The following is a 48,246-nucleotide window of genomic DNA, read 5'->3' on the forward strand; positions in this document are numbered from 1 at the left end:
GGCGTGACCCATCCAGGCGTCAAAGTCTTCACGACCATGGCTTGGCGCCGTGTGGACGAAGCCGGTACCGGCATCATCGGTGACGTGATCGCCGTCAAGCAGGGGCACGTCGAAGGTGTAACCGAGGTCTACGAGCGGATGGGCGCAAACCACTTCTTTGAGTTCCCATCCCTCAACACTACGAAGCAGGGAGAGTTTCAACTTTGCTTTAGTTGCACACTCTTCGAAAAGTCGCTTGGCGATGACTAAGCGCTCTTTCGGCTGAGGACCAAATTCATTTGCGGCTTCATCAACTTCATACAATCCATATTCGATTTTCGAAGAGAATGAGATCGCTCTGTTACCTGGAATCGTCCACGGTGTGGTCGTCCAAATAACTACACTCGCACCGTCCAAGAAGAGCTTTTTGTCCCAATCATTATTCTTAATTTCGCGAAAGCCACTCTCCACCACCGGGAACTTCACCCAGATCGTATCACTTTCAACCTCGTGATACTCCACCTCGGCTTCCGCCAGCGCCGTGCGCTCCACCACCGACCACATGATCGGCTTGGAGCCGCGATAGAGCTGGCCGCTCATGGCGATCTTCAAAAGCTCGCCGGCGATGCGGGCTTCCGAATGGAAGGCCATGGTCGTGTAGGGATTGTCGAAATCGCCTTCGATGCCGAGACGACGGAATTCCTCCGACTGGATGTTGATCCAGCCTTGCGCGAATTCGCGGCATTCCTGACGGAATTCGTTGATCGGGACCTCGTTCTTGTCCTTGCCCTTGGCGCGGTAGGCTTCCTCGATCTTCCATTCGATGGGAAGGCCGTGGCAATCCCAGCCCGGAACATAGTTCGAGTCATAGCCGCGCATCTGGAACGAGCGGGTGATGACGTCCTTCAGCACCTTGTTCAGCGCATGGCCGATATGGATGTTGCCGTTGGCGTAAGGCGGGCCATCGTGCAGCACGAATTTTTCGCGGCCGGCGGCGGAAGCGCGCAGCTTCTTGTAGAGCCCCATCTCCTTCCACTTCTTCGCCATTTCCGGCTCCTTCTGGGGAAGGCCGGCGCGCATCGGAAACTCGGTCTGCGGCAGGTAGAGCGTGGAGGAATAATCGGTCTTGGTATCGGTCATGGATCAGCCATTCAGGGAGGCGACGGCAAAATGGGTCGCGCGGATGAAATTCGACGTGGCGGAAGAAACGTGCCCGGACGAAACGACGCCCAAGCACCGAAAACCCGGACCTTCCCGCGCGATTACGCTGCGTGGAAGGCCGGGCCGATAATTCGATGCATGCGGGCCACGGAAACGATCGTCATAGTGCCGGGTTGTTTAAGGGTTTTTGCCGGCAAAAGGAAGGGGCAAGATCGGGCGGAAATGCGCGGCGCCGACCGCTCAGGCAAAGGCAAGCGGCGCGCCACGGCCGGGCTCCGGCGGCAGGGGCCTGCCGCGATGCGCCACCACACGGTTGCGCCCCTCCTCCTTCGCCGCATAAAGGCCGCTGTCGGCATCGGCCATCCACGCATCCAGGCTGCGGGCCGGATCATCCATCACGGTGACCCCGCAGGAGAAGGTCAGCCGGAACCGGTTGTCGCCGGAGCGGATCTCCTCCGTCGAGAGGAAGGAAAGCAGCGCCTGGATGACGCCAAGCGCCGACGCCTGATCGTGGCCGGGCAGGCAGATGCCGAACTCCTCGCCCCCCAGACGCCCGAAGATCGCCTGGGCAGGCAGGATCTTGCGCAGGCATTCGGAAAACTGCACCAGCGCATCATCACCGGCGCGGTGGCCATAGGTATCGTTTATACGCTTGAAGTGGTCGAGATCGAGCACCGCGATGGCGGTTGCACCCCGGCTGGCAAGCTGCGCCGCCTGCTCCAGAAAGACCCGACGGTTGAGAAGCCCCGTCAGCGTGTCGCGCTCGGCCAGCCTGCGCTGCATCTCGCCGCTGCGTTCCAGCTTCAGCACCATGGCCATCATGAAGGACAGCAGGTTGAAGATCAGAAGCAGCATGCTGGTATAGGCCATCCAGTCCGACACCGGCAGCCGGTCGATGAACTGCACCGGATAGAGAATGGCAAGCGGCGCCGTCATCAGGTTGGCAAGCGCATAGACCGCATAGATGGCGGAGGCCAGCCGGCCGGAGGGCAGCCACTCGCCGGGTTTCCCCCGCCACAGCACCGCGGCGCCGAGCGCCAGATTGGCCGCCGACCCCACATAGATCAGCATGATGCGCATGGAGGTGGGATCAGCCGTCAGTTCCGCCAGGCCAAAGCCGATACAGACGAACACGGAGACAACGAAGGCCTCGCCGATCCGGTAGGGTTGTCCGTAGAATTCCTTGAAGCCCAGCCGCATGAAGCCGGTCAGCGCGACATAGATCGAGCCGCCGAGATAGGCGAGGATGTTGTGGGGCAGCGCTTCGGTCATGCTGGTGCAGATCGCGCCCAGCACCATGAACCAGGCGGCAAGCACCCAGTAGATCATGTCCTTCTGGCGAGGGGACCGTATCCACGCAATGGTGGCGACCACCACCACGGCAAAATTGACCACCGCATTGTAGGTGACGACCGTCAGCAGATCCAGCATCGGCGCGATACGCTTTTTCAAATAGATCCGCCGGATTCGGCGGTTTCTGCAATGACGCCACTCCTGTTGTCCCGCCGCAAGGGGCGAAATGGTCAACAAAGGGTAAACGTCCGGCCTTCCACAGCTATTCGCACGGCACACGCGTCCGGCAGGCCGAAGGAAGCGTCAACGGAGCCTCCGGCGCCAGCCAGCGGCGGCCGCGCCGTCTTGAGGAAATCTTGATGCGGGCCGGATGATTTCCAAATCGAAACCTGATGCCGGCAGGCCTAGCTTTGAGCCTGCAACAGCATGAGGGATCTACCCATGTACAGGCTCAGCCTCTTCTGCGCGCAGGATATCCAGGCGCACGAACTCTTTTCCATCATCCGCGCGGCAAGCCGCGAGACCTCGGCGCCGCAGGCGACACCCCCCGCAGCGAACGCGCCTGCTGCCGCAACGCTCCCCTGGCGCCAACGTTTTGGGCGCCAGCGTTTCGGGCGCCTGCTCAGCCGGCTGATGGCCGAGCCGCAGGTGTGACGGGAGCCGCCATCATGCCTCTTTCCCCGTTTCAGGGAACCTTCGTCGATCTCGTCACCCCGTTCCGGGACGGCACGCTGGACCATACCGGCCTGTCGCTGCTGATCGAATGGCAGATCCAGGCCGGGATCGAGGGCCTCGTCGTCTGCGGCGAGGCGAGCGAATCCCATTGCCTGACGCCTGCCGAGCGGGCCACCGTCATGGCCACGGCCATCGAGGTGGCGCATGGTCGCGTGCCTGTGCTTGCCGGCATCGTCACCAACTCCACCGACAGGGCGATAACGCTGATCGATGAGGCACGCCAGGCCGGCGTCGATGGAGCCGTTCTGGTCCTGCCCTATTACAACAAGCCCTGCGCAGAGGGCGTGGTGCGGCATGTGATGCAGATCACCGCCGGTGCCGGCCTGCCGGTGCTTCTGCTGAGCCGCCCCGCCACCACCATGCTTGCGTTGACACCGGAACTTGTTGAGCGCCTGGCCGGCCTGCCGAACGTGTCCGGCATCATCGACGGCTCGCGCGATCACGCTGCCCTCTTCGGCCTCTCCGATGACACGCGCCTGCGCACCCGTCTCTATTGCGGCGACGGGCAGGGCGATGTCACGGGCTTTCTCGGTTCGGCCGGCTGCATCTCCTGGGTCGCCAATGTCGCACCGCGTTTGGCCGCCTCGCTGCATCATGCGGCCGCAGGCGGCAATCTCAAGGCCGCGCATGCATTGCAGACGCGCCTGCAGCCGCTGCTCGATGCCATGGACCGCGATCATCCGGTCTCGACGTTGAAGCAGGCGCTTGCCTATGTGTTCGGCACCTCGCCGGAAGTGCGCCTGCCGCTGGTGCCGGTGGAAGCGCAGAATCTGGCGGCGCTGCGCACCGCTCTCTCGCTCGTCGGCCTTTCGACCGACCTTCCCTTCCTGCAGGCAGCCGCCCTTGCCACGCAAGGCGGCCTGCGCTGCCGGCTCTGACCCTGTCGAACAAGGAGACTATGATGGGTTCCGCCCAGAAAGCCGAGGATCACCAACGATCCTGCATCGCATCCCTGCCCCGCTTCACCATCGGCCGCGATCATCACGGCTGGTGGGTGGTGCACGACCGTCAGGATCGTGTCGGCGGGCTGTTCCGCACCCGCGAGGCAGCACTGCACTTTGCCGCCGGCGAATGCGAACACCCGATCACCGAGATCTGCATGGCCGAGACCGGCCGCGTGATCGAACTCGGCGCCTTTACCGCCGATACCCTGCCGCCGGCAGCGCTGGCACGGCAGCAGCCCCGTCACGCGATGCGCGCGCGGGCCTGACGAGGCCTCTTCTCAGAAGGCGATCCGGGCGTCCAGAGCCCCGAGCGGCTGGACGCCCTGCAGCAGCGCCTTTGCCTCCGCCTCGTCCTGCTTCATCTGCGCCACCAGCGCGTCGAGACCGTCGAACTTCAGTTCCGGGCGCAGATAGCCGAAGAACGAAACCGACGAGACCTCGCCATAGAGGCTGCCGGAGAAATCGAAGAGGAAGGTTTCGAGCAGCGGCGCGCCGTTGTCGGTCACCGTCGGGCGGCGGCCATAACTTGCGACGCCGTCGTGAAGCGAACCGTCCAGCCGGCGGAAGCGAACGGCATAGATGCCGGACCTGAGTTCGGTTTCCGGCGCAAGGCGCATGTTGGCGGTGGGATAGCCGAGCGTGCGCCCCAGCTTCTCGCCATCGATCACCTCGGCCGCCACCGTGTAGCGGTAGCCAAGCAGGCCGGCAGCTTCCACCACATTGCCTTCGCCGAGCAGGGCGCGGATGCGACTGGACGAAATCACCTCGGCACCCTCGTCACGGAAGGCATCGACCAGCGACACGTCGAAGCCGTAGCGGCGACCGGCCTCCATCAGGAAAGCCGGGCCACCCTCGCGGCCCCGGCCGAAATGGAAATCGAAGCCGGTGACGACACCGCTCGCCTTCAGCCAGCCGCAGAGGACGGTCTGGACGAAATCCTCGGCGGAGCGCTGCGAGAAATTGCGGTCGAACGGATATTCGATGACCGAGTGGAAGCCCATGGCCGCCAGCAGGCGGGCCTTGAGCGGTGCAGGGGTCAGGCGGAACACCGGCTGGTCCGGCCGGAAGACCGTACGCGGATGCGGTTCGAAGGTCAGCACCAGCGCCGGCACGCCGCGCTGTTCGGCCAGCGCCAGCGCCCGCTCCAGCACGCTGCGGTGGCCGCGATGCACGCCGTCGAAATTGCCGATCGCCACCACACCGCCCTGCAGGTCGGCCGGCAGCGGCTCCTTCTTCTCATTGCGGTGAAATACGGTCATGAGGCGATCTTCCGTCAGGCGAGGCGCGGCATCCACCACTTCGGCGTCGCCCCCTCGCGCTTCAGATAGGCATTGAGGATCGCCTCGTCGGTCTCACCGTTCACCGTGTACTCGGCCGCATGGATGCCGCCGGAAATGTAGAGAAGGTCGAGGCCGTAGCTGAGCGCCCCCTTCACATCGGTCGGCATGCCGTCGCCAACGGCGATCACCTTGGCCATGTCGATCTCGCCGCGGACCTCGCGGGCAGCGGCAAGCGCTGCCTCGTAGATCGGCCGGTGCGGCTTGCCGGCAATGCGGGTGGAGCCGCCGAGCTGTTCGTAATAGGCGGCAACGGCGCCCGCACAGGGGATGATGCGATGGCCGCGCTCAACCACCAGATCCGGATTGGCGCAGATCAGCGGCGCACCCTTGGCGACGAAGCGGGTCAGCATGTCGTGATAGTCTTCCGGCACTTCCGTTTCGTCATCGAAGAAGCCGGTGCAGACGATCGCCTCTGCCGCCTCCTCGCCGGTCACGGTGACATCGAGCCCTTCGAGCAGCGGCATGTCGCGCTCGGGGCCGAGCAGGAACACCTTTTTCGGGCCTTCGGCAATCAGCCGGCGGGTCACGTCGCCGGAGGTGACGATGCGGTCATAGGCCTCGTCCGGCACGCCGAGCACACGCAGCTGGTCTATGACGCCCGGCGCCGGACGCGGCGAATTGGTGATCAGCACCACGGCAAGCCCTGCCTTGCGGGCATCGGCGAGCGCCACGCAGGCGGCCGGAAAGGCATCGACGCCATTATGCAGCACGCCCCACACATCCGAAAGCACGAGCTGATAGCCCGCCGTGATCGCGCTGAGATTCTGAATGCGGTGTGCCATGATCATCCGGTGCCCTGAAAAAGATATGGCGCTGACATGGCAAAGCTAACGCCCGATGGCAAGGAGTTTCCGTGCGAACGCGCAAGGCAGGCGCCGCGCCGGCCCCGGTGTCATATCCCCGTCAGACCCCCGTCAGCCGCCAGAGAAGTCCGGCAGCCGCGCACAGGCCAAGCACCTTCACCATGCCGATCTTCAGCCGCAGCAGCAGAACGGCAGAAACGACGAAGAGAACGAACGCCGCCGGATCGAGCGAGGCAAGCCGCGGCCACCAGAGACCCGGCGCGCCCTCGCCCGTCCAGGCGGGAAGGAGCGGCAGGCGCTGCACCTCGGCAAACAGCACATGCAGGCCGAACCACAGCGCCAGATTGGCGATGACGCCGACGACGGCCGCGGTGATGGCCGACAGGGCCGCGGAAATCTGCGGCTTGCCGCGCAGCCGCTCGATATAGGGCGCACCGGCAAAGATCCAGATGAAGCTCGGCACGAAGGTGGCCCAGGCCACCAGAACCGCGCCGAGAATGCCGCCGATCACCGGCTCCAGCCCCGGCACCGTGCGGAAGCCGACGAGATAGCCGACATAGGAGAGCACCAGCACCAGCGGGCCGGGCGTGGTTTCGGCCAGCGCCAGCCCGTCCAGCATCTCGCCCGGTCTCAGCCAGCCGTAATCCTGCACGGCGACCTGCGCCACATAGGCAAGCACCGCATAGGCACCGCCAAAGGTGACGAGCGCCATTCTGGAGAAGAAGGCGAACATGGCGGCAAGGTTGTCCGCGCCGGCAAGCAGCGAGAGAATGAGTAAGGGCAGTTGCCAGACGAGGATCCAGAACCCCAGCTGCAGCAGGGCGCGACCGGGCGGCGGACGGGGGCGCAACACCTCCGCCGGTCCGGCTGCGACGGGTTCAGCCGGCAGGCTCCGTGCCCGCAGATAGCCGGCAATTCCCGCCGCCAGCACCACCAGCGGAAACGGCAGCGCCAGCACGAAGAGCGCCAGGAAGGCGAAAACCGCAAGTCCTCGCAGGAAACGGGTCTTCAGCGTGCGGCGCGCCAGCCGCAGCACCGCCTCCAGCACGATGGTCAGTACCGCCGCCTTCAAGCCGAAGAACAGGCCGGACAGCCAGCCGGCCTCCTGATAGAGCGCATAGGCGGTGGAGAGCCCGATGATGACGGCAAGACCGGGCAGGACGAAGAGCAGGCCGGCGACGATGCCGCCGCGCACCCCGTGCGTCAGCCAGCCGATATAGGTGGCAAGCTGCTGCGCCTCCGGGCCGGGCAGCAGCATGCAGTAGTTCAGCGCATGCAGATAGCGCTCCTCGCGAATCCAGCGCTTCTCCTCCACGCAGACGCGGTGCATCAGTGCGATCTGCGCCGCCGGGCCGCCGAAAGACAGGCAGCCGATGCGCGCAAAGGCAAGCGTCAGCTCACCGAAGGACGGGGCGACAGTGGTCATGCGCGGATGAGAAAAAGCGGGACGCCGGAGGCAGGCACAAAAGCCCCGCCGCGGGATAAAATTTCTTGGCCCCGTTCTTGACTCATCCAGGCTCCAATCTTATCTCAACGGCGCTGGCACTCACCAGTTGGGAGTGCTAACAGCACAATCGCGGGGAACTTTGAACCCGCCTATGTCATTTGATCGAGGGATTAGACAATGGCAAGCACCAATTTCCGCCCGCTGCACGACCGCGTTGTCGTTCGTCGCGTCGAGTCTGAAGAAAAGACCAAGGGCGGCATCATCATTCCCGACACCGCCAAGGAAAAGCCGGCAGAAGGCGAAGTGATCGCTGTTGGTCCGGGCGCCCGCAAGGACAACGGCGAGCTGGTTGCGCTCGACGTGAAGGTCGGCGACCGCGTCCTGTTCGGCAAGTGGTCCGGTACGGAAGTCAAGATCGACGGCGTTGACCTTCTGATCATGAAGGAAGCCGACATCATGGGCATCATCGGCTGATCTTCGGCCGACGGTTCTTCCACCTCAAGATTGAACGACAGCGGGCTTGATAAGCCCAAGGGAGTTTTCACATGGCTGCTAAAGAAGTCAAATTCGGCCGCACCGCGCGCGAAAAGATGCTGCGTGGCGTCGACATTCTCGCTGATGCCGTCAAGGTAACGCTCGGCCCGAAGGGTCGTAACGTCGTCATCGACAAGTCCTTCGGCGCTCCGCGCATCACCAAGGACGGTGTATCGGTTGCCAAGGAAATCGAACTGGAAGACAAGTTCGAGAACATGGGCGCCCAGATGGTCCGCGAAGTTGCGTCGAAGACCAACGACATCGCAGGCGACGGCACCACCACCGCAACCGTTCTGGCCCAGGCCATCGTTCGCGAAGGCCAGAAGGCCGTTGCTGCCGGCATGAACCCGATGGACCTGAAGCGCGGCATCGATCTCGCCGTTGCTGAAGTCGTGAAGGATCTCCAGGCCAAGGCCAAGAAGATCAACACCTCGGAAGAAGTTGCCCAGGTCGGCACCATCTCCGCAAACGGCGACGCACAGGTTGGCCGCGACATCGCGGAAGCCATGCAGAAGGTCGGCAACGAAGGCGTCATCACGGTTGAAGAAGCCAAGACCGCCGAGACCGAACTCGAAGTCGTCGAAGGCATGCAGTTCGACCGCGGCTACCTGTCGCCCTACTTCGTCACCAACCCGGAAAAGATGGTTGCTGACCTGGAAGACGCCTTCATCCTGCTGCACGAAAAGAAGCTCTCGAACCTCCAGGCCATGCTGCCGGTTCTCGAAGCTGTCGTTCAGACCGGCAAGCCGCTCGTCATCATCGCTGAAGACGTCGAAGGCGAAGCTCTTGCAACGCTCGTCGTCAACAAGCTGCGTGGCGGCCTGAAGATCGCTGCCGTCAAGGCTCCGGGCTTCGGCGATCGCCGCAAGGCCATGCTGGAAGACATCGCAATCCTGACCGGCGGTACCGTGATCTCCGAAGATCTCGGCATCAAGCTCGAAAATGTCACCCTCGACATGCTCGGCCGCGCCAAGAAGGTTTCGATCTCCAAGGAAAACACCACGATCGTCGATGGCAACGGCCAGAAGGCTGACATCGAAGGCCGCGTTGCCCAGATCAAGGCCCAGATCGAAGAAACCACCTCCGACTACGACCGCGAAAAGCTGCAGGAACGTCTTGCCAAGCTCGCTGGCGGCGTTGCCGTGATCCGCGTTGGCGGTGCAACGGAAGTCGAAGTGAAGGAGCGCAAGGACCGCATCGACGACGCTCTGAACGCAACCCGCGCGGCCGTTCAGGAAGGCATCGTCCCGGGCGGTGGTACCGCTCTGCTGCGTTCCTCCACGAAGATCTCGGTCAAGGGCGCAAACGACGACCAGGAAGCCGGCATCAACATCGTTCGCCGTGCACTCCAGGCTCTGGTTCGCCAGATCGCCGACAATGCCGGTGACGAAGCTTCGATCGTTGTTGGCAAGATCCTCGAAAAGAACGACGACAACTTCGGCTACAACGCTCAGACCTCCGAGTATGGCGACATGATCGCCATGGGTATCGTTGACCCGGTCAAGGTTGTTCGTACCGCTCTGCAGAACGCCGCTTCGGTTGCTTCGCTGCTGATCACGACGGAAGCCATGATCGCCGAACTGCCGAAGAAGGATGCACCCGCAATGCCGGGCGGCATGGGCGGAATGGGCGGCATGGACATGATGTAAGACCTTCGGGTCTTACATCTGGACCATCCGGTTCGGAATACGGAAAGGGCGTCGGGCAACCGGCGCCCTTTCTGCATGGGCCGGATGCTTCAGCTTGCCGGGCCGACAAGTGCTGCGAGCGTCAGTTGCGCGGCGATTGCGTGCACGGCGGCCCTGTCAACCCCCGGCGCATCCACCCAGTAATGTGCATTGTCGCGAGCCGCCGTCTCTACCCCGACCGGCAGCAGCGTGTAATGCCCCACATGCTTGCCGAGACTGGTCAGACGACTGTTGGGCAGGCGTTCGTTCAGCCAGGCGGAGCAGAGGTCATAGGGTGCTTCCTCATCCGCCTCACCACACAGGATCGTCACCGGCAGATGGAGGTCGCGCAGGCTCGTCTCCGTGAACCCACGCACCGGCGGCGCAGGCGCGATTGCTACGACCGCACGCAGCCGCTCGTCACGGTAGCTCTGCGACTGCCGCTCCCAGGACTGGCGGAACACGGTGCTGGACGCCAGAAGCGGCTCGATCTGGCCGGCAAGATCCGGCATTTCCTGCGGGCCGGCAGTCGAGGGATGGTCCTTGACGAAGGCCATCATCCGTTCCGTTTCCGTAATGGCACCCGCCAGCGCCAGCGCCGTATAACCGCCCAGCGAAAAGCCGGCAGCCGTGACATCGGAAAGATCCAGCCGCCCGGCAAACACGCCCTCCGACGAGAGGCAATCCAGCAGGAAACTCAGATCCCGCGCCCTTTCCCACCAGCACAGAAAGCCTTCGGCACGATAGGCTTCCACGCCGGTATTGCCATGATGATCAACGCCCAGCACCACACGACCTTGCGCTGCAAGGGCAGAGGCGAGCCAGCCGAGACCCGAGGCGGAACCGCCGGTGCCATGCGAGATCAGAACCACCGGATAGCGATCCGCATCGGCGGCAAGGGGCGCCTCGGGCGCCAGTGGACCAAGAGAATAAAGCGGGCGACGCGGCGGGATCGCGATGTCCCGCGCGAGGCTCCCTGCCGCGGCGGGATACCAGGCGGACCAGCGGACAGGGCGCGGTCCCTCGCCGCTCCAGTTCGACCGCGCCTCGTCCAGCAGCAGTCCGGCTGCAAAGCCTATCGTTAAAGCCGTCACGCCGTTCCTCCTCACCCTGTCCATCCTCGGGCAGGATAGGAATATTCACCGCTCAATTTCAATGCCGGGTGCGCACCGTTCGAGGATCGCTGCGGCTACCAGAACCTCCGTGCCCGCCAGACCGGTGGAGCAGAACAGCGTGACATCCTCCTGCCGCCTGACCGGCTTGCCTGTCGCGACAAGCAGGGAGAGGTCCTCGATGCGCATCATGTCCGGCGTGTCGGTGAGGAAGAAGGGCTTGGCATAGGCCAGCATCTGTTCCGGGGAATCGGTCGCGATCGTTCGCGCGACCGAGGCAACCTCTACCGCAAGCTCGTGGGCATCGACGAATTTGGGGCCGACCGTATTCACATGCGTGCCCGGCTTCAGCCAGGACGCGTCCAGAACAGGCATCGTGCTGGACGTTGCACAGATCACGATGTCGCTCTGCTCCGCCGCCTGGCGGGCTGTCTCGACAGGACGGACGGATATGCCCAGACGCCGTTCCATTTCATCGGCAAACCGAAGCCTGTTTGCTTCGTTGCGGCTGTAGACAAGGGCATGCTGGATCCGGCGCACCTCGGCAGCCGCTTCCAGCTGTGATTTGGCCTGCTCGCCGCTGCCGATGACGCCGACGATGCGCGCGTCGTCTCGCGCCATGTGGCGGATCGCGACGCCGCCGATCGCGCCGGTTCGAAGGGCACCCAACCGCGCGCCGATGACAAGCCCGAGGAGCGCGCCTGTGGAGGGATTCCAGATGGCGACGACCTGCTCATCCCGTTCCCCGTTGAAGGTCGTGTAGGCTCGGAAACCGGCGACCGGCTCGGTCCCGTCTGTCACGCCACCCACCGTGAACACCAGATCGCCTGCATCGCCCATCGCGACGCAATGCCTCGGCGGCGAGACCAGCCTGCCGGCGGCTTTCTCGCGGAACGCCTGCTCCACCGCCTCGATCGCGAAAGCAATCAGTGAAGGATCCAGGAGATCCTTGTCGGTAACGATCTTGACCATTTCTCTTGCCCTCGATGTTTCCGCCATGCTGCAACCTCAAGGGCAGTTCAGGTCAAGCCTCAAGATCACACGCCCCGCTCGTTCACTATTCCCGAACAATTCGTCTCCATCCGTTCATCTTTCACGGCGCGACAATCTGGCGCATATTCTCCTCCAGACATACACCGCCGCCACGGCACACCCTCTGGAGACTTTCCATGTCGACCACCAACAACGCAGTCATTTTCGTTGCCCGCATCCTCCTCTCCTTCATCTTCATCCTGTCCGGCTTCGGCAAGCTGGCCGATCCTTCCGGCACGGCCGGCATGATCACTGGCGCCGGCCTTCCGGCCGCGACCGCCCTTGCCTATCTCGCCGGCCTCTTCGAACTCGTGACCGGTCTTGCCGTTCTCGTCGGTTTCCAGGTTCGGATCGTCGGCTGGGCGCTTGCCCTCTTCTGCATCTTCACCGGCGCCGTCTTCCATTCCGGCACGGTTGCCATCCCGGGCTGGCCGGACGCGGCGCTCGGCTGGATCAACACGCTGAACAGCATCATGATGATGAAGAATTTTACCCTGGCCGGCGCCTATATCCTGCTCGCCACCGTCGGTGCCGGCGCCTATTCGCTGGACGCCCGCCGTGGCGCAGCCTCGGCCGTCACCGCCTGATATCCACCGCCCGCAAGGCAAAAACGAACCCGCCGGAGCAATCCGGCGGGTTTTTTGTTGTCGAGACTGGACTTTTGTGGCGTGGCACCGTGCCCCCCTCATCCGCCCTTCGGGCACCTTCTCCCCGAGGGGGAGAAGGATTAAGCTGCACCGTCGGCGCCCTTCGTTAACGCATAAGCCGACTTCGACGTTTTACGGTTCACTCTATCCGCCGATGTCCAAGTTCTAAGGTGGCGCAAGGCACCCGCGCCCCTCCCTTCTCCCCTCGGGGAGAAGGTGCCCGAAGGGCGGATGTGGGGGCTTGGGTGCGGCAGACGGAACGTCCGCTCAAACCACCCCGCGCACGGCCTCGATGATCTTCGCCACCGTCGCATTGCCCTCGTGCTCCTGCTTGCGGGCGCGGACAAGGCAGGCTTCGGAGCGCAGGATCACGCCATCCGACAGCACTTTCAGGTGGTTGGCGACGAGCGTCGAACCGGTGGAGGTGATGTCGACGATGATATCCGCCTGACCCGCCGCCGGCGCGCCTTCGGTCGCGCCGAGGCTTTCGACGATACGATACAGCTGAATGCCGTGGCTTCCGGAAAAATGCTGCTGGGTGAGCCGCCAGTACTTTGTCGCGATCGCCAGCCGCCGTCCGTGGCGGGCGCGGAATTCGGCGGCCACATCCCCGAGGTCTGCCATGGTTTCCACGTCGAGCCAGATCTCCGGTACGGCGACCACCACATCCGCACGGCCGAAACCGAGACGGGCGGCAATCTCCACGCGGGCATCGGCATCCGCCAGCCCCTCGCGCACCAGATCCTCGCCGGTGACGCCGAAATCCACGGTGCCATTGCCGATCTCGCGCGAGATTTCAGACGCCGAGAGGAAGGCGATCTCGACATCCTCGAACCCTTCGACGCGGCCGCGATAGGAGCGGTCATTGCCGACGGCGACGATCTTCATGCCGGCCTTCTCGAAGATGGCGGAGGCATCGTCCTTCATGCGGCCCTTGGAGGGAAGCCCGATGGTAATCGTCATCGTAGTTCTCCGCTTTTGCGCGGCGATTGCGTCCGAAAACCGGCTTCCACTTTTCGGATCGCCGCGCCCCCTTTCGCCTTCTGGATGCGGTCCAGCCACATGGAAAAACCGACGGCCGGGATGTGATCCTTTGCGCCGAGCAGAGTCAGCATGCGGTCATACCGCCCGCCGCCGATGAGCACGTCGTGTTCGCCACGCACGGTGACCTCGAACACGAGACCGGTGTAATAATCGAGCGGACGGCCGAAGGCGGCCCGCCAGGTGATATCGGCAAGCGAGGCGCCGGCATCGCGAAGCGCTGCCACGCGCGCGTCGAACCCGGCAATCGCCGCCTCCAGCGGCAGGGCGGCGGAGCGGGCGAAATCGGACAGCACGCCCGGCGCATAACGCAGCGAGACGTTGATGGAGAGAAACTCCTTCAGCGCATCGAGCTTGGCGCTATCGAGCGAGGCACCGGCGAGCAGCCGCTTTTCCTTCAGCCGCCGCACGATCTCTTCCGGCGCACGGCTGGCATTGGTGAGGTAACCGGTGCGCTCCATCTCGTCGCGCAGATGCGCGGCAAGGCCGGCGTCATCACCCGCCTCCAGCATGCGCTCCACTTCCGGCGAAAGGCCGGCGACCGGTTGCGGTCTTGCGAGACGCGCAATGATCGCCTCCAGCACATCCGTCTGGCCGAAGGCGCGCACGAGGCGGCGCTGCCAGCCGACGGGAAGGCCAAGCGCTGCCACGACGGCCTCGAATACCGCCTGATCGCCGATGGTGACGGCAAAGGCATGTGACGGCAGCACGGTCTGCAGGCAGGCCAGCGCATCGGCGACGATCCGGGCGTCAGCGGTGGCTGCATCCGTATCGCCCAGATCCTCCAGCCCTGCCTGATAGAATTCGTTTGCACCCTCGCGGCGCTGGCGGAACACTTCGCCGAGATAGGCATAACGTTTCGGCGTGCCGGTGGCGGTTTCGATATGCCGCAGGCAGACCGGAATGGTGAATTCCGGCCTCAGGCAGAGGCTTTCCCCCCGCTCGTTTTCGGTCAGAAAGATCCGGCGGCGCAGGTCTTCGCCCGCCATGTCGAGAAAGGGTTCCGCCGGCTGGATGACCGGGGTGTCGACGCGGGTGGTGTTGCGCCGGGAAAATTCGTCCAGGATCGCCGGGGCGAAATCGGGCATGTCGATCAGGGGCATGGGGGTGCTCCCTTTGAGCTTGTGTCGCTGCCCCTCATCCGGCTGCCGCCACCTTCTCCCCGTCCAGACGGGGAGAAGGAGAATGCCGCGCCGTTTCCGCCATCAACCGAGGTCGCACCGGGCAGATCCCCTCTCCCCGCCTGCGGGGAGAGGGTTAGGGTGAGGGGCCAAAACTGCGAGCCGCTCACGTCAAACATCCTTCGCCCGGCGGCGGTCTTCGGCCTGGTGGGCGAGGATCTCCTTGACCTTTTCCACCAGCTCCGCTTCCGGCACGACGACCTGCGCAACGCGGGCCTCGCGCCATTCGGCATTGTCGGTGATCTCGCCGGACAGACGCTTGCCCTCGATCAGGTCCTTGATCTGCACGACGCCTTGCGCCCGCTCGTCACCCCCCTGGATGATGGCGATGGGCGAGCCGCGACGGTCGGCATATTTCAGCTGGTTGCCGAATTTCTTCCAGTTGCCCTGGTACATTTCGGCACGAATGCCAGCGTTGCGCAGTGCCTGGGTGAACCGCTGGTAGCGCCCCATGGCCTCGACATCGCCATCCATAACGGTGACGAGAACCGGCGCGAGGATCTCGTCCTGCCCCAGCTTGCCGAGGTTCTTCAGCGCCGTCATCAGGCGCGAGACGCCGATGGAAAAACCGGTGGCCGGCACCGGCTGGCCCATGAAGCGCGAGACGAGCCCATCATACCGCCCGCCGCCGCCGACCGAACCGAAGACGACCTTTTCGCCCTTTTCGTTGGTGACATCGAAGGTGAGTTCGGCTTCGTAGACGGGGCCGGTGTAATATTCGAGGCCGCGGACGACGGAGGGATCGATCTTGATGCGATCGGCATCATATCCAGCACCAACGACAAGCGCGCCGATGGTGTTCAGTTCTTCGACGCCTTCCGCACCCTTGGAGGTGCCTTCGACAAGGGCAGCCAGTTCGGCAGCACTTTCGGCATAATTCTTAATCCCGACGAAGAAGAGAACCTTCCGGATTTGCTCTTCATTAAGCCCCGCTCCCTTGGTGAAGTCGCCGCTTTCATCCTTGCGGCCTTCGCCGAGCAGCAGGCGCACACCTTCCGGGCCGAACTTGTCGAGCTTGTCGATCGCCCGCAGCACGTTCAGCCGGCGTCCCGCATTCTCCTCGCCGCCCAGACCGATGGCTTCCATCACACCATCCAGAACCTTGCGGTTGTTGACGCGGATCACGTAATCGCCGCGTTTGATGCCAAGCGCTTCCAGCGTATCGGCCATCATCATGCACATTTCGGCATCGGCGTTCACGCCCGGCGCGCCGACCGAATCCGCATCGAACTGCATGAACTGGCGGAAGCGACCCGGGCCCGGCTTTTCGTTGCGGAACACATAGCCGGCGCGATAGGTGCGGTAGGGCAGCTGGATCTCGTTAAAGTTTTCGGCGACGTGGCGAGCGAGCGGCGCGGTGAGGTCGTAGCGCAGGCTCATCCACTGCTCGTCGTCATCCTGCAACGAGAAAACGCCCTCGTTCGGGCGGTCGCTGTCGGGCAGGAATTTTCCGAGCGCATCGGTATATTCGAACAGCGGCGTCTCGATCGGGTCGAAACCGTAGCGCTCGTAGACCTCGCGGATCTTTGCGACCATTTCGTTGGTGGCATGGATATCGGCGGCGGTGCGATCGACAAAGCCGCGCGGCAGGCGGGCTTTCAGTTTCTGCGGTTTCTTCTGCTTGTCGCTCATGATGCTTTTCCTTGCCGCCGGCGCCTCACCAAAAAGGCCGGAATTTTGAGCGGTTTCTTAGAGGATCACGCCAGAAGCGGCAAGGGTGAAGGCTGGCGACGTTCACGCTCGCCTGATAAGATGGCGGCATGGCGGAAAGTCGCGAAGAACATCTGAGCGGTTGATAGCTGATCCAATGGACGGAGCCAGTTCGCCCCCCTCTGCCCTGCCGGGCATCTCCCCCACGGGTGGGGAGATTCGTCAACAGCAACGTCTCGCCTAACATCGGCGCTTAGGGGCGGGAAGCCGGTGCGCCCATCCGATCTCCCCCCTTGTGGGAGAGATGCCCGGCAGGGCAGAGGGGGGCTGCAATTTTCAATGCCGGTGGACCGATAGCCCATGATCCTCGAAGCCCTGAATTACGCCGCAAGCGTGCCGCTGACGCCCGCCGCCTTCCGCCCGCATATTGCCTCTTCCGTCAGCCTCTCGGCCCGCGCCAGACGGTGCAAAACGGCCTGGGCGGAGCACGAGGCCAAAAGCCAGGCGCAGGTGCTGGAGACGGTGAAGACCATGCGGGAGCGGCGCACTGCCGTGGTTCTGGGCTCCGGCCTGCTGCGCGACGTGCCGATCCGAGCGCTCTCGAAAGCCTTTGATACGGTGGTGCTGGTCGATCTCGTGCATCTTTCCAGCGTCCGGCTGTGGCTTGCCGCGAAGGGCCTGCGCAACACGCGGCTGATCCACCGCGACCTTTCCGGTTTCGAGGATGCAATGGCGGGCCGGACACCGGAGCCGCTCGCCTTCCTGCGCCAGGTGCCGTATCTCGATCTCGTCGTCTCGGCCAATATCCTGTCGCAGATCGGTGTCGGTTGCCGGCGGCGGCTGGAGCGCGAGGGCCAGGCGGACCGCGCGGCGGACATCGTGCCGGCGCTGATTGCCGCGCATCTGGAAGGCCTCGGCGCCCTGCCCTGCCGCACCTGTCTGATCACCGACATTTCCTATGAAGTCCGCGACCGGCAGGGCAAAGTGCTGGAAGACGACGATCTTCTCGCTGGCGTGGCCGTGCCCGCGCATCGCACAAGCTGGGACTGGCCGGTCATTCCGTTCGGCGAGGGAACAGGCGATTACCGGGCCATACACCGGGTGATCGCAGGTTAACGGAATTTCACTGGATTTTTCGCCGTCGCATCATCATCTTGCTCGTCATGCGCCGTTTTGCCTTTCCCATCGCCGTCATCGCCTGGCTGTTTACCAGCCTGATGCCGGCGCTTGCGCTGCCGTCAGCGCAGGACCATGCCGGCCATGCGCCGGTCATGGAGGCGATGCCGCATGCGGCGGCTGTTGCCGCGCACCCGCCCGCAGGCGCCGGCGCGCATGACCACGCGGCCAAGACGACGCCCTGTCCGGGGTGCGACGGAAAACCGGTAAAAGTCGCCTGCGCCATGAGCCTCTGCGCCGCCTGCACCTCGCTGGTGCCGGAACTTATGCTGGCCGCCTTCCGGCCGGCCATGGCCGATCATCCGGCGGCCCTGCCGATCTCGGCGCTCACCGGCATGGCCCCCGGCCCCGCCGATCCCCCTCCCCGCGCCTGACGCAGAAAACAAGACCGTTTTCTTTCAGTCGCGTCACAACGGGAGAGACCCATGAACGCCAAAATCCTTTCGGCCGCCCTTCTGGCCGCCACCCTTCTTGCCCTTCCTGCCACCGCCCAGGACAACAGCATGCCCAAGAACATGCATAAGAACATGCAGGGCGGTGCTCACCAGATGCATGGCGCAAAAGCCGGTGCGGCTGCGTCGCCTTCGACACAGGAATTCGAAGCGGCCAATGCGAAGATGCACACCGATATGGCCATCGCCTATTCCGGCAATCCGGATGTCGATTTCGTCCGCTCGATGATCCCGCATCACCAGGGGGCGATCGACATGGCGAAGATCGAGCTCAAGCACGGCAAGGACCCGGAGATCCGCAAGCTGGCGGAAGAGGTGATCCGCGCCCAGGAGGGCGAGATTGCCATGATGCGGGCCTGGCTTGCCAAACACGGGCAGTGAGCCTGCAATGAGCAGGATGCAATGGCGCGCAAGCGCCATTGCATTGCCGCATCATGAGGTTAGGGTAGAGGCGACACGCGAGGAAGAGGACCGCCATGACCATGCGCCCGCTGACGGTGATCGGTTTTGATGCCGATGATACGCTCTGGCAGAACGAGCAGTATTACAAGCTGACGGAGAGCCATTTTCGCGACCTTCTGGCCGAGTTCGCCGAGGGCGAGCATGTTTCCGAACGGCTGCTGGAGGCGGAGCGGCGCAACCTTGCCTATTACGGGTTCGGCATCAAGGGCTTTACGCTCTCGATGATCGAGACGGCGCTGGAGGTGACCGAGGGCAAGGCACCGGCCGAGGTGGTCAGCAAAATCCTCTCGATCGGCCGCGAGCTGCTGTCGCATCCGGTGGAATGTCTGCCGCATGCGCGTGAGGCGCTGGAGGCGCTCTGCGGCCATTATTTCCTCGTGCTGATCACCAAGGGCGACCTTTTCGACCAGGAACGCAAGCTGGCGCAATCCGGTCTCGGCGACTATTTCGACGCGGTCGAGATCGTCTCGGACAAGACCGCCACCACCTATCGGCGCATCTTCGGCAAACACGGCGAGGGACCGGAACAGGCGATGATGATCGGCAATTCGCTGAAATCCGACGTAGTGCCGGCGATTGCGGCAGGCGCCTGGGGTGTCTTCGTGCCCCACGAGCTGACCTGGGTGCTGGAGCATGTGGAAAAGCCGGCGGAAGCGCCGCGTTTTCGCGAGATCGCCACGCTGGGAGACGTGAAACCCCTGATCGACGAGATTTGCAGTGAGGCTCTGTGATGCGCAGTTTTGAGGAAATCTGGTCGCTCGCGGTTGATCGCAAGGGCGAAGCGGCGGTGCGGGAGGGTCTGCAGTTTCCCAAACCACAGGCCGAGATTGCCGCGATGCCGGATGACCGGTTTCTCTCGCTGATGACCCGCTGCATCTTCCAGTCCGGCTTCAACTGGAAGGTCGTGGATGCCATGTGGCCGGGTTTCGAAGCCGCCTTCGAGGGCTTCGATATCGGCCATTGCATGATGCTGCACGATGAGGATTTCGGCCGGCTGGTCTCCGATACGCGGATCGTCCGGCACGGGCAAAAGATCAGATCCGTTCAGGAAAATGCCGTTTTTCTGGCTGACCTTGCCCGCGACCACGGCTCCGCCGGCACCTTCTTCGCCACCTGGCCGGCGGATAACTATATCGGCCTTCTCGATCTGCTGCAGAAGAAAGGTTCACGGCTGGGCGGCAATACCGGCCAGTATTTCCTTCGTTTTGCCGGGCTCGAGAGCTTCATCCTGTCGCAAAGCGTGGTGAACCGGCTGGTGGCGGAAGGCATCGTTACAAAGGCGCCTACCTCGGCGCGCGACAAGGCGGCGGTGCAGGCGGCCTTCAACACCTGGAAGGCACAATCCGGACGCTCGCTGACGGAAATCAGCCGCGTGCTGGCGCTCAGCATCGACTGATAAGACAGGTTCAGGGCCGGACGAACGCCGCCCGCTCCGCCTCCACCACCGGCTGCAGATAACAGCCGTCCAGATGGTCGTTGACGAGGCCCATGGCCTGCATGAAGGCATAGACGGTGGTGGGGCCGACAAAGGTCCAGCCGCGTTTCTTCAGATCCTTCGACAGGCGGATGGAAGTGGGTGTCGTCGGGTTTGCCCGCAACGTGTCGAGGTCCATCACCGCGGGACGTTCCTCCGGCCCCGGCTCGTAGGACCAGAAGAAGCGGGCGAGCGAGCCGAATTCGTCACGCAGTTCCACCGCGCGCCGGGCATTGTTGATGGTGGAAACGATCTTGCCGCGATGGCGGATGATGCCGGCATCCGCCACGCAGCGCTCGATATCTGCCTCATCGAAGGTGGCGACGCGCTCGAAATCGAAGCCGGCGAAGGCCGCGCGGAAATTCTCGCGCTTGCGCAGGATCGTCAGCCACGAGAGGCCGGACTGGAAACCCTCAAGGCATATCTTCTCGAACAGGCGGATGTCTTCGGTGACCGGACGGCCCCATTCCTCGTCATGATAGCGCTCGTAATCGGCAAGGCCCTGGTGCCAGAAGCAGCGGCAGCGGCCGTCTGCCCCTTCGATGATGCCCGGTTTCAGCATGAATACTCCTCTCAAGCTCCCCTGCCCTGGCAGCGCGCGATGATGCCCGCCACCCGAAACATGCAGGCATTGGGCGAATCCGCCAGACCGAAGCGAGGTTTACCAGTCCTCAACCCTGTTTCCAAACCGGTGGTTAACCTTCTGCCGGATTTTGGAGAATACCCCGCTTTTTCAGCAGCCTGCATTTACCCTTCGGTGGCGGTTGCAGCGCAGGTTCTGGGGCATCAGCATGCCGGTCCATCGCCGGCGTCAACCTTTCGGAAAGGATGTCGCGGATGCAGCGCCCCTGGACACGCTTCGGCAAGACCCTGATGGCAATCGGTCCGAGCCTTCTGGTTCTCGCCGCGCCGCTCGCTGCCGAGGAGCGCTACCGCGAGCGCCCGCCGGTGATCGTCAGTCCGGACCTCACCGCGCCCTGGATCCGCCAGCTGGGCGGCCAGGTGCGCACCGCCCGGCCGACCCCATCCTACCCCTCAAGCGCCGGCCGGTCCCAGACCGGTCTGCCCGGCAGACCGCTGCAACTGATGTCGACCACCCCGAGGGTCGTTGCACCGCCTACGCAATCCACGCAGCTCCGCCCTCGTCCGCCGGAGCCGCCGCTGCCCGCCAGCCCGTCGGCCACCGCACCGGTTCAGGCCGCCGCCATGCAGCCGATCCCGGTGATCCGCAGCCGGCTGGAGCCGCAATTCCTGCCGCAGATCGTCGATTACGAGACGCGCGAGACGCCGGGCACCATCGTCATCGATACGCCGCACCGCTTCCTCTATCTGGTCATGGAGGGCGGCAAGGCGAAACGCTATGGTGTCGGCGTCGGCAAGCCGGGCTTCGAATGGGCCGGCGCCCACAAGGTGACCCGCAAGGCCGAATGGCCGGACTGGCATCCGCCGAAGGAAATGATCGCCCGCGAGGCGGCCAAGGGTCATTACCTGCCGGTGAAGATGGACGGCGGCCCGGAAAACCCGCTCGGCGCGCGCGCACTTTACCTCGGCTCGACTCTCTACCGCATTCACGGCACCAATGCGCCCTGGACGATCGGCAGCGGCGTCTCCTCCGGATGCATCCGCATGCGCAACGAGGATGTCACCGATCTCTACCAACGCGTACCCGTCGGCACCACGGTGATCGTCATGTGAGGCAAGGCGGCAACAGGTTTGTCATGTGCCTGTCATGCCCGGCCGCTTAGCTTGGGTCCACGCCAATGGGACCCAGAGCATCCGTCATGATTCGTCGCAATGCCATCCGCGCCGCCGCCCTGTTTGCCGGCTGTCTTGTCGTCAGTGCGGCTCAGGCCGGCGATTTCGAAATCTCGGGCTATGGCGGCTGGCAGTCGGCACCGCACAGTGATGTGGATGTCAGCGACCAGGCAAGTTTTGCCGCCGGCTGGGAAGGCAAGTCTTTTGCAAGCCCGCCCTACTGGGGCATTCGCGGCACCTACTGGTTCGAGGAGGGCGCGCTGTCGAATGTCGGCATCTCGCTCGATTACACGCATGACAAGGTCTATGCCGACGACGAGACCATGGCCAAGGCCGGCTGGTCGCATTTCGAGTTCACCGACGGCCTGAACATCCTGACGCTGAACGCGCTCTACCGCTTCCCGCTGCAGGACCTGCCGATCACGCCCTATGTCGGCGCCGGGGTCGGCATCAACGTGCCGCATGTGGAGGTGACCCGCGCCTCCGGCAAAACCTTCGACTATCAGTTCGGCGGCGCGACGATCCAGGCGCAGGCGGGTGTCAGCTACCGCTTTACCGAAAACTGGTCGGCCTTCCTGGAATACAAGGGCACCTATAACTGGATCGATGTCGACATCGACAGCAATGCCTCGCTGAAGACCGACATCATCACCAATGCGGTGAATTTCGGCGTTTCCTACAAATTCTGACCGGAGGGGCTGGGGCCGCCACCCCGGTCAGGCCGGAAGCCTTGCGGGTTTCGGCCCGCCATAGGCCCAGTCCAGCAGTTCCACCGTGTGCAGCACCGGGATCTCGGTTCCGGTGCGGATCTGCGTGATGCAGCCGATATTGCCGGTGGCCACCACATCCGGCTGCGTGGCTTCCAGATTGCGCACCTTGCGCTGCTTCAGCTGTGCGGAAATCTCCGGCTGCAGGATGTTGTAGGTGCCGGCGGAGCCGCAACAGAGATGGCCTTCGGCCGGATCCTTCACGGCAAAGCCCGCCGCCTTCAAAAGAGCCTTCGGCTGCAGCGTGATCTTCTGACCGTGCTGCATCGAGCAGGCCGAATGATAGGCAACCGTCAGCCCGCGCGCCGCCAGCCGTGGCAGGTCGAGCGTGGCCAGATATTCGGTCACGTCGCGGGCGAGCGCCGAGACACGCGCAGCCTTTTGCGCATAGGCGGGATCGAGCCGCAGCATGTGGCCGTAATCCTTGATCGTGGTGCCGCAGCCGGACGCGGTGATCAGGATGGCATCGATCCCCTCCCCCTCGATCTCGGCCATCCAGGCATCGACATTGCGGCGGGCGAAGTCGAGCGCATCGGCCTCGCGGCCCATGTGATGCACCAGCGCGCCGCAGCAGCCCTCCCCCTTCGGGCTTACCACCGCCACGCCGAAGCGCGCGAGCAACCGGCGCGTGGCGGCATTGATGCCGGGATCGAGCACCGGCTGTGCGCAGCCTTCCAGAAGAGCGACGCGACCGCGGCGAAGGCCGGGCTCCGCCAGGAGGCCGGACGAGGCTGGCGATGCAGAGGGCAGCGCCTTCGGGGCAAGCTGCAGCATGGCGGCAAAGGGCGACAGCGCCTTGACGCGGGCAAACACCGGCGCCAGCGGACGGGCAAGACCCGCAAGCCTCAACGCCGCGCGAAACCGTGCCGGATAGGGCAGGATCGCTGCCAGCAGCGCACGGGTGAAACGGTCGAGCGGCGGACGGGTATAGGTCTTTTCGATATGCACCCGCGCGTGATCGACGAGGTGCATGTAATCGACGCCGGAGGGACAGGTCGTGGTGCAGGAAAGGCAGGAGAGACAGCGGTCGATGTGCTTCACCACCTCCGCATCGGCCGGGCGACCGTTCTCCAGCATGTCCTTGATGAGATATATGCGCCCGCGCGGGCTGTCCAACTCGTTGCCTAGCGTCACATAGGTGGGACAGGTGGCCGTGCAGAAGCCGCAATGCACGCAGCGCCGCAGGATCTTTTCCGATTCCGCCACCTGCGGATCGACAAGCTGTTCGGCGGTAAAGGATGTCTGCATGGTTCAGAGCCCTGCCATCTTGCCCGGATTGAAGATCCCGGCCGGATCAAGCTGCTGCTTCACCCGGGCCGAGAGCGCGGCGACCGCCGGCGAGAGCGGCTCGAAGGCCGGAACGGTGGTGCGCATCTGCGCCGACGCCCGCATCAGCGTGGCATGGCCGCCGCCGAAATGGGCGATGGCGCGGCGCAGCAGGTCTGGCTCGGGATCGGCCTCCATCCGCATCCAGACAAGCCCGCCCTGCCAGTCGTAGAAGGCATCGATACCCGCCTCCAGCCGCAGCGCCGCGACCACCTGGAAGCCGGCGGAGGGCGCAACCGAGACGCGCCAGACCGGACGGCTGGTGCTGTCGGCATAGGGGGCGACGTCGCGGATCTGTCGCCAGAGGTGAGCGCTGGCCTCGTTTTCGTTTGCCGAAACCGGGGCATGCCGGCCAAAGAGCTCCCGAAGCCGGGCGGCCCGCACCGGCACCGAGGCGGCAAGCCCCTCCAGCCGCAGCACCGTGGCCGCGCCCTCCGGCAGATGCCCGCCGAGGAAACGGCCGCGCACGCTTTCCGGCAGATGCGCCGCGGCGGAAACCTCCACGGAAAGCCCCATGGCGGCGGCCATTACCCGAGCCGCCGCTTCGTCATCGAGGCCGGAGACAATGATCGTCTGCTCTGTCTTCGGACGCGGCAGCACGCGGAAGGTCACTTCCGTCAGGAAGCCCAGCGTGCCATGCGAACCGGCGAGAAGCTTGACGAGATCGAGCCCGGTGACGTTCTTCATGACGCGTCCGCCGGCGCGGATGACCTCGCCGCGACCGTTGACGAAGCGGATGCCGAGCAGGCTGTCGCGCGCCGCCCCGGCCGACAGCCGGCGGGGACCGGAGGCATTGGTGGCAAACACGCCGCCGATGGTCGGCTCGCCGTCGGTGCCCATGATCGCCCGGTGGTCGATCGGATCGAAGGAGAGCATCTGGCCGTTGTCCAGAAGGGTCTCCTCGATCTCCGCAAGCGGCGTGCCGGCCCGCGCCGTCATCACCATTTCGGCCGGGTCATAGGCCACGATGCCGGACATGCCTGCAGACCGCAGCACCGCATCGGCCGAAACCGGCGAACCGAAGCCGGAGCGGGTATTGCCGCCGGAAATGGCAAGCCTGCGACCGGCCGCGGCCGCGGCGCGGATCATGCCGGCGGCCTCTTCCTCGCAGACGGGAACCAGGATCGCGCTCATGCGGCCGGCCGCCCTTCGAGCGGAAACACCTTGGAGGGGTTCATCAGCCATTGCGGATCAAAGGCGGCGCGCACGGCCATCTGCTGGGCAAGGTCGGCCTCGGAATACTGGTGGCGCATCAGGTCCCGCTTCTCGATTCCCACGCCGTGCTCGCCCGTCAGACAGCCACCGGCATCCACGCAGAGTTTGAGGATCTCGTTGCCGGCAGTCTCGGCTTTCGCCGCCTCCACCGGGTCGTTGGCATTGAACAGGATCAGCGGATGCATGTTGCCATCGCCGGCATGGAAGACATTGGCAACGCGCAACCCGAAGCCCGCAACGATCTCGCCGGTGCGCTTCAGCACATGGGACAGCTGGCTGAGCGGCACCGTTCCGTCCATGCAGATGTAATCGGCAATGCGGCCCGTCGCGCCGAAGGCGGACTTTCGGCCCTTCCAGATCAGCGCCGCCTCCGTCGCCGACTGGCACTCCCGCACAGTTCTCACGCCATGGCGCCTTGCAATCTCGACGATCAGCGAAAGCATGGCATCCATCTCCGCTTCCGATCCCTCCACCTCGACGATCAGGAGCGCGCCGACATCGAGCGGATAGCCGGCCTTGGCGAAGGCCTCGCATATCTCGATGGCCGGCTTGTCCATGAATTCGATGGCGACCGGAATGATTCCGGAGCCGATGACATCGGCCACGCAGGCGCCCGCCTCCTCCGAGGTCTCGAAGCCGAACAGCACGGGCCGCGCGCCCTCGGGCTTGGCCAGAATGCGCACCGTCGCTTCCGTCACGATGCCGAGTTGCCCCTCCGAGCCGCAGACGAGGCCAAGGAGGTCGTAGCCGGCGGCATCCAGGTGCTTGCCGCCCAGTTCGATCACCGTGCCATCGACCAGCACAAGCGTGACGCCGAGCAGGTTGTTGGTGGTGACGCCGTATTTCAGGCAGTGCGCGCCGCCGGAATTCATGCCGATATTGCCGCCGATCGTGCAGGCGAGCTGCGAACTGGGGTCCGGCGCATAGAAGAAGCCTTCCGGCGAAACCGCATCGGAAATGGCGAGGTTGGTGACACCCGCCTGAACGGTGGCGGTGCGGTTGAAGGGGTCGATCTCAAGGATCCGCGACAGGCGCGACAGCCCGATCACCACCGCATCCTCCTGCGGAATGGCGCCACCGCAGAGCGAGGTGCCAGCCCCGCGCGGTACGACCGGAATGCCGTAGCGATGACAGTATCTCAGCACCGCCGCCACTTCCGCCGTGCTGGTAGGCAGCGCGACCGCCAGCGGCAGCCGCCGATAGGACACGAAGGCGTCCGTCTCGAAGGGAACCAGTTCGCGCGGCTCGTGCACCAGACCTTCGGGCGGCAGCAGATCCGCCAGATCGGCAATGATGGTGGATCGGCGCGCCAGCACGTCTGCACGCGGCTTCAGGAATGCGATCGTTTCGGACACGCCGTCTCCTCCAACTGTCCAGATCCGTTTCCTCTCACGGATCAGGCGTCACCTTCAAGCGCTACCTTCGGCTGCCATGACGGATGTCAAAAACTGTGCGGATATTCAAGGGAACGCTGATATTTAAGGCCCATGCAACCTACATGTGCTACAAAAGTTCGAGCTGACGCAAAGGCCGCATCACATTTCGCTTTGCGTCGTAAATGAACAGCTGTGCAAGCGGAAATTTGTGTTAGGAGTAACCCCGAAATCCGGAGTTCCAGGAAAGTGAGTCTGCTCAGTCAAATCGCCGCCGATCTTCGCCTGATGTTGCAGCGCCCGCCGCAGCAGCAGTATGCCGCGCTGTGCTATCGGTTCCACCCGGTCCATGGCCTTCAGGTGCTGTTGCTCACGAGTCGCGAGACGCGCCGATGGGTGATTCCGAAGGGCTGGCCGATGAAGGGCAAGAAGGCTCATGCGGTTGCCGAGCAGGAGGCCTATGAGGAAGCCGGTGTGCGCGGCAAGGCCGAGAAGGAGCCCTTCGGCTTCTATGCCTATGTCAAGAAGCGCAAGACGGGCGTGAAGGTGCCGGTGCGCGTGCAGGTCCATGCATTGCAGGTGGACGAGATGCTTGAAACCTTTCCGGAACGCGAAAGCCGCAGCCTGGAATGGGTTTCCTGCATGGACGCAGCCACACGGGTGCAGGAACCGGAACTGCGCAATCTTTTGCTGGCCTTCGACAGGCGCATGGCATCATCCGTCCCGGAAAAGGTGCGCGCGGTCGGGCGTTGAGCGCCCGGACGCCCCTGCAGCGCTCCCTCTCGCATTCAACCGTCATGGCGGCGTTGCGCCAGCGTGCTAGAAGAGCGGGAACGCCACAACCACCCGCAATGGCAGTGCATTCATCTTGAACATCACGAGCGACAACAGGCAGCCGGAGGGTGATGCCGGGAAACCCTCTGCCAGGCGCCCGAAGACGACGCTGGACAAGGATCTTGCGCGCATTGCCTCGGTTGAGGATGCTTCGCTGCACCTTGGTCGCCGACTGGCGGCTCCGGGGGCAGCCTTCCTGTTCCTGATTGCCGTGATGATCTTCTCTGTGGTGGGCGTCACCGGCCATTCCTCGACCGTGGTGGTGGCTGTCGCCACGGTCATGGCGGCCTACATGGCCATGAACATCGGCGCCAACGACGTCGCCAACAATATCGGGGCCGCCGTCGGCGCGAATGCGCTCAGCCTCGGCTTCGGTCTGGCGCTGGCAGCCGTCTGCGAGGTCTCCGGCGCGCTGATTGCCGGCAATGCGGTCGCCGATACGATTGCCAACGGCATCCTCTATGCCGACCGGCTGCCGGGCACAGACCATTATGTCTGGGCGATGATGGCGGCACTGCTGGGTTCGGCGATCTGGATCAACATCGCCACCTGGATCGGCGCGCCGATCTCCACCACCCATGCCATCGTCGGCGGGGTGATGGGCGCGGCCATTGCCGCCGGCGGCGCTGGCGCAGTCAACTGGACGGTGCTGTCCGGGATCGCGGCAAGCTGGCTGCTTTCGCCGCTGATGGGCGCCCTGATCGCCATTGCCGTGCTCGTCTTCATCAACCGCCGCATCGTCAACGCGCCGGACAAGATCGCCGCCGCCCGCCGCTGGGTGCCGGTCCTGATCGGCACGATGTTCGGCGCCTTCACCACCTATGTCGCGCTGATCGTACCCTTCGGCACCCTCGTTTTCGGGCTGATACAGGCGCTTTCGGTCGGCGCGGCGGGCGGCATGCTGGCCTATGCGACAAGCGTGCCTCTGGTGCGACGGCAATCGGCAGGGCTGGAGAACCGCAACCAGTCGCTGAAGGCATTGTTCCAGCTGCCGCTGGTGTTTTCCGCGGCGCTCCTCTCCTTTGCGCATGGCGCCAACGACGTGGCCAATGCCGTCGGCCCGCTCGCGGCCATCGTCGCAGCCGTGCAGGATGCGGCACTGGTCGGCACCGGCCCTATTCCCCTGTGGGAACTGCTGATCGGCGGGCTCGGCATCTCGCTCGGCCTGCTGCTGTTCGGCCCGAAACTGATCAACCTCGTCGGCAAGCAGATCACCAAGCTCAATCCGATGCGCGCCTATTGCGTGGCGCTGTCTGCTGCCGTGACCGTCATCCTGGCCTCGACGATCGGCGTGCCGGTCAGTTCCACCCATACCGCAATCGGCGCGGTGTTCGGTATCGGTCTCTATCGCGAATGGCGCGCCCGCCAGCCGCGCCCTCGCCCCGATCTGCCGCAGGAAAACACGGACGCGGAGAGGCCCCGGCAGAAGAAACAGGAGGCCAATGCCGCCGAATCCCGGCGTCGCTATCTGGTGCGGCGCTCGCATCTCCTGACGATTGCCGGCGCCTGGACAATCACCGTTCCCGTGTCGGGCGCCCTTGCGGGCGGCCTCGCGATGCTTATGTTCCGGCTCTTCATCTGACCGAACCGCCCGCAGGATATTTCAGGATGCGCGCCAATTTCCGCATGCAGCGGCTTTTCACCGATGCCCCCCTCGCCGTCGGCTCGCCGGTCGAGGCGACCGCCGAGCAGTTCAACTACCTCGTCAATGTGCTGCGCCTGCAGGAGGAGGACGAGATCCTGCTGTTCAACGGACGCGACGGCGAATGGAAGGCGAAGCTGCATTTCCCGAGCCGCAAGAAGCTGCAGATGCAGCCCCTCGAACAGACCCGCCCGCAGGACCCGCTGCCGGACCTGCACTATCTCTTCGCGCCGCTGAAAGTGGGGCGCCTCGATTATCTCGTGCAGAAGGCGGTGGAAATGGGGGCCGGCACCCTGCAGCCGGTGATGACCCAGCACGTGCAGGGCAAGATCACCAGTCTGGAGCGGCTGCAGGCCAATGTGATGGAGGCTGCCGAACAATGCGGCATCCTGGCCGTGCCGAGCGTTCAGCCGCCGGTGAAGCTGAGGGACCTCCTGGAGCGCTGGCCGGCGGATCGGCGCATCATCTTCTGCGACGAGGGGGCGGAAAGCCACAATCCGCTGCCGATCCTTGAGCGGATATCCGAGCGCAGGCTCGCACTGCTGATCGGCCCGGAAGGCGGTTTCTCGCAGGAGGAACGCGCCATGCTGCACGCTCTTCCCTTCGTCACCGCCATTCCGCTCGGGCCCCGCATCCTGCGCGCCGACACTGCCGCCGTCGCCGCTCTTGCCGTCGTGCAGGCCGTGCTCGGCGACTGGGCTCTATCGCCGTCCTGACAGTGCTTTCAGAGAAATTCACTTGCGCCGTTCCTCGTTCCGGTACAAGCAGCTTTGCCCGGTTTCAGCACCGGCATCGTCCCATCAGACAAGGTCGATTTCATGGCTCGTGACACCACCGATCATACCCCGCTGACCTCCGTCGAGGAGATGGTGGCCTATATCGCCAAGGGGTCGAAGCCGGAAGGCTCCTTCCGCATCGGCACCGAGCACGAAAAATTCGCCTTCTTCCAGAACGACCACAGCCCCGTGCCCTATTTTGGCGAGCGCAGCATTTCGGCGCTGCTGAAAGGCATGCAGGAGAAGCTCGGCTGGGAACCGATCATGGACGGCGAGCACATCATCGGGCTCGGCGAACAATCCGGCATGGGGGCGATCTCGATCGAGCCGGGCGGCCAGTTCGAACTGTCCGGTGCGCCGCTGGAAACGCTGCACCAGACCTGCCGCGAATCCAACCAGCACCTGGCCGTGCTGCGCGAGGTGGCGGAACCGATGGGCATCCGCTTCCTCGGCATTGGAGGCAGCCCGAAATGGACGCTGGCCGAAACGCCGCGCATGCCGAAATCCCGCTACGAGATCATGACGCGCTACATGCCGAAGGTCGGCAGCCGCGGCCTCGACATGATGTACCGCACCTGCACCATCCAGGTGAATCTCGACTTCTCCTCCGAAGCCGACATGGCGCGCAAGATGCTGGTGTCGCTGAAACTGCAGCCGCTGGCGACCGCGCTGTTTGCCTCTTCGCCCTTCACCGAAGGCAGGCCGAACGGGCTGCTCTCCTGGCGCGGCGAGATCTGGCGCGACACCGACAATGCCCGCGCCGGGCTGCTGCCGCAGGCCTTTGCCGGCGATTTCGGTTTCCAGACCTATGTCGAATGGGCGCTCGACGTGCCGATGTATTTCGTCGTGCGCGACGGTCGTTATCACGACTGTACGCACATCACTTTCCGCCAGTTCATGAACGGCGCGCTGAAGGGCGAGATGGCCGACTGGCAGCCGACGCTCGGCGACTGGACGAACCATCTCGGCACGCTGTTTCCCGACGTGCGGCTGAAGCGCTATCTCGAAATGCGCGGCGCCGATGGCGGACCGTGGCGGCGCATCTGTGCGCTGCCCGCCTTCTGGGTGGGCCTGCTCTATGACGACAGCGCGCTGGCCGCCGCCGAGGATCTGACCCGCGACTGGACCTATGCCGATGTGCTGGCGCTGCGCGATGCCGTGCCGGCCGGCGGCCTTAACACCGCAATCGCCGGCCGGCCGCTGCTCGATATTGCCCGCGAAGCGGTCCGTATCTCGTCCGCCGGCCTGAAGGCCCGCGCGCGCCTCAACGGCGAGGGTCAGGACGAATCGATCTTCCTGCAGCCGCTGGAGGAAATCCTCGCCAAGAAGAAGGTTCTGGCCGAGGAGATGCTGGCGCTTTACGACGGCCGCTGGAACCGATCCGTGGAGCCGGTCTTCGACGAGTTTCAGTATTAGGCTTCTGCGATTTTAAGCTGAACAAACCGGTTTCCCCGGAACCTTTTCCAGTTATAGTGACTGTATATAAAAGGGATTCCAGAGAGGAGCCGAATGCGATGCTGCCGCTGTTCGATATGATGATGAGGGCGCAGAACGGCGCCGCCATGGATGCCATGGCCAAGCAGTTCAACCTGGCCCAGGAACAGGCGGCACAGGCCATGGCGGCGCTGATGCCGGCCTTTTCCTCAGGCCTGAAGCGCACCAGCAGCAACCCCTACGATTTCAGCGCGCTGATGAGCAGCATGTTCTCCGGCGCCTATGCCCAGTATTTCGACGACATTACCAAGGCCTTCACGCCGCAGGGCATGGCCGATGGCAATGCCGTCCTTGACCGCCTTTTCGGCTCCAAGGAAGTGACCCGCGCGATTGCCGAGCAGGCCGCGCAGTTGACGGGCATCGGCCAGGAGGTGCTGCGCCAGATGATGCCGGCCATGGCCGACAGCATCATGGGCGGGCTCTTCAAGCAGATGACGGGCCAGGTGTCGCAGAACCCCTTCTCGCCGGAAGCCATGGGCAAGGCGACACAGCAATGGCTGGAGGCGATCGGTTTTGCGCCGAAGGCCAGGCCGCAGCCGGCACCGATGCCCTTCGACACGCCGATGTTTCAGGCCTTCCGTTCGATGTGGGGGCTGGAGAAGCCCACCCAGCCGGCACCGGCGCCCAATCCCTTCGCCGACAATCCCTTCGCCAAGGCCTTTCAGGAGATGATGGCCGGCGCCTTTTCGACGCCCGCCGGCGAACCCGCCGCCTCGCAGACAAAGCCCTCGCAGCAGGCAAAGGCTCCCGAGCCGGAGACACCCCAGCCGAAGCCGGAGATCGAGAAGTTCAAGTCCATGCTGAACAGCATGTTCGACAGCGGTGTCGAGGTGCAGAAGGCCTATCAGAAGAACATGGAAGCGATCTTCGAAGGCTATATGCGCGCCGGTCAGGACACGCCGAAGGCGCCCGCCTGATCCCGGAGGCGGTTGCCGCCTCAGCGCCCGCACACACGACGATACCGGAGATAAAAAAAGCCCGGCGCGGATCAACCGGCCGGGCAAGCAGCAGGGCTATTGGCGTTACCCTGCGGGGAAAACTGTATCATCGGCGGATCGGAGAGGGCATGTCCCCGTCAGGTCCGCTTTTTCAGGCGCGGCGGCGCCCCCTGTTGCGCGCACTGGCCGGCAGCAGCCTGAAGGGGTCTTCAAAGGCGCGGGCCTGGTTGAGGGCGCGATCCACCTCGTGGCGCGTCAGCCCGATATCGGCCAGTTGATAATCCTCGAGATCAATCAACTGATTGAGCGCTTTGCGGTTGCGGTACACGCGCAGAACGTTGGTCGCGGCAGCGATCATCTCCGCAAGGAGACCGAGATCGGTCGTGCGGCGCGCGAAAACCGCGCGGCTTGTCATCCGTTCTGTCGTGCTCATGGGATGTCCTTTCTTCAGGCACGAAAAATACACCCCTTCCGGTATCCGGAAAGGTGGCCAGCAGAGGCCGTCAGAGTGTCGGGAGGCCTTTGGATTTGCTTTGCCCTTGCGTTATGCGAAATCACCATTGATCAGTCCAACGAATGTTTCTAATGATTGGCATCAGATGATCTGATAGGTGACCCGATGTCCGCTCCGCTTGATACAGACCAGCTGCAAACCTTCGTCGCCATTGTCGATACGGGAAGCTTCACCAAGGCTGCCGACCGCGTCTTCAAGACGCAGAGCGCCGTGTCGATGCAGATGCGACGGCTGGAGGAGCGGGTGGGCAAGCAGCTGTTCGTCAAGGACGGGCGCGGCAACCGGCTGACCGCGGAGGGCGAGAAGCTTCTGAACTATGCCCGCCGCATCATCCGGCTGAACAACGAGGCGATTGCCGCCTTCGACGACAACCGCCTGGAGGGAACGCTGCGGATCGGCACGCCGGACGACTATGCCGACCGCTACATGCCGGAAATCATCGGCCGCTTCGCCAAGACCCATCCGAATGTCGAGCTTTACATCGTCTGCGAACCTTCGGTTGACCTTGCGGAAAAGATGGCGCGCGGCGAACTGGACATTGCGCTTGTCACCCATAATCCGCGGGCGCGGCAATCGGATGTGGTACGAACCGAGCCGCTCTGCTGGGTCGCCTCCGCCAACCATCCGCTGCGCGACGATTCACCGGTGCCGCTGGCGGTGGGACGCCGCGACTGCAACTGGCGCCAGCTTGCCTGTTCGGCGCTCGATGCAGACGGGCGCGACTATCAGGTGCTGTTCACCAGTTGGTCCTCCACCGTCGTTGCCGCCGCCGTTCTGGCGGGCATGGCCGTTTCGGTGCTGCCGGAATCGGCGCTGAGACCGGGCATGAAGGTGCTGACCCAGCAGGATGGCTTCCCGCCACTGCCGCCGGTGCAGATCGGCCTGATGAAGCGGCCGGGTCTTTCCACCTCACTGATGACGGCGATCACCGATCACATCACCGCCTGTCTCGACAATATTTCCCCGGCCGTGGCGCCCGATGATCTGGACGGCGACATGCGCGCCTTCGGCCGCAGCGCGGCACGCCTGCGCAGCGTGCCGCTGATGCCCGGCTGGTGACCGGCGCCTGCTGTCCAACAGCCGATCTTGGTCGGGCCAATCGGCAAAGGGAGGCTGCGGCGTGTCAGCCTCACCCGGCGATCACCCCATATGCCAGCCGTGGCTCACTGTCAGCGATTGGCCGGTCAGCGCATTGGTTTCGAAGCCGGCGAGGAACAGTGCCACCTCGGCGACATCCTCGACCGTGGTGAATTCGCCATCCACGGTTTCTCCGAGCATCACCTTCTTCACGACCTCGTCCTCCGAAATGCCGAGCGTTGCCGCCTGTTCGGGGATCTGCTTGTCGACGAGCGGCGTGCGCACGAAGCCGGGGCAGATGACGTTGGCGCGGATGTGATGTTCGCCGCCTTCCTTGGCCAGCACGCGGGCAAGCCCCAGCAGGCCGTGCTTGGCGGTGACATAGGCAGATTTCAGCGGCGAGGCTTCATGCGAATGGACGGAGCCCATGTAGATGACCGCGCCGCCGCCCTGCCGCTTCATGTGCGGCACGCAGGCCTTGGTGGTGAGAAAGGCGCCATCCAGATGGATCGCCTGCATCTTCTTCCAGTCGGCGAAGGGAAAATCCTCAATGCGATGGACTATCTGGATGCCTGCATTCGAGACCAGGATATCAACGCGGCCGAAGTGCTCGATCGTCGCGGCAACGCCGGCATTGACCGCCTCCTCGCTCGTCACGTCCATGGCGATGCCGATTGCCTTGCCCCGCCCCAGCGCGGATAGTTCCGCAGCCTTCGCCTCGGCGGCCTCGCGGTTGAGGTCGGCGATCACCACATCGGCCCCTTCCTCCACATAGCGCCTGGCGATCGCGGCGCCGATGCCGCTGGCCGAACCGGTGATGACGGCGACTTTACCCTTGAGCTTCATGTCACGTTCTCCTTGCTTTCGCCGCATAATGCGGCATGGCAGCCGGCGCGTGGTCGGTTGCTCCTTCGTCCCGCGCCGTGTCCTGCGCGAGGTCGAAAATCTGGATGCCATTGCGGGGACGCCCGCGTCTTGTCCATTTCGGGTGGGTCAGCGTGCGCATGGCATCGTCATAACCGGCCTTCCAGTTCTCCTCGACGGTGGCACGCGAGAACTCGGCATCCATGGCATGCGAATCATAGGCGGCGCTGCGATGGATGAGGTGAACGAGCGTCACGTCATACTCCACGCCGATGGAGCGCAGGAGTGCGGCATCCTCGTCATCCTGCAGGTCCAGCGGCAGCTTTTCCAGCAGGCGACGGGCAGCACGGCGGATTGCCTGCTTGCGGGCAAACTCGTCGGTATTCATGCGCGTGCGGCTGGAGTAGCGGATCTCCTTGACGCGGGCATCCACCTCCAAAAGGTCGCGTGGCATCTGGCCGCGTGCCGGAAACAGATCCACCTGGAAGATGCAGAGATCGGAGTCATAGCTGTCGGCCGCCAGCACATATTGCAGCGGCGTGTTGGAGACGAGGCCGCCGTCCCAGTAGAACTCCCCGTCGATCTCGATCGGCGGAAAGCCCGGCGGCAGCGCGCCGGAGGCGGCCACGTGACGAGCGCAGAGCCGGGTTCTGCGTGTATCGAAATAGGCGAAGTTGCCGGTCTTTACATTCACCGCGCCGAGACTGACGCGCACCTTGCCGGCATTGATGCGGTCGAAATCCACAAGCCGCTCCAGTGTCTTCATGAGCGGTTCGGTGTCGTAATGGCTGATGCGGTAATCCGGGTTCAGCAGCATCTGGTAGGGGGTCGGCAGCCTTGGCGAAAAGAAGCCGGGCACCCCGGCGAACGAACCGGCCAGCACCGACCAGTCCTTCAGCATGCGCTTGCCGAAATGATCCTGCGGTGTCAGGCCGTAATCGAGACCGGAGGAAACCATGTGCCAGAAATCGCGCAGGTTTCGCACCTTGTGCTCGTCCGGACTGCCGGCGATGATGGCGGAATTGATCGCTCCGATCGAGATGCCGGCCAGCCAGTCGGGGCGGATGCCGTGGCTGTGCAGCGCCTCGAAGGTGCCGGCCTGATAGGCGCCGAGCGCTCCGCCGCCCTGAAAGACGAGAATGTTCTGTAACGGACGCATGGGAAACTTCCTGATGATCATCTTCGCATGTGCAGCATGCTCCCTCTGAACATGGTGCGGCGCAAAGGAAATGTCATCCACCGGAAAGATGAAACTTCGTTCACGAAGACGACATGCAGAAAGCCGCCCCCGAAGGAACGGCTTTCCTCTCCTCTTGCAGTCCGATGGCGGTCAGGCTGCGAGATCGAGCACGATACGGCCGTCGATCTTGCCCTCTTCCATGCGGTGGAAGATGTCGTTGATGTTCTCGATCTTGTCCCAGGAGAAGTGGGAGGCGACCTTGCCCTCGCCGGCAAACATCAGGCTTTCCTCGAGATCCTGACGGGTGCCGACGATGGAGCCGCGCACGGTGATGCGCTTCAGAACGGTGTCGAAGACCGGCAGCGAGATGAAGCCCGGCGGCAGGCCGACCAGCGACATGGTGCCCTTGGCGCGCAGGAAGCCATAGGCCTGTTCCATCGCTTTCGGCGAAACGGCCGTGACGAGCGCGCCATGCACGCCGCCGGTTGCCTTCTGGACCTGCTCGACGGCATCGGCGGCGCGGCCGTTGACGGTGACATCGGCGCCGAGCTTCCTGGCGAGCGCCAGCTTGTCATCGAAAATGTCGGCCGCCACCACGTGCATGCCCATGGCCTTGGCATATTGCACGGCCATGTGGCCGAGACCGCCGATGCCGGAAATGACCACCCATTCGCCGGGCCGCACCTCGGTTTCCTTCAGGCCCTTGTAGACGGTGACACCGGCGCAGAGCACGGGCGCTGCCGGGCCGAATTCCAGATTGTCCGGCAGGCGGCCGACATAATCGGGATCGGCCAGACCATATTGCGCAAACGTGCCGTTGACCGAGTAGCCGGTGTTCTGCTGGCTGCCGCACAGCGTTTCCCAGCCGGTGCGGCAGGGATTGCAGCAGCCGCAGGCGGTGTGCAGCCACGGAACGCCGACGCGATCGCCTTCCTTGATGCGGGTGACGCCGGCGCCGAGCTTGGCGACGTAGCCCACGCCTTCATGACCCGGAATGAAAGGCGGGTTCGGCTTGACCGGCCAGTCGCCATTGGCGGCGTGCAGGTCGGTGTGGCAAACGCCGGTCGCTTCGTATTTCACGAGGATCTGGCCCGGTCCCGGCTCCGGAATCGGCATCTCCTCGATCACCAGCGGCTTGCCGAATTCGCGCACCACTGCGGCTTTCATCATTGCTGCCATGATCTTCTCCTCGAACGGGTAACGGCACCGGCACCGGCCGGCGCATGATGGGAAGCGGTTGACCCGCACACCACCCGTTCTAGAGCAGCTGTCAGCTTTCCGTTTTGATTTGCCGCAAAAGGCGGATCGTCAGTTCAGCGCCAGCCAGAGGGCCAGCCAGATCCACATGCACCCCAGAGCCCCGGCACCGGCCATGAAGACGAGGCGACGATAACGGATGCGGTTGCTGGTGACATGGATAAAGGCGTGGACGCAGCGGCTGAGCACGAAGAACCAGGCAAGCCCGATGACGACCGGATTGTCGCCGCTCGTCATGTAGAGGGCGAGGCACACCACGTGGAAGAAGACCGGCAGCTCGAACTGGTTCTTCAGGCTGTTGTGCACGAAGAGACTGTCCTGCGGCTCCTGCAGGTTTTCGCGGAACTGCGCAACGGTTGCCCGCCCGGCCCTGACCGCTGCCACGCGGCGTCGCGAAAGAAGAATGTAGAGAACAAACACCAGCGCCACATGGGCAATCATCGGCCAGATCATGGCTTCGCTCGGCAACATGGAGGGGCCCTTTCCGCGCGTCGGCAATGCAAAAAAAGCCGCGGACGGATCGTCCGCGGCCGAAGGTCTTATGGCCCCGTTAGCGACGCAAGCGCAAGACTTCCGTTCCGGCACCATCCTCCCCCGAAATGGTCCAGACACCATCCAGAACACCACCCGGCTTGACCTCGTAGATCACCAGCCCGACGCTGTCGCCCAGGACATAGGCGGCGGAGAAGGCGTTCTCGTGCAACATGCAGATGCCGACCGAATTCGACGCTCCGGTTTCCCATTCGATCGAGCAGGTGGTTTCGCTGGTGAGGGAAATCTCCGCCGTGCCGCTGTAGGCCGAGCCATCCAGGTTGGTGCCGGATACGCTATAGGTCCCCGCTTCCACCGTCTGTGCTTGTGCGCAGGACAGGGACGCGCCGACAAGCAGCGCGCAGGCAATCAGTCTCTTCATGTTATCCCCCGAAAATGCCGGCAGGATTGCCGGCACAGGGAGAATAGCCGAGCCCGGACGGCTGGCAATGGGGCCAGCCGCCTGTCGGCATCGAAGCGGCTTCAGCTGCCGGCGCCCGGATAGTTCGGGCTTTCGCGGGTGATCGTCACGCCATGCGGATGGCTTTCGCGCAGGCCGGCCCCGGAAATGCGCACGAAGGTGGCCTTTTCCTGGAAATCCTTGAGATCCCTGCCGCCGACATAGCCCATGGCCGCCTTGAGGCCGCCGGCCAGCTGATGCAGCACGGCCGAAACCGGCCCCTTGTAGGGCACCTGGCCTTCGATGCCCTCCGGCACCAGCTTCAGCGTGTCGCGCACTTCCGCCTGGAAGTAGCGATCGGCCGAACCGCGGGCCATGGCGCCGACAGAGCCCATGCCGCGATAGGCCTTGAAGGAGCGGCCCTGGTAGAGATAGACCTCGCCCGGGCTTTCATCCGTGCCGGCCAGCAGCGAGCCGACCATGACGGCGGAGGCGCCGGCGGCAATCGCCTTGGCCACGTCGCCAGAGAACTTGATGCCGCCATCGGCGATCACCGGAATACCGTGCTTGTTGGCTTCCTCGACGGCGGCCATGACGGCGGCAAGCTGCGGCACGCCGACACCGGCAACGATGCGCGTCGTGCAGATCGAGCCCGGCCCGATGCCGACCTTGATGCAATCGGCGCCGGCATCGATCAGGGCGCGGGTGCCTTCGCCGGTGGCGACATTGCCGGCAATGATGCGAACCGAGTTCGTCATCGCCTTCACGGCCGCCACGGCATCGAGAACCTTCTGCGAGTGACCGTGGGCGGTATCGACGACGATCACGTCGACGCCGGCCTCGATCAGCCGCTCGGCGCGCTCGCGACCGTCATCGCCGGTGGAGATGGCGGCGGCAACGCGCAGGCGCCCCTGCGCATCCTTGGAGGCATGCGGGTTCAACTGCGACTTCTCGATGTCCTTGACGGTGATGAGGCCGACGCAATGGCCCTGGCCGTCCACCACCAGCAGCTTTTCGATGCGGTGCTTGTGCAGCAGGCGCTTGGCTTCCGCCTGATCGACGCTTTCCTTGACGGTGACAAGGCCTTCGCGCGTCATCAACTCATAGATCTTCTGGCCGGGATCGGAGGCGAAGCGCACGTCGCGATTGGTGAGGATGCCGACGAGGCGGCCGGTCTTGTGACCGCCGGCGCCGCCGTTCTCCACCACCGGAATGCCGGAAATGCCATGCGCCTTCATCAGCGACAGGGCTTCTGCCAGCGTGGCGTCCGGGCCGATCGTGACCGGGTTCACCACCATGCCGCTTTCGAACTTCTTGACCTGCCGCACTTCCTCGGCCTGTTCGATCGGCGTCAGGTTGCGGTGGATGACGCCGATGCCGCCGGACTGCGCCATGGCGATCGCCAGACGGCTTTCCGTCACGGTGTCCATGGCAGACGACAGGATCGGCAGGTTCAGCTCGATATCCTGGGCAATCCGCGTTGCGATATTGGTCTGCGCCGGAAGAACTTCGGAATGACCGGGCTGCAGCAGCACATCATCGAAGGTGAGCGCCTCGGCGCCGGTGGCGGATTCTACAATGCGGGCCATGCCAATTTCCTTCAGTAAAAGAAAGAGCGGTCCGGCGGGAGGAGCCGGAGACGATCTTCGGGAATGGGAAGTTGGCGAGGGCTGGTAACACGCTTTCATGAGGATGAAAACTGCCATCCTCTGCAAAATGCGGCATGACGGCAGAATTTCATCCCCACGTCATGATCCGGCATCAGTTGCGCGCCGCACAGCGCTCAAAGGCCGGCAGGTGATTGTTCTCCGAGGCCGCCCGCAGAGCATCGAAGACCCGCAGGATATCCGGATATCCCGCCGCAGCCGGCATGAGTTCCTTGGCGTAGAGATCGCGGTTGGCGATTTCGGCCGCAACGCCCATGCGACAGGCTTCCGCCGGCGTGGCCGGCACCGCGGCCTTGGCGCTTGCGGAGCCGAGGCCTGCATTGGCGGGCACGTCGACACCATAGCGCTGCATGAGGTCCGTCAGGGCTGCCGCGTGCTTGCGTTCAGCCTCGATGATATTGACGAAAGGCCGCACCGCGCCGAACTTCGCGATGACCGCATCATAGAAGGCTTCGGCATTGTATTCATCTTCCAGCGCCCGGATGAGGGCCTGTTCGGCCTTGAGATCCAGCGGCGCGGCATGCGCGGTCGCCGTATAGAAGACCCCGGACAAGAGGCTGGCGGCGCACAGGGACAGAACGGAAAGACTGCGTTTCATGATCGATATCCTCGGTGATGATGGACACAGGCTAACAGCGCCGTCCCGCATACCCGCGTGATCCAGATCAATATGAACAAAATCTAATCCAACATGACCGATCGGTCATGATCGGGCCGGCGCAGACATGCGCGCCGACCCTTTCCTAGGGCCGAGTGACGGCAACTCAGATCTCGAACTGATAGCTCTTCGGTACGAAGCGGTAGCCCGTCTCCTGCTTTTCGACGTAACCGACCGCCGGGAAGGGCATATGGTATCCGAGGAAGGCCAGCTTGTCGGTTGCGATCATGTCGAAAACCTTCTTGCGGGTTGCCGCCGCCATTTCCTTGTTCATGTCGAAACGCACTTCCCAATCCGGGCGCTGCAGCGACAGAACGAAGTGGTTGGCGGTATCGGCTGTCAGGATCAGACGGCGTCCGCCGGATTCGATGTTGTAGATCATGTGGCCCGGAGAATGGCCGAAGGCGGCCATGCTGGTAATGCCCGAGACAACCGAGGCGCCATCACCGATGAAGGTCATCTTGTCGGCGAGCGGCTTGACGTTGGCAAGCACCGCCTTGTGCCCACCCTCTGCCGGCGTGCCGACGCGCGCCGTGTTCGTCCAGAAATCATATTCTGCCTGCCCGGTGACATAACGCGCATTCGCGAAGGCCGGCTTGCCGTTTTCCATCAGGCCACCGATGTGGTCGCCGTGCAGATGGGTCAGGACGACGACCGTGACATCCTCCGGCTGGTAACCGGCGAGCTTCATGCCATCCTGAAGACGGCCCATGCCATTGGCGCGGCCTCCGGCCCCAAAACCGGTGTCGAAGAGGACGACCTCGTTGCCGGCCCTGATCAGCGTCGGCGCGAAGGAATTGACGAAATTGTCGGCAGGCAGGAAGTTTTCCTGGAGAAGCGCCCCGACGGTTTCCGCGCTCTGGTTCGTGCCGAAGATTTCGTTGGGCTTTCCGGACGCACGCGCGCCATCGCGCACCACCAGCACCTCAAATTCGCCCAGCTTGAACATATCCGTCGGCGGCGGCAGTGTTGCGGTCATCTTTCCATCCGTGGCAGCCGGCTGGCTGCTCTGTGCCAGTGCTTGTCCCGACAGGATTGCCGGTGCGGCCAGCATGCTTGCCCCTGCGGATCCCAGCAGAATCCGCCGCCCCATCTTCATCTGTGCCATGTCAACCTCCAATGCGCGCGACCGGCCGCGCGTCTCGTCCCTTTGCCGGTTGGTGCAGAGATATGGTTGCCGGTTCCAAGGAAAACGGCTCTCACGTAGTCGTGATTCCAGTGTCAGAAGCGCAGAAATTGTGTGGCGGGACGGACCAAGGAAGCGTAGGAACGGGGCGCCCGCCGCTGACCCGAAGCCTTTCCCGATGAACCGTATCGTCCCGCTCATTCTTGCCGTCGCCCTTTTCATGGAACACATGGATTCGACGGTCATTTCCACGGCCCTGCCGGCCATTGCCGCCGATCTCGGCGTCAGTCCCATCACGCTGAAGCTGGCGCTGACCTCCTACATGGTATCGCTCGCCGTGTTCATTCCCGTCAGTGGCTGGATGGCCGACAAGTTCGGCGCCAAGAACATCTTCCGGGTCGCCATTGCCGTCTTCGTCACCGGGTCGATCTTCTGTGCCTTCTCCTCCTCGGTGCTGGCCTTCGTGATGGCGCGCTTCCTGCAGGGCATGGGCGGTGCGATGATGACGCCCGTCGGGCGCCTTGTCCTGCTGCGTACCACCGACCGCAAGGATCTCGTCTCGGCCATGTCGCTGCTGACGATCCCGGCCCTGGTCGGTCCGCTGACCGGCCCGCCGATCGGCGGCTTCATCACCACCTATTTCACCTGGCACTGGATCTTTCTGATCAACGTGCCGATCGGCGTGATCGGCATCTGGCTGTCCTCGATCCACCTGCCGGACATCCCGGCCCGCGGCACGCCGCCGCTCGACGTCACGGGCTTCCTGCTGACCGCCCTTGCCGCCTCCGGCGTCGTGTTCGGTCTTTCCGTCGTCAGTCTGCCGGCCCTGCCACCCTTCGTCGGCATCGGCGCGACCCTGATCGGCTTTGCCTGTGGCGCGCTCTATGTGGGTCATGCACGGCGGCACCCGAACCCGATCCTGACGCTGACGCTGTTTCGCAATTCCGCCTTCCGCGCCTCCGTCACGGCCGGCACGCTGTTTCGCATCGCGACGGGCGCCGTGCCCTTCCTGATGCCGTTGATGCTGCAGCTGAGCTTCGGCATGACGCCCTTCCAGTCGGGCCTGACCACATTTGCGGGCGCCGCCGGCGCCATGGCGGTAAAATTCATGGCCAAGCGCACCTTCGCGGCAACCGGCTTTCGCACCGCGCTTCTGAGCGCCAGCGTTGCCGGCTCCGCGATGACGGCGATCAACGGCTTCTTCACGCCTGCCACGCCCGCCCTCATGATTACCTTCTTCCTGTTCGCCTCGGGCCTTGCCCGCTCGCTGTTCTTCACCGGGGTGAATGCGCTCGGCTATTCGGAAATCGGCGACGAGGAGGCAAGTCAGGCCACCTCGATCAGTTCCGTCATGCAGCAGGTCAGCCTGGCGCTGGGCGTTGCCTTTGCCGCGCTGGTGCTGGAAACCTCCTCCTACCTGTCAGGCACGCACCTGCAGCTGGCGGACTTCCATCTCGCCTTCTTCATCGTCTCGGCCATTTCGCTGTGTGCCTGCCTGCCGGTGCTGGGGCTGCATCCGCAGACCGGAGCCGGCGTCTCCGGCCACCGGCGTTACCAGCCGCAGCGGGCCGAAGCGCCGGGGGAGTGAAGCTTACTCCGGCAAAACCTCATGCCGCTCGGCAGCCGGTTCCGCCTCCGCATCATTCGAAGCGTCAGCCGCCTGCGGCCGGCGGCCCTTGAAGCCCTTGGCAAGCAAGAACATCTCGACCGATTCCGAGCGCGACGAGGCCGGCTTGATGTGCAGCACCTGGCGGAAATTCTGCTTGAGCATGGACAGAAGCTCGCGCTCCGTGCCGCCCTGGAAGGTCTTTGCCAGGAAATGCCCGCCTTCCGCCAGAACCTCCACGGCAAAATGCGCCGCCACCTCGCACAGGTGCATGGTGCGCAGATGGTCGGTCTTCTGGTGACCGGTGGTGGGTGCGGCCATGTCGGAGACCACGAGGTCCGGCGTGCCGCCGACCGCCTCCATCAGCTTGTCCGGTGCCGTCGGGTCGAGGAAGTCGAGCTGCAGGATCTTCACGCCGGGAATCGGCGCCATTTCGAGAAAATCGATCGCGGCGACGCGGATATCCTCCTCCGTCGAGCCGGTGACCTTGGCGGCGATCTGCGACCAGCTGCCGGGGGCGGCACCGAGGTCGATGATGCGCCGTGCGCCCTTCAGAATCTGGTGCTTCTCGTCGATCTCCAGCAGCTTGAAGGCGGCGCGGGCGCGATAGCCTTCGAGTTTTGCCCGCTGCACATAGGGATCGTTGATATGGCGTTCGAGCCAGCGGCGCGAGGAGGCCTTCAGCTTGCCCTTCTTCACCTTCTGGCCGAGCTTGCGGCCGATCGGCGTCTTCGTCATCGGTTCTTCTCCGTGGCTGTGCGTGGCGTGCTTTCCGCCGGGCGGCGGCGCATCCGGCGCCACACGCCGTCATCGGCCATCATGTCGGTCAGCAGGCCCTCGCGCAAACCGCGATCGGCCACCCGCATGCGCCGGCTCGGCCAGCGGCGGCGGATGGCTTCGAGAATGGCGCAGCCGGCCAGCACAAGATCCGCCCTGTCCGGGCCGATGCAGGGATTGGAGGCCCGCCCGTCGAAATCCCAGGAAAGAAGCCTTGCCTGCATGGCCGAAACCTCCTGATCCGTCAGCCAGAGCCCGTCCACCTTGCGCCGGTCATAGCGCGGCAGATCGAGATGCACGCCGGCAAGCGTGGTGACGGTGCCGGACGTGCCGATCAGGTGGAAATCCTCTTCCGCCTCCTCCTCCAGCGAGGGGCAGTGGAAGCCGGCCAGCATGCCTTCCACCTCCGCCACCATGGCGGCAAACACGTCCGGCGTGACATTGCGCCCGCCATGCCGTTCCGACAGCGTGACGACGCCGACCGGCAGCGAGGTCCAGTGGGTGATGTGGTTGGCGAGCCGGCTGGAGCGGTTGTCGCGAATGCGGATGACGGCGATTTCCGAGGAACCGCCGCCAATATCGAACAGCACGACGGAGCGCGCCTCACGCCCGACCAGCGAGGAGCAGCCGGATACCGCCAGCCGTGCCTCGGTTTCCCGGTCGATGATTTCCAGCTGAAGGCCGGTCTCGCGCGTGACACGTTCCAGGAAGGCCTCGCCATTGGCGGCGGCGCGGCAGGCTTCCGTGGCGATAAGGCGCATCTTGCGCACCGGCCGGTGGGCAAGCTTCGAGGCGCAGATGCGCAGTGCCTCCACCGCGCGATCCATCGCCTCATCCGACAGCCGGCCCGTCTTGGCAAGGCCCTCGCCAAGGCGCACGATGCGCGAAAACGCATCCACCACCCGGAACTGACCGGGCCGCGTGGGCTGGGCAATCAGCAGACGGCAATTGTTGGTGCCGAGATCGAGCGCGGCATAGAGATCATCCGGATGCGAGCGGCCACGGGCGCCCTCGAAGGCCTCCGGCAGCGCCAGCGCGCCACGGCCGCGCCCTTCCGGCAGACTGCGGTGATGGCCGAAGGAGCCGGAGCCGTGCCCCTGTCCACCATGCCCCTGTCCACCATGCCCATGCCCATGGCCCTGGCCGGCGCCATGCGCGGCTGAGTGACCGCCCTGCGCGTGGGAACTGCGTCCCGATGCGCCGGCGCTGCCCTGCCCTGCCGCGACATTGCCTGCATGGCCCTTGCCGGGCGCCCCCTTGCCGGAAACGGCAAGGGGCCTGCCCTGCGGGCCACGACCTTCGCTCTTCTTGCGGCCGCGCTTGCGCCGGCGCCCGGAAGGGCTGTCATGGGAAACCGCCTGGGAAACGCCCTGCTCTGGCGAAGGCTGGGCAGCCGGAGGCTGGGCGCTCCGCGCAGCCGGCGACGATTCGCCTGCCGCATCTGCCCCCGCGCCGCCACTCCTGGCCTGCTGAGCCGCACGCGAACGCCGGCGCTTGCGCTTTCTCGGAGGACCGTCACCTTTGTCGTCCAGGCGTCGGGCATCGGCGGCTTTCGCCGTCGCGATACCATGCGCAGCGGCTGCGGAGAACGGCTTGCCGCTCCGCTTCGCCTTGCGACGCCGTCCGGCCTTGCCGTCCGTTCGCCCTGCTGCCGACGCCCCGCCTTCTGGCGGCTTGCCGCCGCTGTCGGGGTTCATCACTGCTCTATCCATCATGCCGCGCAATGGCCCTGAAGGGCGCGCTGCGGCGTTAATCGTTTCGTTGACAACAGGATAACAGCAGCCGAGGCTTTCGCCAACGACTTTGTGCCCACCGCCCGTCGCGATCCGCCCCCCTCGCAAGACATCTCGACACCACAGCCGCACACCGCTTGGCCGACCCCGCCACAGCGGGGCCGGCTTTCTCCACAGCCAGTCAAAAAAGTGCAATGCCGGGTCTTGAACACCAGGCAGAATCTGGTAGAAGGCACCCACCGAAGCGGTTCGGCCCCTCTCAGACAAATCTGAACGGCCTGAAACAACCGCTCTTCAGCTCGAAGCTTGGCTTCGACATGCTGGGGAATAGTTCAACGGTAGAACGGCGGACTCTGACTCCGTTAATCTTGGTTCGAATCCAGGTTCCCCAGCCAATTCTCCCTAAAAGCCCTGATTTCCTTGTTTTTCCAGTCGTGCCGAATATCGTTTTGGCATCATTGGCGACCTGATGCCCAAAACTGGTGCCCAGAGGTGATGCCCACGCCGTTCAAGCGCGAGGGACAAAGCTCCGGGCAAAGACAGGGTATTCGCCATGGCCGTGCGCCACGAGGTCGAGAATCTGATCCGCCGCGGAAACATCTTCTATTGGCGGCCACGCGTCCCGGCCGCCTTTATCCACTGCCGTCCCGGCAGCCGCCTTTCACTCAGCCTTCATTGTTCCGACCATAAGAAGGCTCAGATCCTCGGCCGGAAGCTCAACACGCGACTGGCCGAATTGAAGTTGAACTCGAAGGAAACGATGTCCAAGCTACAGCTCCAGAAACTGTTCGAGCATGAGCGCGACAAGGAGCTCGAACGGCTCGACGACATCAACACGCTGGCGAGGCGCAATGGGCGTGGCGGCAATATCGAGGAGATGGAACTCGATCTCGAAGCAGGATGGGCCTACCAGCTCCTGGCAAAGTTCGGAACGCGCGTGGATCTGTCTCTGGAGAATGACTGCGCGGGCCTGACCTATCTTTTGAACAATGGCGTGCCGGCATCGCATGTCGATGCCATCCGGGCAAACTATCGCGGCGAACTGACCGTGGCGCACAGCCCCGGTTTTGAAGACGGCATCCGACGGCTGATCTACCAATTCGAAATTGACGACACCGTCGCTAATCGCCAGCGCGCCATGTCCAAGATCTTCGAAGGTCGCGCCGCTGCCCTTCTTGATATCGAAGAGCGCCACGAACTGGTGGACAAAAGTCGGAGCGAATTCACGGGCAACGGAAGAGCCGTGACGCGAAATGCCGAGGTCACGGAAGCCGAACCTCCGCCCCCAGACTCTGATCCTTCACCGCCGCCTTCGGTTGTTGAACGACCATCCGCATCCGCCCTGACCGCCGGTCCGCAAGATCCGCAAATCGCTTACCTCGACCTGACCCCGCCCTCAGCCACGAGCAAACAGGCCACGCCGAAAGCTTCGGATGCCGGGCAACGGGTGGTCGCCGTTTCGGACTTCGAACAGGAGTGTGACAAGCTTATCGCCAACATGGGCAACGAGTGGACGGCTGAGACTGCCCGTGACGCCAAGGCCCTTGTGCGTATGTTTCAGTCCGTGCTTGTTGAACATGGTATCGAGCATTCCGGGCAGATCGAGCAATATCACATCGGCCTGTTGCGCCAGCACTTCAATGACATTCCCACCGACTGGGGCCGCAGCAGCCGGATGCGCGTGATGTCGGCGCCGGAACTACGCGCCAAGGGCCGGGAGACGCGCCGAGCGGCGGAAGCATCCGGAACAAAGCCGAAGGTCGGCCTTGCCGCCGCGACGATCCGCAAGCACCTTGGGAACCTGCAGCATTTTCTTAAACACGTGAAAGGTCACGGGTTCGAAATTGAGAGTTGGACCTTCGAAGGGATCCGGCCGAGAAAGCCCAAGGCTGGCGATATTCGTCAGCAGCAATACAAGCCGAAGCCGCAGGATATCGTTCCGATTTTCGCAAGTCCGATCTATATGGGCTCTCTGGATCATCTGCGGGGAAAGCGGAGAAAACCGGGCAGCCAAGTCTTCCACGATTCGCTTTACTATCTGCCCATCCTGTTCACGTACCTCGGCCCTCGACGCAAAGAGTTCGCAGGACTTTCCGTCGACGACATTGCGAAGGACGAGGACGGATTTGTCATCCTCCTTCGCACCAATGGCATCAGGCGATTGAAGACCGCGCAATCAAAACGACTGCTGCCCATGCCCGACGAATTGATCCGATTGGGCTTCCTCGATTACTATCAGGCGATCAAGGGACTAGGCTACGAAGCTCTCTTCCCGGACCTCTTCTCGGACAAGACGGACAACGACCCGGGTGATCGGTTCTACGACACCTTCGTTCCTGTAATGCAGTGGGCGCTTGGTGAGAACATGTGGTCACGTGCTATTCACGCGCTTCGGCATGGCATGGCTGATACGCTGAAGCAGGCGGGCGTCTCGACGGAGGTGATCGATGACATTTCCGGACGGTTAAGCGAGGGTAGCTGTGTTTCGGCGTGCAAAGTTGACCCCATTAGCGGGGTGATCGGCGTCCAATTTTGACCCCCTTCGGATTTATCTGACCATCCGTTTTTTGACGGCGGATGGAGAGGGAGTTGAAGCGAGTGGATAC

Annotated in this window: 46 protein-coding genes and 1 tRNA gene (1 of these 47 running past the window's edge); 22 read left to right on the forward strand and 25 right to left on the reverse strand. The window is 63.9% G+C overall.

Features of this window, described 5'->3' with window-relative positions; genetic code table 11:
* Together ileS and KLP42_RS03360 are read right to left on the reverse strand one after the other, a co-directional pair.
* Nucleotides 1–1,119: the 5' end (the start) of an isoleucine--tRNA ligase gene (ileS, locus tag KLP42_RS03355; protein ID WP_215564743.1), read on the reverse strand. 1,815 nt of this gene lie to the left of the window's left edge; 1,119 of the gene's 2,934 nt are visible here — the first part of the coding sequence; its start codon is at nucleotides 1,117–1,119; the stop codon falls past the left edge of the window.
* Nucleotides 1,120–1,380: 261 nt separating this feature from the next.
* Nucleotides 1,381–2,592, reverse strand: a complete 1,212-nt coding sequence (locus tag KLP42_RS03360; protein WP_143125072.1) for a GGDEF domain-containing protein — start codon at nucleotides 2,590–2,592, stop codon at nucleotides 1,381–1,383.
* 282 nt (nucleotides 2,593–2,874) lie between these two features.
* Here KLP42_RS03360 and KLP42_RS03365 point away from each other — a divergent pair, with 282 nt between their 5' ends.
* The 3 genes from KLP42_RS03365 to KLP42_RS03375 are packed head-to-tail and all read left to right on the forward strand — an operon-like array spanning nucleotide 2,875 to nucleotide 4,378.
* Entirely contained in the window at nucleotides 2,875–3,087 is a 213-nt protein-coding gene (locus KLP42_RS03365) for a hypothetical protein (protein WP_188134280.1), read from the forward strand.
* 14 nt (nucleotides 3,088–3,101) lie between these two features.
* Nucleotides 3,102–4,046 (forward strand): dihydrodipicolinate synthase family protein, encoded by a 945-nt coding sequence (locus KLP42_RS03370; RefSeq protein ID WP_215564744.1) that lies wholly within the window; start codon nucleotides 3,102–3,104, stop codon nucleotides 4,044–4,046.
* Between the two features lie 23 nt (nucleotides 4,047–4,069).
* Entirely contained in the window at nucleotides 4,070–4,378 is a 309-nt protein-coding gene (locus tag KLP42_RS03375; protein ID WP_215564745.1) for a hypothetical protein, read from the forward strand.
* 12 nt (nucleotides 4,379–4,390) lie between these two features.
* On the opposite strand, the gene KLP42_RS03380 is transcribed toward KLP42_RS03375, so the two are convergent.
* The 3 genes from KLP42_RS03380 to chrA form a co-directional block, all read right to left on the reverse strand.
* Nucleotides 4,391–5,371, reverse strand: a complete 981-nt coding sequence (locus KLP42_RS03380; protein ID WP_215564746.1) for a bifunctional riboflavin kinase/FAD synthetase — start codon at nucleotides 5,369–5,371, stop codon at nucleotides 4,391–4,393.
* A gap of 14 nt (nucleotides 5,372–5,385) precedes the next feature.
* A complete protein-coding gene (locus KLP42_RS03385) occupies nucleotides 5,386–6,234 on the reverse strand; it encodes a TIGR01459 family HAD-type hydrolase (protein ID WP_215564747.1) in 849 nt (282 codons plus the stop codon).
* A gap of 121 nt (nucleotides 6,235–6,355) precedes the next feature.
* Nucleotides 6,356–7,681: a chromate efflux transporter gene (gene chrA / locus KLP42_RS03390; protein ID WP_215564748.1), complete on the reverse strand. Its 1,326-nt coding sequence runs from the start codon at nucleotides 7,679–7,681 to the stop codon at nucleotides 6,356–6,358.
* 198 nt (nucleotides 7,682–7,879) lie between these two features.
* Here chrA and groES point away from each other — a divergent pair, with 198 nt between their 5' ends.
* Together groES and groL are read left to right on the forward strand one after the other, a co-directional pair.
* Nucleotides 7,880–8,176: a co-chaperone GroES gene (gene groES / locus KLP42_RS03395; protein ID WP_215564749.1), complete on the forward strand. Its 297-nt coding sequence runs from the start codon at nucleotides 7,880–7,882 to the stop codon at nucleotides 8,174–8,176.
* Between the two features lie 71 nt (nucleotides 8,177–8,247).
* Nucleotides 8,248–9,885: a chaperonin GroEL gene (gene groL / locus KLP42_RS03400; RefSeq protein WP_215564750.1), complete on the forward strand. Its 1,638-nt coding sequence runs from the start codon at nucleotides 8,248–8,250 to the stop codon at nucleotides 9,883–9,885.
* A gap of 89 nt (nucleotides 9,886–9,974) precedes the next feature.
* Here the strand turns inward: groL and KLP42_RS03405 are convergent, their stop codons facing one another.
* Nucleotides 9,975–10,997 (reverse strand): alpha/beta hydrolase family protein, encoded by a 1,023-nt coding sequence (locus KLP42_RS03405; RefSeq protein ID WP_215564751.1) that lies wholly within the window; start codon nucleotides 10,995–10,997, stop codon nucleotides 9,975–9,977.
* 45 nt (nucleotides 10,998–11,042) lie between these two features.
* Nucleotides 11,043–11,987, reverse strand: a complete 945-nt coding sequence (locus tag KLP42_RS03410) for an ornithine cyclodeaminase family protein (protein ID WP_215564752.1) — start codon at nucleotides 11,985–11,987, stop codon at nucleotides 11,043–11,045.
* A 197-nt stretch (nucleotides 11,988–12,184) separates the two neighbouring features.
* On the opposite strand from KLP42_RS03410, the gene KLP42_RS03415 reads away from it, so the two are divergent.
* Nucleotides 12,185–12,634, forward strand: coding sequence for a DoxX family protein (locus KLP42_RS03415; RefSeq protein WP_215564753.1), 450 nt, complete (start codon nucleotides 12,185–12,187; stop codon nucleotides 12,632–12,634).
* Nucleotides 12,635–12,961: 327 nt separating this feature from the next.
* Here KLP42_RS03415 and hisG read toward each other — a convergent pair whose 3' ends face one another.
* From hisG to hisS, 3 genes are all read right to left on the reverse strand, one after another.
* On the reverse strand, nucleotides 12,962–13,657 hold the full coding sequence (hisG, locus tag KLP42_RS03420) for an ATP phosphoribosyltransferase (protein WP_215564754.1): 696 nt from the start codon (nucleotides 13,655–13,657) through the stop codon (nucleotides 12,962–12,964).
* On the reverse strand, nucleotides 13,654–14,838 hold the full coding sequence (locus tag KLP42_RS03425) for an ATP phosphoribosyltransferase regulatory subunit (RefSeq protein ID WP_215564755.1): 1,185 nt from the start codon (nucleotides 14,836–14,838) through the stop codon (nucleotides 13,654–13,656). Before KLP42_RS03425 ends, hisG begins: the two co-directional genes overlap by 4 nt.
* 189 nt (nucleotides 14,839–15,027) lie before the next feature.
* Complete coding sequence (hisS, locus tag KLP42_RS03430) at nucleotides 15,028–16,548, reverse strand: histidine--tRNA ligase (RefSeq protein ID WP_215564756.1); 1,521 nt, start codon at nucleotides 16,546–16,548, stop codon at nucleotides 15,028–15,030.
* Between the two features lie 378 nt (nucleotides 16,549–16,926).
* Between hisS and KLP42_RS03435 the strand changes: the two genes are divergently transcribed.
* The 5 genes from KLP42_RS03435 (at nucleotide 16,927) to KLP42_RS03455 (ending at nucleotide 20,052) form a co-directional block, all read left to right on the forward strand.
* Nucleotides 16,927–17,682, forward strand: coding sequence for a hypothetical protein (locus KLP42_RS03435; protein ID WP_215564757.1), 756 nt, complete (start codon nucleotides 16,927–16,929; stop codon nucleotides 17,680–17,682).
* Between the two features lie 38 nt (nucleotides 17,683–17,720).
* Nucleotides 17,721–18,116 carry a hypothetical protein gene (locus tag KLP42_RS03440; RefSeq protein ID WP_215564758.1) on the forward strand — a complete coding sequence of 132 codons (396 nt, stop codon included), beginning with the start codon at nucleotides 17,721–17,723 and terminating at the stop codon, nucleotides 18,114–18,116.
* Nucleotides 18,117–18,167: 51 nt separating this feature from the next.
* Nucleotides 18,168–18,575: a CopM family metallochaperone gene (gene copM / locus KLP42_RS03445; RefSeq protein ID WP_215564759.1), complete on the forward strand. Its 408-nt coding sequence runs from the start codon at nucleotides 18,168–18,170 to the stop codon at nucleotides 18,573–18,575.
* 95 nt (nucleotides 18,576–18,670) lie between these two features.
* Complete coding sequence (locus KLP42_RS03450; protein ID WP_215564760.1) at nucleotides 18,671–19,387, forward strand: HAD family hydrolase; 717 nt, start codon at nucleotides 18,671–18,673, stop codon at nucleotides 19,385–19,387.
* Nucleotides 19,387–20,052: a DNA-3-methyladenine glycosylase I gene (locus KLP42_RS03455; protein ID WP_215564761.1), complete on the forward strand. Its 666-nt coding sequence runs from the start codon at nucleotides 19,387–19,389 to the stop codon at nucleotides 20,050–20,052. Before KLP42_RS03450 ends, KLP42_RS03455 begins: the two co-directional genes overlap by 1 nt.
* A gap of 10 nt (nucleotides 20,053–20,062) precedes the next feature.
* Here the strand turns inward: KLP42_RS03455 and KLP42_RS03460 are convergent, their stop codons facing one another.
* Nucleotides 20,063–20,692, reverse strand: a complete 630-nt coding sequence (locus tag KLP42_RS03460) for a DNA-3-methyladenine glycosylase I (RefSeq protein ID WP_215564762.1) — start codon at nucleotides 20,690–20,692, stop codon at nucleotides 20,063–20,065.
* A 311-nt stretch (nucleotides 20,693–21,003) separates the two neighbouring features.
* Between KLP42_RS03460 and KLP42_RS03465 the strand changes: the two genes are divergently transcribed.
* Together KLP42_RS03465 and KLP42_RS03470 are read left to right on the forward strand one after the other, a co-directional pair.
* Complete coding sequence (locus KLP42_RS03465) at nucleotides 21,004–21,825, forward strand: L,D-transpeptidase (RefSeq protein WP_215564831.1); 822 nt, start codon at nucleotides 21,004–21,006, stop codon at nucleotides 21,823–21,825.
* Nucleotides 21,826–21,911: 86 nt separating this feature from the next.
* On the forward strand, nucleotides 21,912–22,574 hold the full coding sequence (locus KLP42_RS03470) for an outer membrane protein (protein ID WP_215564763.1): 663 nt from the start codon (nucleotides 21,912–21,914) through the stop codon (nucleotides 22,572–22,574).
* Nucleotides 22,575–22,601: 27 nt separating this feature from the next.
* Here the strand turns inward: KLP42_RS03470 and glcF are convergent, their stop codons facing one another.
* From glcF to KLP42_RS03485, 3 genes are read right to left on the reverse strand one after another with little or no spacing between them, the layout of a single operon-like run.
* The gene (glcF, locus tag KLP42_RS03475; RefSeq protein WP_215564764.1) at nucleotides 22,602–23,900 is read right to left on the reverse strand and encodes a glycolate oxidase subunit GlcF; all 1,299 of its coding nucleotides are present in this window, start codon (nucleotides 23,898–23,900) and stop codon (nucleotides 22,602–22,604) included.
* A 3-nt stretch (nucleotides 23,901–23,903) separates the two neighbouring features.
* On the reverse strand, nucleotides 23,904–25,112 hold the full coding sequence (glcE, locus tag KLP42_RS03480; RefSeq protein ID WP_215564765.1) for a glycolate oxidase subunit GlcE: 1,209 nt from the start codon (nucleotides 25,110–25,112) through the stop codon (nucleotides 23,904–23,906).
* Nucleotides 25,109–26,548: an FAD-binding oxidoreductase gene (locus KLP42_RS03485; RefSeq protein ID WP_215564766.1), complete on the reverse strand. Its 1,440-nt coding sequence runs from the start codon at nucleotides 26,546–26,548 to the stop codon at nucleotides 25,109–25,111. The genes glcE and KLP42_RS03485 overlap by 4 nt, the downstream gene beginning before the upstream one ends.
* A 306-nt stretch (nucleotides 26,549–26,854) precedes the next feature.
* Between KLP42_RS03485 and KLP42_RS03490 the strand changes: the two genes are divergently transcribed.
* The 5 genes from KLP42_RS03490 (at nucleotide 26,855) to KLP42_RS03510 (ending at nucleotide 32,229) form a co-directional block, all read left to right on the forward strand.
* Nucleotides 26,855–27,319, forward strand: coding sequence for an NUDIX hydrolase (locus KLP42_RS03490; protein ID WP_215564832.1), 465 nt, complete (start codon nucleotides 26,855–26,857; stop codon nucleotides 27,317–27,319).
* A 115-nt stretch (nucleotides 27,320–27,434) separates the two neighbouring features.
* Nucleotides 27,435–28,982, forward strand: a complete 1,548-nt coding sequence (locus KLP42_RS03495; protein ID WP_502941257.1) for an inorganic phosphate transporter — start codon at nucleotides 27,435–27,437, stop codon at nucleotides 28,980–28,982.
* Nucleotides 28,983–29,008: 26 nt separating this feature from the next.
* Nucleotides 29,009–29,758, forward strand: a complete 750-nt coding sequence (locus KLP42_RS03500) for a 16S rRNA (uracil(1498)-N(3))-methyltransferase (protein ID WP_215564767.1) — start codon at nucleotides 29,009–29,011, stop codon at nucleotides 29,756–29,758.
* A 102-nt stretch (nucleotides 29,759–29,860) separates the two neighbouring features.
* Nucleotides 29,861–31,234 (forward strand): glutamate--cysteine ligase, encoded by a 1,374-nt coding sequence (locus tag KLP42_RS03505; protein ID WP_215564768.1) that lies wholly within the window; start codon nucleotides 29,861–29,863, stop codon nucleotides 31,232–31,234.
* Between the two features lie 98 nt (nucleotides 31,235–31,332).
* Nucleotides 31,333–32,229, forward strand: coding sequence for a DUF937 domain-containing protein (locus KLP42_RS03510; RefSeq protein ID WP_215564769.1), 897 nt, complete (start codon nucleotides 31,333–31,335; stop codon nucleotides 32,227–32,229).
* Between the two features lie 172 nt (nucleotides 32,230–32,401).
* Here the strand turns inward: KLP42_RS03510 and KLP42_RS03515 are convergent, their stop codons facing one another.
* Nucleotides 32,402–32,683: a YjiS-like domain-containing protein gene (locus KLP42_RS03515; protein WP_215564770.1), complete on the reverse strand. Its 282-nt coding sequence runs from the start codon at nucleotides 32,681–32,683 to the stop codon at nucleotides 32,402–32,404.
* A 186-nt stretch (nucleotides 32,684–32,869) separates the two neighbouring features.
* Between KLP42_RS03515 and KLP42_RS03520 the strand changes: the two genes are divergently transcribed.
* Nucleotides 32,870–33,823, forward strand: a complete 954-nt coding sequence (locus tag KLP42_RS03520; protein ID WP_215564771.1) for a LysR substrate-binding domain-containing protein — start codon at nucleotides 32,870–32,872, stop codon at nucleotides 33,821–33,823.
* 81 nt (nucleotides 33,824–33,904) lie between these two features.
* Here KLP42_RS03520 and KLP42_RS03525 read toward each other — a convergent pair whose 3' ends face one another.
* The 8 genes from KLP42_RS03525 to KLP42_RS03560 form a co-directional block, all read right to left on the reverse strand.
* Nucleotides 33,905–34,687, reverse strand: a complete 783-nt coding sequence (locus KLP42_RS03525) for a 3-hydroxybutyrate dehydrogenase (RefSeq protein ID WP_215564772.1) — start codon at nucleotides 34,685–34,687, stop codon at nucleotides 33,905–33,907.
* Nucleotide 34,688: 1 nt separating this feature from the next.
* Nucleotides 34,689–35,864, reverse strand: a complete 1,176-nt coding sequence (locus KLP42_RS03530) for a DUF3734 domain-containing protein (RefSeq protein WP_215564773.1) — start codon at nucleotides 35,862–35,864, stop codon at nucleotides 34,689–34,691.
* Between the two features lie 171 nt (nucleotides 35,865–36,035).
* Nucleotides 36,036–37,064: an alcohol dehydrogenase AdhP gene (gene adhP / locus KLP42_RS03535; protein ID WP_215564774.1), complete on the reverse strand. Its 1,029-nt coding sequence runs from the start codon at nucleotides 37,062–37,064 to the stop codon at nucleotides 36,036–36,038.
* Nucleotides 37,065–37,193: 129 nt separating this feature from the next.
* Nucleotides 37,194–37,613 carry an MAPEG family protein gene (locus KLP42_RS03540; protein WP_215564775.1) on the reverse strand — a complete coding sequence of 140 codons (420 nt, stop codon included), beginning with the start codon at nucleotides 37,611–37,613 and terminating at the stop codon, nucleotides 37,194–37,196.
* Nucleotides 37,614–37,692: 79 nt separating this feature from the next.
* A complete protein-coding gene (locus KLP42_RS03545) occupies nucleotides 37,693–38,055 on the reverse strand; it encodes a hypothetical protein (protein WP_215564776.1) in 363 nt (120 codons plus the stop codon).
* 101 nt (nucleotides 38,056–38,156) lie between these two features.
* Nucleotides 38,157–39,662, reverse strand: a complete 1,506-nt coding sequence (gene guaB, locus KLP42_RS03550; protein ID WP_215564777.1) for an IMP dehydrogenase — start codon at nucleotides 39,660–39,662, stop codon at nucleotides 38,157–38,159.
* A gap of 172 nt (nucleotides 39,663–39,834) precedes the next feature.
* The gene (locus KLP42_RS03555; protein ID WP_252192712.1) at nucleotides 39,835–40,338 is read right to left on the reverse strand and encodes a ferritin-like domain-containing protein; all 504 of its coding nucleotides are present in this window, start codon (nucleotides 40,336–40,338) and stop codon (nucleotides 39,835–39,837) included.
* A 166-nt stretch (nucleotides 40,339–40,504) separates the two neighbouring features.
* Nucleotides 40,505–41,506: an MBL fold metallo-hydrolase gene (locus tag KLP42_RS03560; protein ID WP_215564778.1), complete on the reverse strand. Its 1,002-nt coding sequence runs from the start codon at nucleotides 41,504–41,506 to the stop codon at nucleotides 40,505–40,507.
* A 196-nt stretch (nucleotides 41,507–41,702) separates the two neighbouring features.
* Here KLP42_RS03560 and KLP42_RS03565 point away from each other — a divergent pair, with 196 nt between their 5' ends.
* A complete protein-coding gene (locus KLP42_RS03565; protein ID WP_215564779.1) occupies nucleotides 41,703–43,112 on the forward strand; it encodes an MFS transporter in 1,410 nt (469 codons plus the stop codon).
* A 3-nt stretch (nucleotides 43,113–43,115) separates the two neighbouring features.
* On the opposite strand, the gene KLP42_RS03570 is transcribed toward KLP42_RS03565, so the two are convergent.
* Together KLP42_RS03570 and KLP42_RS03575 are read right to left on the reverse strand one after the other, a co-directional pair.
* On the reverse strand, nucleotides 43,116–43,868 hold the full coding sequence (locus KLP42_RS03570) for an RlmE family RNA methyltransferase (RefSeq protein WP_215564780.1): 753 nt from the start codon (nucleotides 43,866–43,868) through the stop codon (nucleotides 43,116–43,118).
* Nucleotides 43,865–45,604, reverse strand: coding sequence for a Ppx/GppA phosphatase family protein (locus KLP42_RS03575; protein ID WP_252192713.1), 1,740 nt, complete (start codon nucleotides 45,602–45,604; stop codon nucleotides 43,865–43,867). The genes KLP42_RS03570 and KLP42_RS03575 overlap by 4 nt, the downstream gene beginning before the upstream one ends.
* Nucleotides 45,605–45,961: 357 nt before the next feature.
* Between KLP42_RS03575 and KLP42_RS03580 the strand changes: the two genes are divergently transcribed.
* Together KLP42_RS03580 and KLP42_RS26815 are read left to right on the forward strand one after the other, a co-directional pair.
* Nucleotides 45,962–46,035 (forward strand) — tRNA-Gln (locus tag KLP42_RS03580).
* A 158-nt stretch (nucleotides 46,036–46,193) separates the two neighbouring features.
* Nucleotides 46,194–48,176, forward strand: a complete 1,983-nt coding sequence (locus KLP42_RS26815) for a DUF6538 domain-containing protein (protein WP_252192714.1) — start codon at nucleotides 46,194–46,196, stop codon at nucleotides 48,174–48,176.
* Nucleotides 48,177–48,246: the final 70 nt, after the last annotated feature.

It is taken from the genome of Rhizobium sp. CSW-27 (assembly GCF_018760785.1).
GTDB lineage: Bacteria > Pseudomonadota > Alphaproteobacteria > Rhizobiales > Rhizobiaceae > Neorhizobium.

Coding starts and splice junctions, on each gene's coding strand:
- KLP42_RS03365 (WP_188134280.1), top strand. CDS start 2,875: ATGTACAGGCTCAGCCTCTTCTGCGCGCAGGATATCCAGGCGCACGAA.
- KLP42_RS03370 (WP_215564744.1), top strand. CDS start 3,102: ATGCCTCTTTCCCCGTTTCAGGGAACCTTCGTCGATCTCGTCACCCCG.
- KLP42_RS03375 (WP_215564745.1), top strand. CDS start 4,070: ATGGGTTCCGCCCAGAAAGCCGAGGATCACCAACGATCCTGCATCGCA.
- KLP42_RS03380 (WP_215564746.1), bottom strand. CDS start 5,371: ATGACCGTATTTCACCGCAATGAGAAGAAGGAGCCGCTGCCGGCCGAC.
- KLP42_RS03385 (WP_215564747.1), bottom strand. CDS start 6,234: ATGGCACACCGCATTCAGAATCTCAGCGCGATCACGGCGGGCTATCAG.
- chrA (WP_215564748.1), bottom strand. CDS start 7,681: ATGACCACTGTCGCCCCGTCCTTCGGTGAGCTGACGCTTGCCTTTGCG.
- groES (WP_215564749.1), top strand. CDS start 7,880: ATGGCAAGCACCAATTTCCGCCCGCTGCACGACCGCGTTGTCGTTCGT.
- groL (WP_215564750.1), top strand. CDS start 8,248: ATGGCTGCTAAAGAAGTCAAATTCGGCCGCACCGCGCGCGAAAAGATG.
- KLP42_RS03410 (WP_215564752.1), bottom strand. CDS start 11,987: ATGGTCAAGATCGTTACCGACAAGGATCTCCTGGATCCTTCACTGATT.
- KLP42_RS03415 (WP_215564753.1), top strand. CDS start 12,185: ATGTCGACCACCAACAACGCAGTCATTTTCGTTGCCCGCATCCTCCTC.
- hisG (WP_215564754.1), bottom strand. CDS start 13,657: ATGACGATTACCATCGGGCTTCCCTCCAAGGGCCGCATGAAGGACGAT.
- KLP42_RS03425 (WP_215564755.1), bottom strand. CDS start 14,838: ATGCCCCTGATCGACATGCCCGATTTCGCCCCGGCGATCCTGGACGAA.
- hisS (WP_215564756.1), bottom strand. CDS start 16,548: ATGAGCGACAAGCAGAAGAAACCGCAGAAACTGAAAGCCCGCCTGCCG.
- KLP42_RS03435 (WP_215564757.1), top strand. CDS start 16,927: ATGATCCTCGAAGCCCTGAATTACGCCGCAAGCGTGCCGCTGACGCCC.
- copM (WP_215564759.1), top strand. CDS start 18,168: ATGAACGCCAAAATCCTTTCGGCCGCCCTTCTGGCCGCCACCCTTCTT.
- KLP42_RS03450 (WP_215564760.1), top strand. CDS start 18,671: ATGACCATGCGCCCGCTGACGGTGATCGGTTTTGATGCCGATGATACG.
- KLP42_RS03455 (WP_215564761.1), top strand. CDS start 19,387: ATGCGCAGTTTTGAGGAAATCTGGTCGCTCGCGGTTGATCGCAAGGGC.
- KLP42_RS03460 (WP_215564762.1), bottom strand. CDS start 20,692: ATGCTGAAACCGGGCATCATCGAAGGGGCAGACGGCCGCTGCCGCTGC.
- KLP42_RS03465 (WP_215564831.1), top strand. CDS start 21,004: ATGGCAATCGGTCCGAGCCTTCTGGTTCTCGCCGCGCCGCTCGCTGCC.
- KLP42_RS03470 (WP_215564763.1), top strand. CDS start 21,912: ATGATTCGTCGCAATGCCATCCGCGCCGCCGCCCTGTTTGCCGGCTGT.
- glcF (WP_215564764.1), bottom strand. CDS start 23,900: ATGCAGACATCCTTTACCGCCGAACAGCTTGTCGATCCGCAGGTGGCG.
- glcE (WP_215564765.1), bottom strand. CDS start 25,112: ATGAGCGCGATCCTGGTTCCCGTCTGCGAGGAAGAGGCCGCCGGCATG.
- KLP42_RS03490 (WP_215564832.1), top strand. CDS start 26,855: ATGTTGCAGCGCCCGCCGCAGCAGCAGTATGCCGCGCTGTGCTATCGG.
- KLP42_RS03500 (WP_215564767.1), top strand. CDS start 29,009: ATGCGCGCCAATTTCCGCATGCAGCGGCTTTTCACCGATGCCCCCCTC.
- KLP42_RS03505 (WP_215564768.1), top strand. CDS start 29,861: ATGGCTCGTGACACCACCGATCATACCCCGCTGACCTCCGTCGAGGAG.
- KLP42_RS03510 (WP_215564769.1), top strand. CDS start 31,333: ATGCTGCCGCTGTTCGATATGATGATGAGGGCGCAGAACGGCGCCGCC.
- KLP42_RS03515 (WP_215564770.1), bottom strand. CDS start 32,683: ATGAGCACGACAGAACGGATGACAAGCCGCGCGGTTTTCGCGCGCCGC.
- KLP42_RS03520 (WP_215564771.1), top strand. CDS start 32,870: ATGTCCGCTCCGCTTGATACAGACCAGCTGCAAACCTTCGTCGCCATT.
- KLP42_RS03525 (WP_215564772.1), bottom strand. CDS start 34,687: ATGAAGCTCAAGGGTAAAGTCGCCGTCATCACCGGTTCGGCCAGCGGC.
- KLP42_RS03530 (WP_215564773.1), bottom strand. CDS start 35,864: ATGCGTCCGTTACAGAACATTCTCGTCTTTCAGGGCGGCGGAGCGCTC.
- adhP (WP_215564774.1), bottom strand. CDS start 37,064: ATGGCAGCAATGATGAAAGCCGCAGTGGTGCGCGAATTCGGCAAGCCG.
- KLP42_RS03540 (WP_215564775.1), bottom strand. CDS start 37,613: ATGTTGCCGAGCGAAGCCATGATCTGGCCGATGATTGCCCATGTGGCG.
- KLP42_RS03545 (WP_215564776.1), bottom strand. CDS start 38,055: ATGAAGAGACTGATTGCCTGCGCGCTGCTTGTCGGCGCGTCCCTGTCC.
- guaB (WP_215564777.1), bottom strand. CDS start 39,662: ATGGCCCGCATTGTAGAATCCGCCACCGGCGCCGAGGCGCTCACCTTC.
- KLP42_RS03555 (WP_252192712.1), bottom strand. CDS start 40,338: ATGAAACGCAGTCTTTCCGTTCTGTCCCTGTGCGCCGCCAGCCTCTTG.
- KLP42_RS03560 (WP_215564778.1), bottom strand. CDS start 41,506: ATGGCACAGATGAAGATGGGGCGGCGGATTCTGCTGGGATCCGCAGGG.
- KLP42_RS03565 (WP_215564779.1), top strand. CDS start 41,703: ATGAACCGTATCGTCCCGCTCATTCTTGCCGTCGCCCTTTTCATGGAA.
- KLP42_RS03570 (WP_215564780.1), bottom strand. CDS start 43,868: ATGACGAAGACGCCGATCGGCCGCAAGCTCGGCCAGAAGGTGAAGAAG.
- KLP42_RS03575 (WP_252192713.1), bottom strand. CDS start 45,604: ATGAACCCCGACAGCGGCGGCAAGCCGCCAGAAGGCGGGGCGTCGGCA.
- KLP42_RS26815 (WP_252192714.1), top strand. CDS start 46,194: ATGGCCGTGCGCCACGAGGTCGAGAATCTGATCCGCCGCGGAAACATC.